General features: G+C 72.9%; 37 protein-coding genes and 1 pseudogene (1 of these 38 running past the window's edge). 12 read left to right on the top strand and 26 right to left on the bottom strand.

Annotation, left to right across the window (positions count from 1 at the left end):
* Window positions 1-1,131, top strand: partial view of a type VII secretion protein EccB gene (gene eccB, locus ABZS40_RS30305; RefSeq protein ID WP_354947173.1) — the 3' portion only. Its footprint begins 276 nt before the window's first position; 1,131 of the gene's 1,407 nt are visible here — the last part of the coding sequence; the start codon falls outside the window, past its left edge; its stop codon occupies window positions 1,129-1,131.
* Here the strand turns inward: eccB and ABZS40_RS30300 are convergent.
* The 7 genes from ABZS40_RS30300 to ABZS40_RS30270 all read right to left on the bottom strand — a co-directional run bounded on the left by ABZS40_RS30300 (window position 1,106) and on the right by ABZS40_RS30270 (window position 7,183).
* The gene (locus tag ABZS40_RS30300) at window positions 1,106-2,407 is read right to left on the bottom strand and encodes a hypothetical protein (protein ID WP_354947171.1); all 1,302 of its coding nucleotides are present in this window, start codon (window positions 2,405-2,407) and stop codon (window positions 1,106-1,108) included. The two genes, eccB and ABZS40_RS30300, sit on opposite strands and share 26 nt — an antisense overlap.
* 163 nt (window positions 2,408-2,570) lie before the next feature.
* Entirely contained in the window at window positions 2,571-3,356 is a 786-nt protein-coding gene (locus tag ABZS40_RS30295) for a zf-HC2 domain-containing protein (RefSeq protein ID WP_354947169.1), read from the bottom strand.
* 101 nt (window positions 3,357-3,457) lie between these two features.
* Entirely contained in the window at window positions 3,458-5,011 is a 1,554-nt protein-coding gene (locus tag ABZS40_RS30290; protein ID WP_354947167.1) for a S8 family serine peptidase, read from the bottom strand.
* A gap of 9 nt (window positions 5,012-5,020) precedes the next feature.
* Window positions 5,021-5,578, bottom strand: a complete 558-nt coding sequence (locus ABZS40_RS30285) for a sigma-70 family RNA polymerase sigma factor (RefSeq protein WP_354947165.1) — start codon at window positions 5,576-5,578, stop codon at window positions 5,021-5,023.
* A 123-nt stretch (window positions 5,579-5,701) separates the two neighbouring features.
* Window positions 5,702-6,607, bottom strand: coding sequence for a hypothetical protein (locus ABZS40_RS30280; RefSeq protein ID WP_354947163.1), 906 nt, complete (start codon window positions 6,605-6,607; stop codon window positions 5,702-5,704).
* A 1-nt stretch (window position 6,608) separates the two neighbouring features.
* On the bottom strand, window positions 6,609-6,899 hold the full coding sequence (locus tag ABZS40_RS30275; protein ID WP_354947162.1) for a hypothetical protein: 291 nt from the start codon (window positions 6,897-6,899) through the stop codon (window positions 6,609-6,611).
* Window positions 6,896-7,183, bottom strand: coding sequence for a hypothetical protein (locus ABZS40_RS30270; protein ID WP_354947160.1), 288 nt, complete (start codon window positions 7,181-7,183; stop codon window positions 6,896-6,898). Before ABZS40_RS30270 ends, ABZS40_RS30275 begins: the two co-directional genes overlap by 4 nt.
* A gap of 26 nt (window positions 7,184-7,209) precedes the next feature.
* Between ABZS40_RS30270 and ABZS40_RS30265 the strand changes: the two genes are divergently transcribed.
* Both ABZS40_RS30265 and ABZS40_RS30260 read left to right on the top strand, forming a co-directional pair.
* Window positions 7,210-9,459, top strand: coding sequence for a hypothetical protein (locus ABZS40_RS30265; RefSeq protein ID WP_354947158.1), 2,250 nt, complete (start codon window positions 7,210-7,212; stop codon window positions 9,457-9,459).
* Window positions 9,459-11,864: a hypothetical protein gene (locus ABZS40_RS30260; RefSeq protein WP_354947156.1), complete on the top strand. Its 2,406-nt coding sequence runs from the start codon at window positions 9,459-9,461 to the stop codon at window positions 11,862-11,864. The genes ABZS40_RS30265 and ABZS40_RS30260 overlap by 1 nt, the downstream gene beginning before the upstream one ends.
* Here ABZS40_RS30260 and ABZS40_RS30255 read toward each other — a convergent pair.
* Genes ABZS40_RS30255 through ABZS40_RS30235 form a run of 5 tightly spaced genes read right to left on the bottom strand, consistent with a single transcriptional unit; the run spans window position 11,842 to window position 33,047 of the window.
* Window positions 11,842-14,121, bottom strand: coding sequence for an AAA family ATPase (locus tag ABZS40_RS30255; RefSeq protein WP_354947155.1), 2,280 nt, complete (start codon window positions 14,119-14,121; stop codon window positions 11,842-11,844). The genes ABZS40_RS30260 and ABZS40_RS30255 overlap by 23 nt on opposite strands.
* Window positions 14,118-16,520, bottom strand: coding sequence for a right-handed parallel beta-helix repeat-containing protein (locus ABZS40_RS30250; RefSeq protein ID WP_354947153.1), 2,403 nt, complete (start codon window positions 16,518-16,520; stop codon window positions 14,118-14,120). Before ABZS40_RS30250 ends, ABZS40_RS30255 begins: the two co-directional genes overlap by 4 nt.
* Before the next feature lie 28 nt (window positions 16,521-16,548).
* Complete coding sequence (locus ABZS40_RS30245) at window positions 16,549-19,176, bottom strand: LuxR family transcriptional regulator (protein ID WP_354947151.1); 2,628 nt, start codon at window positions 19,174-19,176, stop codon at window positions 16,549-16,551.
* Window positions 19,177-19,188: 12 nt separating this feature from the next.
* Window positions 19,189-19,593 (bottom strand): hypothetical protein, encoded by a 405-nt coding sequence (locus ABZS40_RS30240; RefSeq protein ID WP_354947149.1) that lies wholly within the window; start codon window positions 19,591-19,593, stop codon window positions 19,189-19,191.
* Window positions 19,590-33,047 (bottom strand): toxin glutamine deamidase domain-containing protein, encoded by a 13,458-nt coding sequence (locus ABZS40_RS30235; RefSeq protein WP_354947147.1) that lies wholly within the window; start codon window positions 33,045-33,047, stop codon window positions 19,590-19,592. The genes ABZS40_RS30240 and ABZS40_RS30235 overlap by 4 nt, the downstream gene beginning before the upstream one ends.
* Before the next feature lie 10 nt (window positions 33,048-33,057).
* Here ABZS40_RS30235 and ABZS40_RS30230 point away from each other — a divergent pair, with 10 nt between their 5' ends.
* The 3 genes from ABZS40_RS30230 (at window position 33,058) to ABZS40_RS30220 (ending at window position 35,819) form a co-directional block, all read left to right on the top strand.
* Window positions 33,058-33,897 (top strand): hypothetical protein, encoded by an 840-nt coding sequence (locus ABZS40_RS30230; protein WP_354947145.1) that lies wholly within the window; start codon window positions 33,058-33,060, stop codon window positions 33,895-33,897.
* Between the two features lie 192 nt (window positions 33,898-34,089).
* Complete coding sequence (locus tag ABZS40_RS30225) at window positions 34,090-34,899, top strand: hypothetical protein (RefSeq protein ID WP_354947143.1); 810 nt, start codon at window positions 34,090-34,092, stop codon at window positions 34,897-34,899.
* 374 nt (window positions 34,900-35,273) lie between these two features.
* Window positions 35,274-35,819 (top strand): hypothetical protein, encoded by a 546-nt coding sequence (locus ABZS40_RS30220; RefSeq protein WP_354947141.1) that lies wholly within the window; start codon window positions 35,274-35,276, stop codon window positions 35,817-35,819.
* Between the two features lie 53 nt (window positions 35,820-35,872).
* Here the strand turns inward: ABZS40_RS30220 and ABZS40_RS30215 are convergent, their stop codons facing one another.
* The 8 genes from ABZS40_RS30215 to ABZS40_RS30180 all read right to left on the bottom strand — a co-directional run bounded on the left by ABZS40_RS30215 (window position 35,873) and on the right by ABZS40_RS30180 (window position 42,932).
* Complete coding sequence (locus tag ABZS40_RS30215) at window positions 35,873-36,190, bottom strand: hypothetical protein (RefSeq protein WP_354947139.1); 318 nt, start codon at window positions 36,188-36,190, stop codon at window positions 35,873-35,875.
* Window positions 36,190-36,645 (bottom strand): YbaB/EbfC family nucleoid-associated protein, encoded by a 456-nt coding sequence (locus ABZS40_RS30210; RefSeq protein ID WP_354947137.1) that lies wholly within the window; start codon window positions 36,643-36,645, stop codon window positions 36,190-36,192. The genes ABZS40_RS30215 and ABZS40_RS30210 overlap by 1 nt, the downstream gene beginning before the upstream one ends.
* On the bottom strand, window positions 36,642-37,391 hold the full coding sequence (locus ABZS40_RS30205; RefSeq protein ID WP_354947135.1) for a hypothetical protein: 750 nt from the start codon (window positions 37,389-37,391) through the stop codon (window positions 36,642-36,644). The genes ABZS40_RS30210 and ABZS40_RS30205 overlap by 4 nt, the downstream gene beginning before the upstream one ends.
* The gene (locus tag ABZS40_RS30200; protein WP_354947133.1) at window positions 37,388-39,886 is read right to left on the bottom strand and encodes a hypothetical protein; all 2,499 of its coding nucleotides are present in this window, start codon (window positions 39,884-39,886) and stop codon (window positions 37,388-37,390) included. The genes ABZS40_RS30205 and ABZS40_RS30200 overlap by 4 nt, the downstream gene beginning before the upstream one ends.
* A 3-nt stretch (window positions 39,887-39,889) precedes the next feature.
* Window positions 39,890-40,576 (bottom strand): hypothetical protein, encoded by a 687-nt coding sequence (locus ABZS40_RS30195; RefSeq protein ID WP_354947131.1) that lies wholly within the window; start codon window positions 40,574-40,576, stop codon window positions 39,890-39,892.
* 81 nt (window positions 40,577-40,657) lie between these two features.
* Window positions 40,658-40,939, bottom strand: a complete 282-nt coding sequence (locus ABZS40_RS30190) for a hypothetical protein (RefSeq protein WP_354947129.1) — start codon at window positions 40,937-40,939, stop codon at window positions 40,658-40,660.
* A 37-nt stretch (window positions 40,940-40,976) separates the two neighbouring features.
* Window positions 40,977-41,264 carry a hypothetical protein gene (locus tag ABZS40_RS30185; protein WP_354947127.1) on the bottom strand — a complete coding sequence of 96 codons (288 nt, stop codon included), beginning with the start codon at window positions 41,262-41,264 and terminating at the stop codon, window positions 40,977-40,979.
* A gap of 132 nt (window positions 41,265-41,396) precedes the next feature.
* The gene (locus ABZS40_RS30180; RefSeq protein ID WP_354947125.1) at window positions 41,397-42,932 is read right to left on the bottom strand and encodes an RICIN domain-containing protein; all 1,536 of its coding nucleotides are present in this window, start codon (window positions 42,930-42,932) and stop codon (window positions 41,397-41,399) included.
* Between the two features lie 134 nt (window positions 42,933-43,066).
* Between ABZS40_RS30180 and ABZS40_RS30175 the strand changes: the two genes are divergently transcribed.
* On the top strand, window positions 43,067-45,136 hold the full coding sequence (locus tag ABZS40_RS30175) for an FAD-binding protein (RefSeq protein WP_354947123.1): 2,070 nt from the start codon (window positions 43,067-43,069) through the stop codon (window positions 45,134-45,136).
* A gap of 119 nt (window positions 45,137-45,255) precedes the next feature.
* Window positions 45,256-46,221: an enoyl-CoA hydratase/isomerase family protein gene (locus tag ABZS40_RS30170; RefSeq protein ID WP_354947122.1), complete on the top strand. Its 966-nt coding sequence runs from the start codon at window positions 45,256-45,258 to the stop codon at window positions 46,219-46,221.
* Window positions 46,222-46,506: 285 nt separating this feature from the next.
* Here the strand turns inward: ABZS40_RS30170 and ABZS40_RS30165 are convergent, their stop codons facing one another.
* A complete protein-coding gene (locus ABZS40_RS30165; protein WP_354947120.1) occupies window positions 46,507-47,925 on the bottom strand; it encodes an FAD-binding oxidoreductase in 1,419 nt (472 codons plus the stop codon).
* 189 nt (window positions 47,926-48,114) lie between these two features.
* Between ABZS40_RS30165 and ABZS40_RS30160 the strand changes: the two genes are divergently transcribed.
* Both ABZS40_RS30160 and ABZS40_RS30155 read left to right on the top strand, forming a co-directional pair.
* Window positions 48,115-49,485, top strand: coding sequence for an amidohydrolase family protein (locus ABZS40_RS30160; RefSeq protein WP_354947118.1), 1,371 nt, complete (start codon window positions 48,115-48,117; stop codon window positions 49,483-49,485).
* A gap of 164 nt (window positions 49,486-49,649) precedes the next feature.
* Complete coding sequence (locus ABZS40_RS30155) at window positions 49,650-51,530, top strand: BTAD domain-containing putative transcriptional regulator (RefSeq protein WP_354947116.1); 1,881 nt, start codon at window positions 49,650-49,652, stop codon at window positions 51,528-51,530.
* 96 nt (window positions 51,531-51,626) lie between these two features.
* Here the strand turns inward: ABZS40_RS30155 and ABZS40_RS30150 are convergent, their stop codons facing one another.
* On the bottom strand, window positions 51,627-52,898 hold the full coding sequence (locus ABZS40_RS30150; protein WP_354947114.1) for an MFS transporter: 1,272 nt from the start codon (window positions 52,896-52,898) through the stop codon (window positions 51,627-51,629).
* Between the two features lie 189 nt (window positions 52,899-53,087).
* Between ABZS40_RS30150 and ABZS40_RS30145 the strand changes: the two genes are divergently transcribed.
* Window positions 53,088-53,843: a LysR family transcriptional regulator gene (locus tag ABZS40_RS30145; RefSeq protein ID WP_354947191.1), complete on the top strand. Its 756-nt coding sequence runs from the start codon at window positions 53,088-53,090 to the stop codon at window positions 53,841-53,843.
* Window positions 53,844-53,897: 54 nt separating this feature from the next.
* On the opposite strand, the pseudogene ABZS40_RS30140 reads toward ABZS40_RS30145, so the two are convergent.
* Window positions 53,898-54,389: pseudogene (locus tag ABZS40_RS30140) on the bottom strand (MBL fold metallo-hydrolase); the annotation flags it as partial.
* Between the two features lie 551 nt (window positions 54,390-54,940).
* Between ABZS40_RS30140 and ABZS40_RS30135 the strand changes: the two are divergent.
* A complete protein-coding gene (locus ABZS40_RS30135; protein ID WP_354947112.1) occupies window positions 54,941-55,240 on the top strand; it encodes a hypothetical protein in 300 nt (99 codons plus the stop codon).
* 427 nt (window positions 55,241-55,667) lie between these two features.
* Here the strand turns inward: ABZS40_RS30135 and ABZS40_RS30130 are convergent, their stop codons facing one another.
* The 3 genes from ABZS40_RS30130 to ABZS40_RS30120 are packed head-to-tail and all read right to left on the bottom strand — an operon-like array spanning window position 55,668 to window position 57,567.
* Entirely contained in the window at window positions 55,668-55,904 is a 237-nt protein-coding gene (locus ABZS40_RS30130; RefSeq protein WP_354947110.1) for a superoxide dismutase, read from the bottom strand.
* A gap of 30 nt (window positions 55,905-55,934) precedes the next feature.
* Entirely contained in the window at window positions 55,935-56,345 is a 411-nt protein-coding gene (locus ABZS40_RS30125) for a hypothetical protein (protein ID WP_354947189.1), read from the bottom strand.
* 43 nt (window positions 56,346-56,388) lie between these two features.
* The gene (locus tag ABZS40_RS30120; RefSeq protein ID WP_354947187.1) at window positions 56,389-57,567 is read right to left on the bottom strand and encodes an IS701 family transposase; all 1,179 of its coding nucleotides are present in this window, start codon (window positions 57,565-57,567) and stop codon (window positions 56,389-56,391) included.
* Window positions 57,568-57,671: the final 104 nt, after the last annotated feature.

Below are 57,671 nucleotides of genomic sequence, written 5' to 3'. Positions count from 1 at the left end.
CGGCCGGTGCTCAACTACACGTCGGCGGCGCTGATCCTGAAGAGCGCCGCCCCGGTGCGCTCAGTCTCGCGCAACTCGCTGACCGGAGTGCCGATCGGGGCGCCGGTGGGCATCCCGGACGCGCCGGACGCGGTCCCGACCGGCAAGCAGCTCTACCGTGGCGCGTGGACGGTGTGCGCCCGACGCCCACTGGACCGCACCCGGGCCGAGCGGACCACCCTGGTCCTGGACGACGTGCCGGGCCGGGACCCGGGAGCGCTGTTGGTGTCCACTCCGGACGCTGGCCTGCACCTGGTGTGGCAGGGTCGCCGTTACCGCCTCGCCGGGGACCAGATCCGGGTCGCGCTGGGTTACGGTGGCACGCCGCCGGTACGGGTCACCGAGGCGTGGCTCAACCCGATCGACTCCGGACGTGACCTGGTCGTCCCGGTGATCGCCGGACGTGGCCAGGCCGGGCCGGTGGTCGCCGGCATCCCGTCGGTGGTCGGGCAGATCTTCGAGGTGGCCAACCCGGCGTTGGCCACGCGCGAGCTGTACCTGGCCCGGACGGACGGGATCGCGCCGGTCAGCCGTACCGTCGGCGCGCTGCTGCTCGGCGACCCCGCCAGCCGGCGGTCCTACCCCGGTTCGGCGCCCCGTCCGATCCCGGTGGACGCCGACACGATGCAGGCCGCACCGATGGTCGCCGGGGGTGAGTACGTCACCGGCTTCCCCGCCGAGCCTCCGCCGCTCGTCAACGACCTGGGTGGGGCGGTGCCGTGCGTGCGGCACAGCGTCGCCTCCGGCAGCGTACGGTCCGAGATGCTCGCGGTGGCCGACGCCGCGCTGGACCGGGCCGTGACGGTGCCCGCCGCCCCGGGATCGGCCGGCCTGGCGGACGAGGTGGTCCTGCGCACCGGCAGCGGAATGCTGCTCCGCGACCTGCCCGCGCCCGGCGCGGTGCCCACCGGCGTCTACCTGGTATCCGAGTTCGGGGTCAAGTTCCCGCTACCCGACGACCAGACGACCGACTCACTCGGCTACTCCGGAGTGTCCCCCACGGACGTGCCCCGGGACTTCCTCGCCCTGCTGCCCAGCGGGCCGGCGCTCGACCGGGACGCCGCGCTCACCGCGCGAACCTGGGGCCGCTGATGCGCTCACCGTCCGTGCCCGCCGGCACCGGATCGTTCGAGGCGCGGACCAGGACTTCCACCTCGTCCGGCACGAACGTGGTCCGCGCCCGCTGCTGCGGGGTGAGCCGGGCGACGAGCGCGGACAGTAACGGCCGGACCTCGGGCGGCGCAGGCTCCCCCGGCAGACCGACCAGGATGGTGAGTCGGGTGCCGTCAGTGGGGCGGCGGCGCAGGTCGTCCCAGTCGTCTCGCACGTGCGGTGGTCGCAGCCACAGGCCCCACGCCGTCGGCTCCACCACCCACCCGGGGCCGAGTCGGTAGCCGTCCCCGTCGGTGGGCAGTCCGGCGACGACCGCCGGTGGCGCCACCGGGATCGGTGCCTGTCCCGGCGCGCACCGCAGCCGGGACACCGGGGGAATCCACCAGTCCCGGCCGTCCGGGTCCACCGCGGCGGACACCAGACGGTTCTCGTCGTCGAGTGTGGGCAGACCTGTCGCAACCTCCATCGGCCGGCCCCACCGCCCGGCCAACTCGCTGGCGAGATCCACCACCAACGACAACGGCACGCCGTACGGCGTCAACAGCACCGACGGGTCGAGCGCGTCCAGGACGGTGCGGACCGCCCGCGGGTCCGGTGGCCCGAGACCCGGACGACCGACCACCACCACCGCCCGCCTGCTCTCCGGAGGGATGGCGTACACCGGATCGTCGTACGAGACCCGTGCCTGGTCCGCGGTCTGACGGTGCACCCACAACCCGGCCGGCACCGACCACGCCCGCAGCGCGCCCCCGGTGTGTCGGGCGACAGTGTCGATCTCCGGCTCCCAGACCGGCCTGGGGTGGCGCAGGCCGGCCGGCACCGACTGCCCGGACCCGCTGGACCGCCGCCAGCCCGCTTCGACGTACAGGGTGCCGCCGGGTACCAGCAACAGCGGCCCGTCCGGGGCGTACACGTCGGCCTGCACCTGCCGGGACAGGGCGGCGGCCGGGGACGCGTCGCGGTCCGGCGTGGCTGCCGGTCCGAGCGCGGTGCCGGCGCCGGAGATGCCCAGCCGGACCGCAGTGCCGGGCTGGACAAGCGTTGGCAGGGCATCGGTGATCGCCGCCCAGTCCTCCGGGCCGGCGATCTCTCCGATGACGGTCACCACGCCGGGCTCGGTGGGCAACCGCGCGGCCCCGACGGCGACTACGCCAGCGGGGTCCGGGCCGACCACGGCGAGACCGTCGGCCAGCCAGCGCAGGGATTCGGAGGATGGTCGGCGCGGCCCGGGGTGGGGGGCTGCGGGCGGTGACATCAGGGGCGGGCCGCCCGTTGGTTCGTCCAATCGGACTGGTCGGACGTCATGCGGACGACGACCTCGGACCGGCGTGGCGCACGCCGCCAGGGGTGGGCATCCCGCGACCGTAGACGTTCGATGTTTCTTGCGGGGAACCAGCGACCGAAACTTTCTTGAATGGTTAACCGGGCGGGGCCGGCGTGCCGCTGTTCCGGCGGACCGTCGCGGCGACGACAAGCGCGCCGTCGGCGGCCGTCACACTGAACCGCTCCAGCCGGTCCATCGGCACCGGACACGCGCCGGTGAGGTCCTGAGCCTGGCCGGTTCCGGTCAACCCGGCGATGTCGTAGCTGATGCCGGCCACGTCGGTGACGTAGAAGCGGTAGCCCCGGCCAGCCTCCAGACCGGACACTGTGGCCCGCACGGCCGCGTCGCCACCGTTCGGCGACACGGTCACCGACAGGACGGCGCCGCTGGCGCTCCCCCCGGAGTCCGCGACCAGCGCGACCGGCGGCGGCGCGTCGTTCAGCACGGACTGGCCGAGTACGCCACCGATGGCCAGCAGGACGACGAGCACCAGACCACCCGCGGCCAGCAGCGGCTTACGCCGGAGCTGGCGGCCGGGGCGCGACGCGGGTCGAGCCGGGCCGGACGGCCGCGACGCCGGGCGTCGCCCCGCGTCGTCACGCGCCGGCGGAGCGGACGCCGCCCCTGGACGCGCACCGCCGTGCGCCGTCGTCGCGGCGATCGGCACGCCGAAGTCGGCGACCAGTTCGCGCCGGTCCCCCTCCCCGAGGACGGCCAGCGCGAGCACGGCGTCGCCGAGGATCCGACTCTCCTCCAGACAGTCGGCGCAGTGGGCGAGGTGATCCTCCACCGCCCACTGCTCACTGCCCGAGATCCGCCCGGCGACGTAGAGCGCGATCTTGCCGCGCAGCTCCGGCTCGTCACATCCGATGTTGCCCACTGGGCATCAAATCCTCATATCCCTGGTCGCCCGCCGTTCACCCATCCCCCTGCCACCTGGAGAACGAGTGTGACCGGGTGCCGGTTCAGCCGTGGACGTCTTCATCGTCCACCGCTCGGTGCCGATGTCTCCGGCTCGGGAGCGGTGGGTTCGGCGGCGACAGGTGGATCGCCGGGACCCTCGGCCGAGCGGCGGGTGGAACGGCGCAGCCGGACGACCAGCAGCGCACCGGCCACCAGGGCGGCCACCATGGTGAGCAGGATGGCGATCTGCGCGACCGTGCCGGCGCCGGTGACCCCGCCGCTGGTGCCGGACGGCTCCGGCGGCACCGACTCGGTCTCGTCCGGCAGGTCCTCGACCACCGCGGCCTCCGGGTCGATCATCCCGTGCCCGTAGGGGCTGCCGGTCGGCGTCCCGCCCATCTCGTCCGCGGTCAGCACGATCCGGCGGGTCACCTGCACCGCCGACAGCCGTGGGTGCGCGGCCCGCACCAGCGCCGCCTCCCCGGCGGCGAGCGCCACCGCGTACCGGGTGCCGCTGCCGACGAACCCCGTGGTGCCGGTGATGCCGAGGCTGGACACGTTGACGCCGGGCGCGACGACGTCCACGGTGTCGGTCGCGTACTCCTCGGCCGCCTTGCCGTCCGCGCTCACCCCGCCGACCAGCAGCAGGTACTCGGGCAGCAGGTCGGCCGCCCCGGCGTTCTCGGCACCGGCGGGCGCGCCCGCGATCACCACGATGTCACGGGACAGCGCCTGCTCGATCGCCCGACGTACCCCCTCGTCGGTGACCGCTACGTGGTCGCCCAGGGCGATCACGGTGGCGCCGGCGGAGGCGGCGACCTCGATGGCCGCGGCCTGGTCCGCCGGGCCCACCGGCTTGCCGTCGGTGGCGATCCGGACGGGCAGCACGACCGCATCGGGCGCGATGCCGGCGAAGCCACCGCTGGGCGGGGCGCTCGCGGCGATCAGGCCGGCCATCGCGGTGCCGGTGCCCAGGCAGTCGATGTCGCCGCGCCGGCCGCCGGTGACCAGGTCCGCGCCCTGTGCAACCCGGCCGGTCAACTGCGGCAGCCGGCCGTCGACCCCGGAGTCGACCACGGCCACCAACTGTCCGGCGCCCTTGGTCCGCGGCCACACCCGGTCCGCGGCCAGCCGGCTGGTGGCCCAGGTGGACCTGTCGCTCGCGACGGTGGTGGCCACGCACTTGCCGCCCGGCTTGGACGTCGGCAGCGGGACGGGACCCGACGTCGGGCTGCCCGGCCCGGTGGCGGTGGACGGAGGCGTCGCCGTGGCGGACGGGTCCCCTGGCCGGGTCGGCAGGACGCCGTACTGCACGCCGGGTCCGACGGCGTCCCAGGGCAGCACGACGTACCAGCCCGGGATCAACCGCTCCGGGTCGGTGAGCGCCCTGCCGTCCGGCTGCAGGCGGCCGCTGTTGAGGTTGAACAGCTCATCGGCCCGCCCGGCGTCGCCCAGGTAGCGCCCGGCGATGTCGGTGAGGGTCTGCCCCTGACCGGAACTGCTCGCCGTGACCGTGGCGTACAGCACGTACTCGTCCGCCGCAGCCGTGGCAGGGGTGGCAGGCGTCAGCACGGCGAGCAGCGCGACCACCAGGGCGGCCACCGCCCACCGGCGCATCGATCGGACCGTCACAACGGCCTCCTAGAGCGCGAAGTCACGTTTCACCAATTCCTCGTGCAGTGCCCGGAGCGCGTAGAACGTCCGGGACTTCACCGTCCCCTCCGGAACGGATAGGTTCCGGGCCGCCTCCGCGATCGAGCTCTCCCGGAAGTAGATCTCGATCAGCGCGCTGCGCAGCCGCTCCGGCAGCGCCGCGACCGCCTCCCGGACGGTCCGCGCGTTCAGCAGCCGGTCGACGTCGTCCTCGGCCACCTCGCGGTCGGCGATGCGCTCGTCGAGCACCTCGGTCGTACGCCCCTGCGCCGAGCGGATGTGGTCGATGGCGATGCGCCGGGCGACGGTCAGCAACCAGCCCCGGCTCCACTGCCCATCCGCCGTACGCGCCTCCGGATGGTTCCAGGCGCGGACCAGCGTCTCCTGGAGGATGTCCTCGGCCAGCGCGCGGTTGCCCAGCAACATGCGCGACAGGTAATTGAGCACGACCGGGCCATGAGTCCGGTATGCGACCCCGAGCGCCTCGTCGTTCGCCGGAGGGCGCGCCAACTCGCCGGACGCCGCCTGCGCGGTGACCTGATCCACGGAAACCATAACGACGCCGCCGAATGCCGGGTTCACGGACGGCGACACCTTACTGAAGCGGCCACGGTCCACTGACGACCGGGACCTGCGTAAATCCTCTTCGAAGGCGAGCTGTGGCATATGTCACACTGGTGCGGAGGAGCTGCGGACGACCCTCGCCGTCGCCACCATCCCGCCGCCCGTCCGCGTGACGCTCAGGTAGGCAAGCTGGTCCACCGGCACGTGGGCCACCCCCGACCATCGGACCGGGCCGGCCCCGCCGGTCAGCTCGCCGAGCAGCGTCAACCTGTTGTCCACTGTGATCGCGTACACCTCGTACGACGAGCCGCGGACCAGGCCACCGACGGTCAGCTCCACGGCCAGCCCGTCCGTCCCGCCACGTACCGCCACGCGCAGGTCGACGCCGGGCGCGTCGCTGGACACGGCGGTCGCCACTGTCGGTCCCGGCGGATTCGCCTGGGATGCCCGGTAGACGACAGTGGTGCCGGCGGCCACCGCCACGACGAGCAGGACCGACGAGACGGTGAGCGCGGGTGACCAGCGGCGCGGGCGGCGGTGCGAGTGCGGCCCGACGGAGAGGGGGCCGGTGGTGGGACGGGGCGGAAGGTAGGACAGCGACGCCGGGCGCGACCGGGGGACGGCCGGAGACCGCGTCGACCGGACCGCGACCGCCGCCGAGCCCGAGCGCGCCACCTCCGCCGACGGTGGCGCCGCGATGGCGAGCGGGTACGACGACGCCCGCGCCGGCGCGGTGGCGGTCGGCACGCCGAACTGCTGTGCGGGTGGGCGCAGCAGCACCGGCGCGGCGACGGCGGCCGACGGGACGGCGGGCAGCTCGCGTAGCAGGGTGCCCGGCGCGGACCGCAGCACGTCGAGCAGGTCGACGACCCGGGCGACGTCGTCGCGCTCGGATCGGCAGGACGGGCAGTCGGTCAGGTGGCGAGCCACCTCCGAGCGCTCGGTGTCGCTCACCCGGCCGATGGTGAGCAGACCCACCTTGGCCCGCATGATGGCGTCCTCGCAGTGCATCTCAGGCACCCCGGCCCGGCGCGTCGTCGGCGGGCCAACCGGCGTCGCCGCCGACCGGCCAGCTCAGGTCCAGCGCGCCGCCGATGAGGGTCAGGATGCCGGTGCGGCCGAGCAGACCGTCCACCGCGATGGCGCACTCGTGCGACGGCCGCAGCGCGGCCTGCTCGACGCCGGGCGCGGCCGGGGTGATCGGTTCCACCATGCGCCGCAGGGTGGCCAACCGGTCGGCGAGACCCGCCGCCAGCTGACCGATGGCGGGACCGGGATCGACTTCGTATGGTGTGCCGGTCATCGTCGCTCACCCGCTGTCGACTCCAGGTCGCGGCTCGACGACGCGGCGGACGCCCGGAGGTCGGCGACGATGTCGTTCAACGCGTCATCGAGCATCCGGGCGTAGATGTCGAATCCGACGAGCAACGCCTGGAACCGTAGGGGGGACATCCGCAGTCGCCCGGGGTCGAGCCGTCCAAGTTGAACCCGCAGGCGATCGACCTGTTCGCCGATCTCCACCACGGCGGCACGGCATCGGTCGGCAACATTGCCCTCGCCGGACGAATACGGTGTAATTCCGCTCATAATGCCTCCACACTCAGGAGCTCACCATGGAAACGGACGGCAGGGCTCGGCTGTTCACGATCCGGGCCGCGGATCGCGGGAACACTGCGGCGGTCCTGGCCGGGGTGGTGTTCGCGGTGCTCCTGATGCTCGGTCCGACCCTCTCCACCCAGGCGTACGCGGCGCCGACGCCATCGTCCGCCGCACAGAAGTTCTATGTGGTCGGTGCGCCCGTCGACGGCCAGCGCGAGTTCCTCTTCGCCATCGCCGCCCAGACCCTCGGTGACGGCAAGCGCTACCGCGAGATCTTCGACCTCAACCGAGGGCGGCCGCAGCCGGACGGTCGGATCATGAACGACCCGACAGTCGTCGAGTCCGGCTGGATCCTGCTCCTACCGGACGACGCTCGGGGCCCCGGCGTCCGTACCGGACCGTTGCCGTCCGTGCCACCGCCGACCAACCTGCCGTCCGCAGGCACCTCGCCGGCACCCGCCGAGGCCGAGCCGGAGGCCGACGAGGGCGGTGTGTCCCCGAGCCTGCTCGCCACCGCTGCCGGTCTGCTGCTGGCCGCGCTGACCGTGCCGCTCCTGCTGCGGCGCAGCCGGCGTGTCCCGGCGTCGACCGGGCCGGCCGCCGAGGCCGCCGCGACATCGCGCCCGCGCCCGCCCCGCGAGGCCGAGGCGGACACCGCCGCAACGGGCACCCCGCCCGCCGCGACCGGCACCGTCAAGCTGCCGCTCGTCCGCGGGCTGCCCCGGCTGGACGCTGCTCCCGAGCCACCTGTCACCACCCGCCCGTCCGCCGCGCCGGTGGCCTCCACGACCCCGACCCTCGCCGGCCCGGACACACCGGCGTCCAGCCCGTCCCGGCCCACGCCGGCCGGACCCGCCGACGCGCCAGCCGCCCCTCCACGGCTACCCGCCGTTCCGCCGCCGGTCGACATCATCGGCGCGCCGTCGGCCACCGCTCGGCCCAACGGCAGACCCTCGGCCGCTGCGCCACCCAACGGCACCGGCGGCGGACCGCCGACCACTGCCCCGCCGACCACTGCCCCCAGGACCGCAGCGTCCGGTCCCGACCGGCAGCCACCAACCCCACCGCCGACCGAACCGCCAACGCCGCCGCCAGCCGCGACGACGTCACCCACGACGACGACGCAGGCCGCGCCGGTGGCGACGCGTGCGCCGCGACCACCTGCGTCCCCACTCGCGGAACCGCAAGCACCCCCACCGCCGCGACCGTCCGCGTCCCGACCCGCAGCGCCACAGCCGTCCCCGCCGCGACCCACCACGCCACAACCACCCGCCGGGCCGCCGCCCGGCGAACCGCAGTCCGGGGTACGGCCCCAGCCCGTCCCGACGCAGCCCGCACCGCCGTCGGTACCCGCGACGTCACTCGCCTCCCCGCAGCCCGTCAGTCCGCCACCTGTCGCCGCGCCCCGGCCCGTCACGCCGCTGACGCCCGCCACCGCCCCGAAACTCGTGTCCGCGCCACTCGCGTCCGCCCGCCCCACACCGGTGCCCGCGCCCCGGCCGGCAGTGGACGACCTACCGCCCTCCATCGCCCGGCTGATCCCGGTCGAGTCACCGGAGGTACCTGCCGACCCGACGTCCGTGGCTGACCGCGAGGCCGCCGTCGAACCGTCGGCGCAGACGCCCGCGCCGGTGGTCACCGGGTTGCGGCGGGCCGTCGCGCTGCCCACCGGCGACCTGCAACGCGTCGCCGGCATCGGCTCGCTGGCGGCGACGGCACCGGGCTGGTTTCCTCCCCTGGTCACCGACCTGGACGTCGACGCGACGCCGGCGACCGTACGGCTGGTCGGCGCGCGGCCGGCGCGCTGGGGTTCGGCGTACGGGTGGCTGGAGGAGGGCTGGCGTCCGCCACCGTCGAGCATTCCGGTGGTGCTCGGCGAGCACGACGGCCGGCGACTGTGGGTCGATCTGGCGGCCGCCCCCGACGTGCTCACCCTCGGCGGTGACGAGGACGCCTCCCGACGGCTGGCCGTACGGCTGCTCGACCAGCTCGGCCCGTCGGTGGACGTCGTGGTGGTCGGCGACGCCCTCGGCGCGGAGCCGCCGCCGCCGCGGTGCCACCGGCTGGATTCCGTGGGAGAGTTGGCGGGGCTGGAGCCGGCGGCGCTACGGGTGGTCTTCTGCCCGGGGGCCTCGGCGGGGGTTCTGTGGCGGGAGCGCCGGTCGTTGACCGCTTCCGGGCAGCGCACCGTCCCGGTGCTGGTCGGCGAGGCGCCGCCGGCGCGATGGTCCGTACGCGCGATGGCAGGAGGGCCGGCGAGTTGATGCGACAGCCCCGCACCCCGGAGTCTCCGGCGGATGTGCTGGCCCGGGACGTCGACGACCGACCCTCGCCGGTGCCCGGCCTCGCCGACCTGGTCCTGGTGCCGGGCGAGGAGGGAGGCCTGGTCCTGCCGGACGACCCGGGCGCGGCGCTCACCGTCGACGCCCTGGCCGATCTCGCCCGCGCTGCCGGAGCCGGCGAGCAGGACCTGCGGGTGCTGATGGACGACGGTGCCCGGCAGGCGGCGTTGTTCGGCCGGCTGGCCGACGTGCTGGGTCGCGACGTGCTGGTGACCCCGGCGGGGGCGACGGTGCAGCCGACACCGGCGGCCGGGGGTCGCACGGAGGCCGTGCCGGTGAACCGGGCGAGCGGCGCGGTGGTCGACTGGGTGCTGGTCCAGCCGGCGTCGTCACGTACCGGGCTGCCGGGTTGGTACGATTTGGCGGGTGGCCTGGTCCTGCACCGCGGCGGGCTGGTCACCCTGCCGCTGCCGAACGGTCTGGAGTTCGCCGACCGGGAGGGCTACGTCGTGCGACGGGCGGCGGCGGCCCGACTCGGCACGGCGCACTCGGACCTGGTCACCGTCGCACTCGCCACGCGTGGTGGCGGCTTCGTGCTCTCCACGTACCGGGGACGCAGTGGCGTGCACGGCGCCGACGAGGTCGCCGCGGCGCTCTCCTCGATCCCCCTCTACGGCGGTGACCTGCGGCTGTGGCTGCGCTGGCCGCTGGACCCGGCGGAGCAGCGACTGCTCGACGCCCAGATCCGCGCGCTGGCCGAGGCGACCGGCGCCACCGTGTGGACGCCGCCGGTCGGCGCGGAGGCGGTGCTGCTGCGCGGCTGCCAGGACCTGGCCGCACGGGACCGGTCGGGCCAGGCGGTGGCGTGGCGGCCGGTCCGCTCCCCGTACGCCTCCGGCGCGTCGGTCTTCGACACCGACCTGGACGGGCGGCTCACCCCGGCGGTCGGCGTCACCATCGCCTCGACCGGCGAGGTGGCGCTGATGAGCATGTCGCAGCGGCGCGAGGCGGCGATGCGGGACCGGTATCGGGAGTTGACCGCCGAACCAGGTAGCACCCTCGTCGACCTGACCATTCTGGAGGACGGGCGGCTGGGGCTGCGGCACGGCGACAACAGTGTGCTGGCCGCGGGCACCGCCCAGCTGCGTCGGCTGCTGGAGATGGCCGGCTGGGGCGGCGGCGACCTGATGCTGCTGACTCCGGTGCCACCGGAACGGGCGGACGGCCTGCAGGAGCACCTGCGAGTGCTCGAGGACGAGTTGGGTGTCCAGGTGTGGACGCTCGCTCCCGGCGCCGTGGTGTCCGTACAGGACGGTCTGCCGCGCGCCGTGGACGAGCACCGGCTCCCGGCGCGCTGGCAGCGGGCGGCCGGTGCGGGCGCGGACCCGGAGGGGAGCCGCTGGCGCAACGAGGACGGTTGGCTGGTCGCGCTGCGGCAACCGGCAGTAGGGCCGTCGCTCGACGCCACCGTCGTGGCGGAGCCGGCCGCGATGGCCCCGGAGGCCTCCGGCCCGCTGCCACCGCCCAGTCCGCGTCCGCCGCTGACGGTGTCCGCCCGGGGCAGTCGGCCACACGGCGTGCGGTGGCTGACCGAACGACCGGAGATCAATGCGACGCCGGTACGACTGTGGCTGTCGTCGCCGTGGCCGGCGCAGCGGGTCGCGGTCGAGGGGGTGCCGTCGGCGAATCTCTATCTGGTCGGTCACCTCGCGGGTGGCCCGCTGGCCCGGACCGCGCCGCAGCAGCACCTGCTGTGCCTGCGAGTGGAGGCGGGCGGCGCGGTGGACCTGGGTCGGGTGGGCGACGACCTGCCCGCGGACCTGCGCCATCAGGCCACCGACGGCACGTTCCTGCTTCCGGCGGGCTGGCTGGACCTGGCCCGCCTTCAGCAGGGTTACCGGGTGGACAAGGCCGGGCAGCCCAGCGATCCGGTCGACCTGCCGGCCCACCCGCTGACGCTGCGCTGCAAGGGTGCCCGGCACGGTGCTGACGGCCTGCCGAACGAGGTGGTGTTCGCGCCGCGTGGTGGGCGGAAGTGGGCGGTGGTGCCGGACCGGCCGGACACCGCCGAACCGGACACCGACCTGCTGGTGCTTCTTGCCCGGAGGCCCGCCGTCCGGGAAGGTCACCGACTGGTCCGGCTCCAGGTCGCCGCGAACCGCGCGGTGGACGTGGTGGCCAGCGCGGCCGTGCTGGCCGGGCTGGCATCGGTCCGGTCGCGGCTGCCCGAACTGGTGGCGGACGGGGTGACGATGCTGCTGCCCAGCCGTTACTACGACCGGACGACTGTGGACCAGGTGCTGCACGTCGAGAACGGCCGCTGGCGGCGCCGGGCGAAAGGCATCGCGCTGCCGCTGTCCAGCCTCATCGCGCCGGACCGGCGCTGACGGCGGAGATTCCGGTGCCGAACGTCCCGTCCAGCACCGCGGTGGCCAGCTCGACCCGGGACCGGTAACCACTACGGGCGAAGAGCCGGCTCAGCCGACCCTCGACGCTCTTCTCGCTGTTCTGCGTCGCGGCGGCAACCTCCCGGTTTGACAGTCCGTCGGCGACGAGCACGGCGAGGAGCCGGTCACCCTCGGCGACGGTCTCGACGCGGCCGGCGACCGGTGCGCCGCGTTCCCGGGCCAACTGTCGAAGCCGAGACCGGTGCAGCAGCGCCCCGAGCCCACCGAGGATCGCGTACGCCTCGGCGAGCGCCACCGGGTCCTGTCCCGCCCAGCGCACCGCACGTTCCAGGGTGCGCGCCAGCTCGTACGGCTGGTCCGTAGCCCGTGCACGCCGCACCGCCTCGGCCGCCGCAGCGGCGTCCCGGTCGACGATCATGCGGACGACGGCCGCCGGGTACGCGGACAGCAATGCCTCCCGCGCGGCTCGGGCGGTGCCCGCGTCCTCCTGCTCGACGGCCAGTTCGGCGGCGCGCACCCACAGCTCGCCGGCGGTGGACACCTTGAGCGCGGCGCGCAATGTCCGGGCTGCCCCCCGGGGGTTGCCGAGGGCGCGGTGCAGGTCGGCGCGGGCCGGTGCCAGCAAGTCCGGCGGCTGGTCGGTGGCGGCGTCCAGCACGGCACGGGCGCGGGCGGGCCGGCCCTGGGCCAGCAGCACCTCGGCGGCGACGCCGGCGACCGGCCAGCCCGGTCCGGTCTGTCCGGCGGCCTCGGCGAGGACGGCACCGTCGAGCGCCGCCGTCCACCGGCCGGCCCGGAAGTCCAGCAGGGAGCGGTCGGCCAGGGGTAGCCGTACCGCCGCCGGGTTTCCGTTCCGGGAACGGGACGCGACGGCCCGCCGCCGCTCGCGGCCCGGCCCGCCGTCGTGGTCCGCGGCGTCCACCACCGGTGGCGTGCCGGCGAGCAAAGCAGCGGCCTCAGCGTGCTGGGCCGGAGTGAGGTCGTCGGCGTAGCCGGTCCGCAGGGGTTCCAGGACCCGGGCCACCTCGTCGCGCAGCCCTCGACGCAGTGCGGCCGTCGCCTCGCTCAGGGCGGCCGCCACGTGGTCGGCCGGCGAGCCGCTGACCTCCGCCGCGGCGGCCCACCAGCGGGCCGCGTCGGCAGGTGACCCGCCGGCCTCCGCGCTCGCCGCCTCCCGCAACCGGGCGACCGCCAACTCCGGGTCGACCGACCCGCCGGCCTCGACGAGACGGTCCGGTAGGTAGTGCGGGTCAGGCACCGCGGACGGGTCACCGCGAAGTGCCTCGACCGCGACCCGGGCGATCCGACGCCGTTCGTACGGGCCGTGCCGGGCGACGAGGCCGAGCGCCAGGGCCGGCGAGGTGACCGTCCAGCAGCTCGACCGGGAGCGGACCACCCCTTCGGAACGCGCAGCGGCAAGCTGTCGGCGTACCTGTTCCACGCCCAGGTCGAGGGCCCGCGCGATGAGCGCGGGCGCTTCCGGGCCGAACGGCTGGAGCACGGCGAGGGCCCGCGCCACCGCGCGCGCCGGTCGGCCGAGCCGGTGCACCGGCCACAGAAGCTGGTGTCCGGGCGGGATGACCGGGACGGCGGTCGGGTCGCGCAGCCCGGCGCGACCGTCGGCCAGCACGAGGTGCCCGGCGGTTCGGTAGCCGGCGACAACCGCGTCGATCGCGGCGGGCACCCCGACGCCGTACCGGCGTACCGCTGCGGCCAGGTCATCGTGCGGTGTGGCGCGCAGCAGCCTGGCGACGAGCGCGTCGGCGTCCTCGGCTCGTCGGGGACGCAGCGGCACGACCCGGACGGCCAGGCCGGGTCGCAGGCGTGGGACAGGTTGACCGCCGCCGGTGCGGACGGCGGCCAGGCACCGGACGGGTGCGCCCGTCGGGTCGGTCAGTGCCTCCTGGATCACCCGCACCGACTCGGTGTCGGCCCACTGGGCGTCGTCGAGGACGAGGAGCAGCCCGGGCCGGCGGCGCAGCAGACCGGCGAGGGCGGTGGCCGGCGGCTCGGCGGCCCGACCGGACGGGCCGAACGGGCTGAGCGCGGCGAGGACGCGTCCGGCCAGGTACCACGGTTCGCCGCGATCCTCCGCCGCCAACCGCAGCGTCAGTACGGGGGTGCCCCGCCGGGCGGCGGTGTCCGCGGCGGTGCGCAGCGCGTGGCTGCGGCCGATGCCGGCCGGCCCGGTGACCACGGTGAGCCCCGCCCCGCCGAGCAGGTCGACACCCGTCATGCGTCCGCGCCGAAGTCGGCGGCGGTGAGCAGGCGCATGTCCGCGTCGGTGAGTCGGTCGGACGCGGCCAGCCGGGACGCCTGCCGGTCGGCCATCCGTTCGAAGACCTTGCGGGCGGTACGGCCGTTGCCGAACGTGCCGGTCTTGGGGATGACCTCGAAGTGTTCCAGCAGCAGCGCGGTCGCCTCCTCGTCCAGGTGGTAGTCGTGGCGGCGACACTGCTCCTCGACGATCGTCACCAGTTCGGCGGCGCTGTAGCTGAGGAACTCGATGGTCCGGCTGAACCGCGATTCGAGGCCCGGGTTGGTGTCCAGGAACCGCTGCATCTCGGCGGAGTAGCCGGCAGCGATGACGACCACGTCGTCACGGTGGTCCTCCATGAGCTTGACCAGCGTGTCGATCGCCTCCCGGCCGAAGTCCGGGCCGGTGCCGCCCCGACCGGTGCTGAGGGTGTACGCCTCGTCGATGAACAGCACGCCACCGAGCGCCCGGTTGAACGCCTCCGTGGTCTTGATCGCGGTGCCGCCGATGATCTGGGCGACCAGGTCGGCGCGGGCCACCTCGACGAGGTGCCCGGACCGCAGCACGCGCAGGTCGGCGAGGATCGCCCCGTACAGCCGGGCGACTGTGGTCTTGCCGGTGCCGGGCGGGCCCGCGAAGACGAGGTGGCGGGCCATCGGCGGGGCGCTGAGGCCCGCCTCCTTGCGACGCTGCGACATCTTGTTGAGATTGATCAGCGACGACACCTCGTGCTTGACGCTGGCCAAGCCGACCAGGTCGTGCAGTTCGGTGAGCGGGTCACTGGCACGGCGGATCTCGGCGCGGTCCGGCGGCGGGACGTCGACGGGGGCGTACGCGGTCCCGGCGGCGGTCGTCCCGTACGCGTCCGGGGCACCGTTGCGGACGCTTGTCAGCCCGTCCACTGTCAGCTCGCCCGGCACCAGCTGACGCAGCCCGGACCCGCGGTTGTCGCGTACCGCGCAGTCGGTCAGGCGCACCGGCTCAGCGGTGGCGATGGTGACCCCGTTGCCGGCGTTGCCGTCGAACTCGGAATCGGCGAGCACACCGGTGCCGTCGGCGGCCAGGACGCACCCGTCGGCGCGGCTCTCTCGCACCCGGCTGTGGGTGAGCGACAGCTCGGCGCCGGCGGAGGCCTCCACGCCGTTGCCGCCGGACCCGGCGACGTCGACGTCGGTGCAGGTCAGCACGGCGTGCGCGACCCGGAGGCCGGTGGTGGTGGCCCCGCGCAGGCTGAGCCCGGTGACGGTGGCGCGGGCGGCGGCGTCGACGGCGAGCCCGTGGCCACCTGGTCGGTCCACGGTGGTGTTCTCCAGTGTGGCGCGCGCGCCACCGGTGACCACGACGGCGGTGCCGGCGCACCCGGACACCTGGAGGCGGCGGAAGAACGGGTCGGCGCCGCCCTCGATCCGCACCGCCACGTCGGCGCCGCCGTCCACCTCCAGCTCGCTGAACTCGGGGGTGGAGCGTTCGTCCACGCTCACCGCCGCCGCGCCCGCCCCGAGGACGGCGCACCGCTCGACGACCCCGCCGGCCTGCCCGACGAAGCGGAGGCCGTGCCGGCCGGGTGAGCGCACCGCCACGCGGGTCAGCCGGGGCGCGCACCGGCTGCTGACGAACACGCCGTCGTGCCCGATGTCGGCGATCGTGCTGTCCTCGACGGACACCGCCCCGGTGGTGGCCAGGTACGCTCCGATGCCGTCGCCACCGGTGACGGTCAGCCGGCGGATCACCGCGGCGGCCTGTTGCTCCACCGCGAGAGCCGGCTTGGCCGCGCCGATGATCTCGCAGTCCTCCAGGTCGATGGAGGCGCGCCCGTTGAGGCACACCCCGTTGCCGCCGGCACCCTGCACGACGCTGGCCCGCATCCGCAGGACACCGCTCTCGCCGACCACCACCCCGGAGGTGCCGAGCTCGACGAGGCGGCAGTCGTCCAGGACGCTGCCGGTCGCCGCGGTGACCACCACCCCGGCGCCGGCCTGGTTGGTGACGCGGCTGCCCCGCATGGTGAGGGCGGCGCGGCCGAGGACGAAGATGGTCGCCCAGGCGCCGGCCGCCAATTCGCACTCGGTCACCGCGAGCTGACCGGCCTCGAAGGCCACGGCCGGGCTGTCCGCGTCGAGCGCCTCGATGGTCAGCGCGCTGAGCGCGGCGGACTCGGCGGTCAGCACGACAGCCGGACCGCTGGCCGCAGTGATCTTGACGGTGCCCGGGCCCTCCTCGGCGGCCACGGTGACCACCTTGTCCAGCACCAGGTTCTCCGGGTAGTGGCCCGGGGTCACCATGATCAGTGCGCCGGGCTCCGCCTTCTGCAACGCCTCCCGGATGCTGCGGCAGGACCCTGCGGCGGTCCGGGAGACGAGGATCCTCTTGCTTTTCACGCCGGGTGGTACCTCCATCGTCAGCCGGTCAGGACGCCGCACCGAGAACGTCCGTCCCCACGGTCGTCGCGGCCAACTCCACCCGGGAGCGCAGGCCGGTGCGGGCGAACAGTCTGGTCAGGTGGTTCTCGATGGTCTTCTCACTGAGTCGTAGGCGGGCGGCGATCTGCCGGTTGGTGCGCCCGCCGCGCAGCAGCTCGACGATCTGCAACTCGACCGCGCTGAACGCGGGTCGGGACCCACGCGCCCGCGGCGGCGCCATCCCTCGCCGACGCAGGGCCACGGAGACCGCCGACCGGGCTGCGGGCGCGCTGAGCGCCCGGGCCAGCGCGTACGCCTCCAGCAGCCACGTTCCGGTGTCGTCGACGTCGCGGCCGAGCGCCAGGGTGGCGTGCCACAGGTCGAGGCGGTGACCGCGTACCCGGACGTGGCCGATGCTCTGCGTGGCGGCTGTCGGGTCCCCCTCGGTCAGCGCCTGGATCAGGCACCTGGCCTCGGTGGGGATCGGTGGGCCGTCGGACCCGTACAGGGCCCGCAGCCGGTCGCCCGCCGCGTCGACACCGAACCGGGCGTGGAGGTCGGCGATCCGGACGAGTAGCTGCTCGACCCCGATCGGGCTGCCGTACGCCCGCTGGGCCTCGTAAGCGCTCCAGCCGGCGGCGATCCGCCCGGCCGCGTCCGTCGCGTCGCGTGGCTCGCCGCCGGGGCCGTTCGTGACAAACCACCGCAGGGCGGCGTATGGGGGCTCGTCCGGCACCGACCGCACCCACTCGGAGGCGGCCTCGGTCTGCCCGCGCAGCGCCAGCGCCTCGGCCGCCCAGAGCCGGGCCAGCCGTGGCACGACGTGCTCCGGCGCTCCGGTCAGGTTCGCCTCCCGGGCGGCGGACAACACACCGGCGAGGTCGCCGCTACAGCGGTGCTGATGCAGCCGGTGGTAGGCGGCGGCCGCCCCGTCGACAGGCGTGCCGTAGCGGGCGGAGCCAAGCACCAGGCGCAGCACCTCGACCACGTCGCCGAGGCCCCCGGCACGCAGCAGCGGATCGGCCGACGGGCCGCCGGTGAGCGCCCGCCGGATGGTGGCGACCTCGTGGGCCGCGAGCAGCGAGGCGGTCGCCTCGGCGCTCGCGGCCGGAGCGCGGGCCGGCCAGGCATCCCCGAACGCCACCATCGCGTCCGGGCCGGCGAGCACTGTGTGCACCCGCCGCGGCAGCGGGTCGCCGGTGTGCAGGGCGGCGAGCAGCGCGGCGGCGGCCAGGTCGGCGCGGTCCGCCACCGGAACACCACGGGCGGCGATCCGGTCCACCTCGGTGGCGAGCCGGGCGAACTGACCGGTGCGGACCAGCAGCCGCAGCAACCGCGCCTGGATGTCGCCGGCCGTGTCCCCGCCGCCGCTGTGCCGCAGCGCCGCGCTCAACCAGTGTGCCGCGCGGTCCGGTTCCCGCTCCGCCGCCCGCACGGCGGTGGACAACAACGTGACAGCAGTACGCCGGTCCGGTGGCACCGCGGCACCGGCCGAGGTGACGTGGTCGGCGAGCCGGAGCCGGTCCCCGGCCTCGCCCGCGCCGGTACGGCGCAACAGGGCGGCGGCACACGCCCGGTGCAGCCGGGCCACCGCCTGCGGCCCGGCGTCGCGGATGAGGCGGGCGGCGAGCGCAGGGCTCTGCGGCCCGATGCCGCCGAGTCGGTCGGCGAGCAGCACCCCGGCGCACACCAACTCGTCCAGGATCGCGCCGTACCCGTCGGGGTCGCCGAGCGTGGCGGTCGCGAACAGCGGCAGGTCGGCCAGGCCGAACCGGGCCACCGACGCCATCGTGGCCAGGCGGACCGCGTCGGTGCCGTACCCGTGCAGCCGGGCGGTCAGCGGGTGGCCCGGCGGCAACGGGATCGACTCGTACGGGTCGCGCAGGCACAGGTGCCCGCCGGCAACGGTGAGCCGGTCGTCCTGACGCAGCGCCTCGACTGTCGCCACGACGGTCGCCGGGTGCCCGGCCAGCGGACCGAGCGCCTCCCCCAGCGCGGTGACGAGCGCGTCGTCGACCGGGGTGCCGTGTCGGCGGTCGAGCAGCTCCCGTACCGCCGGGGCGGGGAGCGGCGGCAGCTCGACGACCACCTCGGCCACCGCGTCGAGGCGACCGGCGGCCGGTGCGCCCGGTTCGGTGACGGCGACGACCAGGACGCCGGGCCGGGTGGCGGCGTCGAGCGCGAGCGCGCGTCCCGGCGCACTGCCGGCGTCGTCGGCGATCAGAACGGCGCGGCCGTGGCGGCCGATCTGGTGGAACAGGGTCGCGGCCTCCCGGGCCAGCGTGGCGGTCCGGCCCGGCAACCGGCCGGCGGGCGACGCACACAGCGCGCCGAGGGCGGCCACCGGCGCGGCCAGGGTGGGCTCGTCCAGCAGCTCGTAGTGCCGTCGGACGGTGTGCAGCAGCGCCTCGAACCCGCCTTCGGTGCTCTCTCCCGGATCGGCCGGCGGCAGCGAGAGCACCACCGCATCCTCGTCCCGCCAGGCGTCGGCGGCGGCCCGCAACAGCGCCGTCCGCCCGCTGCCGGCGACGCCACGGACCAGCGCGAACCGCCCACCGACGGTGGTGTCGCGCCCGGCGGCGGCCAGGGCGTCGAGTTCCACCTGCCGGCCCACGACCGCATGTCGTCTCTGCATGTTCCGTCCCCTTCAGCGGATGGGGTCGGCCGGGCGCGACACCACCGGGTCGGGGACCTCCGCAGGCGGTCGCCCCTCGTCCAGGGTGAGGAAGATGTCGCCGACGGTGGCCAGCGAGCGGAGGTAGCGCTCGTCGTCGTCGGTGCGCAGCCACAGCACCGACGATGCGGGGTCGCCCGGCGCGTCCGGGTGCCGCGCGTCCACCAGCACCGTCGGCGCCGCGCCGTCCGGCCCGAACGCGGCGGCCAGTCGCTGCCGGATCCGGGTGAGGGAGCCCTCCGCGTGTCGGACCCGGGCCGTGCGGCGGCGCTGCGGCGACAGCCTGGCGTACCCGGGGATCAGTTCGGCGAGCAGGTCCGCCGGATGCTCGGCGGACACGTCCTGACGGCTGCCGGCCCAGATCATGCGGATGGTCATGACTCTCCAACGAGGTCGGTGTCCCCCGGGTTCACGCCCTCGGCGAGCAGAGCGAGGGCGGCCAGATCGGCGTGGTCGGGCAGGACCGCGGCGATGATCTCCAACAGGCGACGCGCCTCCCCCGACACGTCCGCCGGTTCGTCGTCGTACCACCAGTAGTGGTGGTTGCCCATCCAGACCGGTGCGGCGGCCGCACCGGCCCCACGCAGCGCGTGCACCAGTCGGATCTGGGCTTGCAGGACGCCGAGGTTGAGGCTCGTCCGGGCCAGCGAGGCGCGCAACGCGTCGGTGGTCGTCGCGGTGACCCCGACCATCCGGGTGAGCGCCGCCTGGTAGGCGGAGAGCAGCCCGGCGAGCGCGCCGTGGTCGCCCGGCCCCAGCATCGCCTCGACCTTGGCGGAAACGCTCCGTTCGCCGGAGGCCCGCAGGTGTCGGGCCACGGCCCGCAGGTCGGCCCAGGTGTCGCGGGTGTCCGACACGTGCAGGGTCACGCCGTTCCCGTCCGGCGCGGCGGTCACCGCGCCCGGATCGGCCAGCTGCGGGGACAACCCAGCCAGGTCCACCGGCCTGGCCGTACCCAGGGTCAGCGTGAGGCCGGAGGCGTTGGCGCCCGGCAGAACCTCCCCCATCCGGTACGGGATCGGGTCGTCGCCGGCCGCCGCCCGGCCGTCAAGCGTGGCTCGTACCGCGGCGAGGTCGACCACCGCACTCCCGGTCGGCGGCTCGGGACGCCAGGTCGCCCGGTGGGGAACACCGCCGCGCACGTCGTGACCGAGTGGTGCGTCGACCACCGCGCGGACCGTCGATGCGGATTCCGGGACGGCCCGGCCGGGCGCGACGGTGGCGTCTGGGCCGATGACGAGGGTACGAGCGGCGACAGCCGATTCGAGCCGGGCATCGGCGAACCGTCGCGGATGATCGAAGACCCGCTCACCCGATGCCCGACCAGGATCAGCCCACAGCACCCGACCATCGACCAGGGTGTGCGCGAGGAACATGTGGTGCACCGTCTGGTTCGGTCGTTGCAGCAACACCACAGCCGTCGAGCCCGGACGGTCGCGCAGATCGGCGACGACCGAATCCCAGTCCGCCACCGGCGACCAGTCAGCCTGCCCGGTCAACCAGGACCCGGCAGAGTCCGCCTCCTGCGCACGACGCGGACGCAACGCATGCAACTCCCGCGTCGCAGACGGATACAGCCGGTTCACCAACCGCTCGGCCAACGCCAGACACTCCGCCAAAGACAGCAGACCGGCACGCACCGACGCCGCCCGACCAGCCTCGGCCACCTCGTCCACCACCTGACGGAACGCCGACTCGTCCAACCTGCTCGGCGCGGCGGCCTGCACCGCAACGATCGAAGGTCGATCGGGCGAAGGGTCGATGCGGCTGCCCAACTCCATGCCCTGCACGGGGTCGACGACCGTCGGCGCGAACCGGGCCGGCGGCTGGTAGGTGGTGTTGGGCCGTACTGTCGTCACCGCGAACAGCCCGCCGTCCCGGTCGATCAGCAGCCGGTGGCCCGGATCGCCGGGCGGGTAGATCACCAGTGTCGCGTCGTAGCGCATCAGGTGGTACTGGGCCCGTCGTTCGCTGTTGCGTTCGCCGACGTTGCTGGTCTCGCCCTCGTACCCCCGGCCGCTGCCGAACCCGCCGTACCCGGAGCCGCCCGGACCGGTACGGACGTTGCCGCTGGTGCCCCGCAGCGTCGCCCCAGCGCCCACCGACGAGCTGGTGCTCTCGGAGACCTCGTAGCTGGGCTTGGTGTCCCGCTGCCGGTAGTTGCGGCCCTTGTGGGCGAAGCCGCGAGGTCGCACGGTGCCGTCCGGGGCGAGGTCCACGTTGAACGCCGCGCCGCGGAGGTCCAGGCCGAGCCGAATGCCGGTGTTCCCGACCTGGTAACGGTGTTCGAGCAGTTCCTCGAAGCGCCGATTGAGCTGCCGGTCCGAGGTGTGGTGGGCGACAGTGCGTTCCAGCGAGCTGAGGTGGCCCTTGCGGGCGATCCTCGGCGGACGGTTCTCGTCGAGGGTGACCGGCCAGCTCCGGAGGGGTTCGGTGACCAGCTTGGCCCAGGTGTGGGCGGCACGTGCGATCGGGCGCAACGACTGCGGGGTGAAGGTGGGATCGGCGAGCACCACCGCGTTGAGGGCTGGCGGCGCCGGATGCGGCACCCGCTCGACCCGGACCGCGGGCACCGCCGCCGGCCGGGACGGCCCGGCCGGCGCCCAACTGCCGTCCACCGGCCCGGTGGCGGCCGAGGGAGCGTCAGCGATCGTCAGGTACGCGGGGACGACAAGCCGCGCGTCGCCGGTGATCCCGGGGATCGTGGTGGTCCGTTCCCACCACGCGGACCGGCCCACCACCGGCGCGTCGGCCGACCAGCGGCTCCACGAGCCGGCGTCGCGCAACACCAGCCCTTCGAGGGCGCGGTAGAGGTTGGCACCGGTGGTGGTGAGGAACCGGATGAGCTCTGGCAGTTCGGTGGTGAGACCGATGTCGACCCGGAAGGTGATGGGCTGGGCGAACTCGTGCGACTGCTTGATGCCGAGCCGCATGATGTCCTTGGTCTCGTCCGCCAGGCCGCTGCCCACACCGGTGCTGCGCTGCCACTCCGCTCGGAACTCGCCGGCCAGGTCGGCCCGGGAGGCGATCTCGCCACGGACCCGGGCCCGGCCGCCCACGTGCAGGGTTCCCGATCTCGCGGTGTCGGTCGAGTGCGCGGTCACCGCCTCGCTGCGTTCGGTCAGGGCGACGTCGTCGCGGGGCAGGTCGGCGGTGGGCGGTTGGAGATCGCCGGTCACCTGAACGAGCAGGAACCGGATCTTCCCGTCGGTGACGATCGGCTGCCATACCCGCAGACCGGCGCCGGTCAGGGTGGCGAACTGCCCATCCAGGGCGGCGGGCCGTAGCCGGGCGGTGAGCGCGCGGACCAGGAGCGTGGGCGGCAGGTCGGCTGGATCGACGCGGCGCGGCAGCAGCTTCCAGACCGACAGCGCGCGGGTGACGGCGGGCAGCACGGCGCGGGCGGCGAGCCGTTCCGGGTGCGACCAGGCCCGAACCGGCTCCGGGTCGACCGGGCGACGGGCCGGCGGGCTGGCCGGCGTGACGGTGGTGGCGCCGGGCAGCCCGAGGGCCGCCGCGAGACGGTCCGGCGTGATGAAGTCCTTGCCGAGGTTGACGCGCAGGTAGCGGGTTGCGCTCCGGACCTCGCCCTGCTCACCGTCCCATCGCTCGGCGGTGATCTTGAAGATGAGGTCGCTGCGGTAGTGCTGGGTGAGCCCGCCGTAGGTTGCCCGGGTGATGTCGATGTACCCGGACTCGTCGGACACGCCGTCGTCGCGCGACCACCGGTAGCCACCGGACGGGCCGACGGCGAGGCGTCCGAGACCACCCTCGCCGGCGGTGTCACCGCCGGGCAGCGGACCGCCGCCGCCGATGCCGCCGATCTGCCGGCGGCTCGGGCCGGAGGGATCGGACGGGGCGACCTGGTCGGTCGGGTCGTCAACCTTGCCGGAGCCGCCGAGCGGGAAGACCGGACCGGTGGAGATGCCGATCCCGGCGCTCCTGCCGGTGTCGTGCGACCACTTGTGGCCGGCGCTGAACTGCTGGTAGTGCTCGATCTCGACGTTCGAGGGGGGGCGGGTCTGCTCGGGGTTGAACGCCCGCATCTGCACCCGTACGGCCTGGTGGTGCCCGCCCTCGTCGGGCAGCACGACGAGCCAGCCGTAGCCGTCGGTCATCTCGGCGAGATGACCGGCGACCTGACTGGCGATGCCCGGACCCCACAGCGGACGCGGCCAGTTCAGCGGCTCCGCGAACCATCGGCGATCCAGGTTGTTGAGTTCCCGGTACGCGTCGGCGGCACGTGCGGCGACCTCGGGCAGGCCGGGCAGGAAGGGGAACACCCCGGCGGCGGACTCCTCCTCGTACGGGATGGGGTCGGCCTGGTCCCACGCGCGGAAGGTCGCGTTTGTTACCCGGCCGGCCCGACCCTGCTCGTCCGCTGTGACAGTCCGGTCCAACCGGTGCTCGTCGGGCAGCACGGTGCGCAGCGCGGTGACATCCGGCTCGTCCGGCTCGGTCGGCTCGTCGCCGATCAGGTAGGTGACCCGGGGTCCCGCCGCGTGGTCGGGGGTCACCGCGCGGCGTAGCACGACCTCGTAGATCGTCCGGTACCGGAGTTCGGTGACGTCCCCCGTCGTCTCGGTACGCCGGTAGTGCTTGACCGCCCCGTCGTACGCGTCGGACTGGGACCACTCCCACTCGCTCTGCAGCTCTGCCCGCCCGAGTTGGAGTTTCCACTCGTTCAGCGGGAGAGGTACGAGCAGACCGCCGCCAAAACCGCCGCCCACGCCGCTGGAGGTGCCGACCGAGCCCTCCACCGAGCTGCCCTGCAGGGCGCGCAGGTTGACGTCCATCGGATAGGCGCCTGTCTCGCGCAACTCCTCCAAATACGCGGTGACCAGCACGTCGTACGGGACGCCGTCGATGATCACCTGGAACGGATCACCAGGCTGGAACCGGCTGAAGTCCGCCTCCATGGCGTCACGCCCGAGATGGATTTCCAGGTCTTCGATGACGTCGACGGGCAGCTCGTCGCGCTGCGACAGGGCGAGTAGCCCGTCGACGGCGGTGTCGAGCACCACCTCCGCGCCGGGCAGCGACAGGGGCGCGCTCGGGCCCAGGCCGCGCCGGGTGGCCAGGGCCAGGGGCTCGCCGGGCACGGGCGTCGCCGGGTAACGGCCCCGCATCTGCGGCGTCTCGACGCTCGGCATCAGCCGTCGGGTCTTGGGGTCGACGACCCGACCACCTGTGAGAACCTCGACGGCACGCGGACCGAGGCGGTCGCGGACCTCCTCCTCGTCGACGAGCCGGCCGACACGCCGGGCGGCCGGCGGCACCGCCACGATCGGGCCGTGTGCGGGTGCGCCGAGCAACGCCTGCTCGTACGCGCCGCGCTGCTCCTGCCAGACGCCCACTTCGCCGGGCATGCCGAGCAGTACCACCGGCCGGACCTCGCCGGAACTCAGCTGGGTGACCAGGACCACTTCGAACTGCTGGCGGTATCGCGTCTGCGCGCCGGTGCGCTTGAACACGGTGTGGTTGAGCACGCTCTCCCCGAGTTCGACGCCGGCATCGCGACCGACGCTGCCGCCCAGCTCGCCGCTGACGGTGCCCTGCCACCTGTTGTCCTTGGGCAGCTTCTTGCCCGGCTTGGGCAGTGCACGGGCGATGGCACTGATCCCGTACGACGCCACCTCGCCGGCGAGTGCGACGTGCCGGCTGCCGTCGGCGCTGGTGCCTGCCTCCGCGATGACGCCGAGGTCGTCGCGGACCGCCACGTCCGGCGTGTCACCCAGGTGTTGCAGGCTCATCGGCTGGAGCATCAGGTGCAGCGACATGGTCGTGCTTCCGTGGTGCAGGCCGGTGGCCCGGTCCGAACCGTTCAACAGGCGTCGGTTGCGGTTGAGCGCGGTCCGCTCGTTGAGCAGTTGCGCCACACCCTGGCGGGCGAAGCCGGCAGCCCCGTCCGCGTCGAGACTCTCTCGCAGGGCCCGGTGCCAGCTGGTGATCAACTGTTCGGTGGACAGAGCGTTGATCACCCGATCGGCGTACGAGGTGCGAGGTGGTGAGCCGTCGACGGAAGCGGTGGCGCGGGCCGGACGGTACTGCCCGTTCGCGGGATCGGTGTACGGCGTGGGGAACTGGATGAGCAGCAGGTCGTCCGAGGGGGGCCGGGTCGCGGTGGTGGCCCAGAGCCGGCCGTCCACGTACACCCTGAAGGCCAGGCCGGCCTGGAACGGAGTGGAGTCGGTCACGAACATCTGGCGTCCGGCGAGCACCTTGCGACCCTCCGAGCTGCCGTGCTCGCGGTGGCTGCCGAAGGTGATGTCCGGCAGTTGGAAGATCACCCGGGTCAGGTGCCGGCTGATCCCGCCGAGCGCGGTGTCCGGGCTGAAGACGCCGCCGGCCGGTCGCTCGCTGTCCCTGCTCCAGCCGCGGGACGTGGAGCCGAAGCTGACCTTGTAGACCTTGGCGTCCTGCTCGGGTACGGGTGGGGCGGGTCGGGGCGCCCTCGGCACCGGCAGGATCCACACCAGACGCTTACCCGCACTGAGGTGGATGCCGCTGGTGAGCCGCTCGTCCCAGTGTTCGAGGTACTGCTCGTAGGCGGCGTCGGCCGAACCGGTGCCGCGTTCCGGCGCGGTCAGCGCCCGGGTGATCTCCCGCCGTACCTCGTTCCGGATCGCCGCCGCGTCCGTGGCCGGCACATCGGGAAGCACGGGCAAGCCGGCGACGAGGCTCCTCGCGATCTGCGCGGCAGAGCCGACACGGGCGCTCGCCGGCCGCCCGGCGGTCAGGACGGTGAACTGGCCGAGCGCGACGTCCCGGAGATACCAGGGCACGGTGGTGTCCTCGGTCGCCGGGGCAGGCGGCGGCAGTGTGTCGACCGGCGGGGAGCCGCCGGGCTGGCCGTCCGCGTCCAGGGCGAGGACTGTGACGTCGGGTGTCCCCAGCAGTTGCGGCAGCACGCCGGGAGCGGGACGTGCCAGCATCCCGGAGTGGGTGGGATCGACGACCCGCAGGACCGGCCTGTCGCCGGTGTCGTCGGACCACAGCCAGAAGACGCGCTCGCGAGCGGGCACGTGCACGAGCGCCATCGCGCCGGGCGCGTTCCGCAGGGCGGTGAGCATGCCGGACACGTCGTTCAGAGGACGCGGGTGGCCTCCGAGGAGCCGTTGAAGTTGGGGCAGGGTGAGCGTGGCGGCGTCGGCCGACGTACGGCTGTCCACGACGTTCGCCGCCCGGCCGTGCATCGCGACGAAGGCCCCGTACGCGCGGGCCACGTCGTGCTCCAGCGACGCCGTCTGGCGCTGCGCCTCGACCGTACGCACCCAGTCGCCCAACCGGTTCGCATCCCGGCCGGTGTGGCGATCGGGCAGTCTCAGGGCGGCGGCCACGGCGTCCGAGCCGGTCCCGTGACGGGTTCCCGGCAGGCCCAGCACGCCCGGCTCGGCGGGTGAGCGCGACGCCAGGGTCAGCGCGTCCACAGCTGACCCGTCAGGCGTGGGCCCGCCGTCTACCTCGGTAGTCGACTGCGTCGACGGCCGGCCGTCGATGTCGGGCGTCGACTGCTTGCGCGGCCCGACTGCGAGGTCGGGCGTCGGCTGCGGCCGGGGGCGGCCGTCCGCGTCGAGCAGTAGGGCACGGACGCCGTGCCCGGTCAGCGCCCGCTCCCACCTGGTGTCCGCCGTCCCGGTGAACGCCTCGTCGGCGAGCAGACCCGCGCGCTGCGTGTCGATCACCCGCAGCGTCGACGTCCCGTCACGGTCGTCCGACCACAGCCAGAAGACGTGCCCACGAGCCGGGCCGGCGTCCGGTGCGAGCACCATGTCGTTCGCGGGCAGGTGGATCAGCGCCAATGCCCCAGGAGTGGCATTCAGCCCATCGACGAGGGCCCACCAGTCCGCCAACGGCCGCAGCGACCCGTCCAACAGCTCCTGAAGATCCCGTATCGTCATCGACTCCGGCGCTGCGGCGACCCGATTGTCCACCACGTTCGCGCTGCGGCCGTGCAGGGCGACGAACGCCGCGTACGCCCGCACCACACAGTCGGTTTCGCTCAGCGTCACCTCCTCGCCGGGCCGGTCCGGCTCCACAGCGGCCACCCACTGCCGCAGCCGCTCCGGATCACGACCACCGGCACGACCCAGACCGGGCAACGCCCGCCCGACGAGCTCGCCGGCCGACAGCCGAGGCCGTCCGGTGCCCTCGGGATCGCCGATCGCTCCGGGCTCGGCGGGAGATCGCCGCGCCGGCGTCTGCGCGTCGACGGTGCTGCCCCCGTCGCTGTCGGACGAGTCGCTGTCGGACGAGTCGTCGGCCGGGTCGGTCCGCCCTCCGGCCGCCTCCCACTGCGCCGCCACGTCCGCCCGCCCGGTGTCGGCGGCGAAGTCGGTGACCTCGACACCCGGGATGGCGCGCAGCAGCTCCAGCAGACCGGGCGGGTCCTCGATCTCGGTGGGCCGGATTCCGGGGCCGGCGTCCGCGAAGTTGATGACCTCGTCGAGGTCGAGCGAGTTCGCCGGTGTAGTCATGGCCGAACGTCCCTGCCGGGCCGCCAGCTCCGCCCGCCACTGGGTCAGCAGGTCCGTGACCTGGGCAGTCGGCTCATCGTCGAGGACGGTGAGCGTGTGCCCCTCACCTCGGAGGAAGTGGAACAGAGAGGAGATCTCGTCGGCGGCCACCGACCAGCGCCGCTCGATCCGGTCCGTCCACTCCACGGCGACATCGCGTACCCGGACGGCACGGTCGACACGCGGCGCGGGAGGCGCGGTGGATGCCGGGTCGCGCTGCGGGCCGTCCGGTAGGGATTGGACCAGCACCGACACCACGCGCGGGTCCATCCCCAGGTCGGCGGCGACGTCGGCGAGCACCGCAGGGTGCAGGTACGCACTGGCCGCGAGCAGCACAAGGTCGGTGGGCACCCGGCCGGTCGTCCGGTAGATCTGCCACAGCGACTCCGGCAAGGGCCGTGGCGGTCGGTCCCCGCCCGGTACCGGATCGACCCGGGCACCCGGTCGGGCCCACGCGGTAGCCAGTCGCGGGCCGGTCACCGGGTCCGTCAGCAGGGCGCGCACCGGCGCGTACCGTTCCTCCGCCGAGGCGGGATCGTTGAGCGCCCGCAGCCCGTCGGCCGAGGTGAACACGGCGGGGTCGACGCCGAGTTCGGCGACAAGCGCGAACAGCAGCAGCGGGTCCGCCACCCCGAGCCGGGCCGCGTGCGCCGCCAGGTCCAGCGGCACCCGGCCGACCCGCGTGCCGACAAGTGCCACCCACATCGCCGGCACGCCGAGTTCGGCTGCCAGGACGATTGACGGCTCCTGGACGTCCATCAGGTCGATGAGCGACACCTGGAGCTGAGCGAACTCCACCAGCGCCTCGCGCGGGACCGGGTCGCCCGTCCCCCAGGCCCGGGGCAGGCCCATGCTCAGCACCACGGCCGTCGGGTCGTCGAACAGCAGGGTGTCCGCTGGCGGGCCGGCGAACCGACCCTGCGTCGCGCGGGCCAGCACGAATTCGGTCACCGCACTGTCCCGGGCGTTCAGGTGGTCCTCGAGCTGCGCGGCGTACTCCGCGTGCCGGTCGTCGTCGGCAAGGGCGGTGCGGTCCAGCAGGCCGAAGACGGCCGGGTCGAGGTACCACCTGCCGGCGTACTCCAGCAGACGTCCGAGTGGGACACCGCCCCGGTTGGCCGGGTCCAGCAGCTCGACGGGGGTCCGCTCCAGCTCGTCGGCGACCAGACGGTGGATGGTCAAGGGAGACTCACCGGCAGCCCGGGCGAGCGCCAGGACCGCACCGTGGTCGAGCCACGGCCGCGCCTGGTGGTCCAGGGCGAAGGTGGACGCGTCGAACCGCGGATCGGCGAACCGCCCGGCCCAGTACGTCCCCAGCCACGCCTCACCGGAACGCTGCCCCTGCGCGGCGGCGCTGCCGTGCGTGTCCGGCAACGCGTTGGCGAGACGTTCGTCAAGCTCCAGCGCGCTCAGGTCGTCCGGCCGCTGGAAGAACGGCTGGTCCTGCAGGATCGCCTCGAACGTCCTCCCGACCGACTCGACCGCGCCGGCCAGCTCGGCGACGGCGGGGTGTGGTGTGCCATCCGGTTCAAGAAGCTCAGGGCGCTGCCGCAGGTTCGCGGCGACGGCCGCGGACAGCAGCCGGGCGTACCGGGCGTCGGAGGTGAGGACCGCAAGGAGCAGCCCGGGCATGGTACGGGCGAGCCGGGCGTGCGGCTCCAGGGTCAGACTCCGCACCGCCTGATCCCGCTCCGCCCACGCCGCGCGCAACTCCGGCGTCGGCCGCGCCTGGACTCCCAGCAGTTGGATGATCGCGCGTTCCAGCCGGTCGCGCGCCACCACGGCGTTGCGCAGCGGATCCCGGCTGCCGGGGGCCGCCGCCTCCACGGCCGGATGCATGCCGGTGATCTGCCGCAGCCCGGCCACCCAGCGGCCGAGCAGACCATCGAGATCACCGAGAGCGCCGATCCGGTCGGCGGGCAGGTCGTCACCGAACCGCTGCGTCGCCTCGCTGAGCTGCCTGCCCCGGTCCTGCAACACGTCGGCGTTGGACTCGGGCACCTCCGCACGCCCCAACTGGCCCAGCGCCGTGCTCAGGACCGCCGGGGTCACCACCGCGCCCCACGCGCCGAGGGCACCCCGCGCCGCCTGCCGGAACATCCACGGTACGCGCAACGTCTCGTCGTGCAGCGGCGACCGACGGGCCGCGTACGTCCGGAGCAGCGCGGCAACATCCACGACGTTCTGGTGGTCCGGGTCGGACGCGGGCAGCTCGCTGCGCAGCAGCGGCGCGGTGAACGGGTGCAGGTATCGCGGATCGGTGCCGATGAGACCGGCCGCGACCAGCACCGTGCCCACCGAAAGGTTCAGCCGGTGCGCGATGCGGAGCAGGTCCACAGGCATCCGACCGCTGGCCACCGCGACCCGGGCGACGTCGAGGAAGCGGTTCAGCACCGACGATCCGGCCCGGTAACCCAGCGCGGTCGCCCCGCGCAGATCGCCCCACGGCCGGTCGAGCAGCGTTCGGGCGGTGGTCCGGTACTCCTTGGCGACGATGTCCGTGCTGGTCAGCGAGTCCACCCATGCGGTCAACTCCGCGTCGCTGATCTCGATGCGCGGCAGACCGGTCAACAGGGTTTCGGACGGGCGGGTCAGGTCCTCGGCGAGCAGCCGCAGGGTGAGTTCGACCCGTTGCAACGGCACGTCGACGAGGAACTCGTGGGCCAACAGCACGATGTGCGGCGACGGCAGCAGGAAGGAGAGCTGACCGGGGTGGAACCCGAGCCGACCGGCCAGGGTCAGCTGACGGGTGAGACCGGCAGCGCTGTCGTGCGGCAGGTAGCCGCTGCGGCGCACATTCTCGCGGACGGCCTCGGCCCGTCCGGCCACCGGCGCCCTGCTCGAACCGGGCACGTCCAGGTCCGGCAGCACGGCATCCCGGACCTCCGGCGCGATCACCGCCAGGTGGCCGGGCAGCACGCCCAGCGCCATCGCCAGGTCCTCGACCTGGTCACGGTCGTCGAGGCCGAGCTCCTCGGCGGCCCGGTCGGGCCGGGTGTCGATGTCGTGCCGCAGCCGAGCCACCGCCACCGCCTCGGCGAGCAGGGTGTCCGGTAGCGCGGTGAGCAGGTCGAACGGCACGGCGTGGTCGACGAAGTCGAGGAGCGCCGGCAGGGCGTCGGCGGCGAGGCCCAGCCGACCGGCGATGTCCGCGATCGCCACCACGTCGTCGTCGGTGATCCGACCGTACGGGTCGAGACTGCTGCGCAGCTCCGGCACGCTGACCCCGTCGAGCCGGACGAGGCGGCCGGCGAACACGGTGAGCGCCCGCGGGTCGACGCCGATGTCGACGGCGAGGGTCAGCAACGATCGTGGGGCGACACCGATCCGGTCGGCCAGGGCGGCGAGGTCGCCGGGCGCGTGGCCGATCGCCCGGATCCAGCTGAGGATCCGCGCGGCGGGCACGTCCGGGGCGAGCGCGGTGAGCGCATCCCACCGGGGCCGGTCCAGGTCGACGGACGGGTCGTCGCGCAACGCGGCCCACCGGGCGGGCTCGACACCCTCCGGCACCTGGCCGAGGCTGCGCGTCGGCTCCGCGTACCCCGGTGGACGTTCGTACGTCGCCAGGCCCTCCAGACCCGGCCCGGCGAAGTGGTCCCGCAGCTCCGCGACGGCGGTGACGTCGAGGAGCAGCTCCACCGGACCCTCGCCCAGGACGGCCCGGACCACGAGGCGGTAGCGGTCACCGAGTTGCACGAACCCGAGGGGTACGGCGTCGGTGAACTCCCCGGGCCGAGCCTGATCGGACGGGGCGCGCGCCGCGCCGACCGTCACCGCGCCGGTGCGCAGCTGATCGGCCGTGACCGGGAACGGGACGCCGGTCGGCTCCGGCATCCCGGACGGCGGCAGCGACAGCAGCGGGACGGTTCGCCGGAACTCCTCGGTGAGCGTCACCGGCCGCTGCCACTCACGGGTGGCGCTGGCGCGCACCTGGCCGACGCGGCGCAGGGTCACGGCGACGTCGACCCGGCTGGTGAGGTGGTCGACGCCGAGGTCGTAGGCGCTGGCGCGGCGCCCGGTCAGCCGCAGCTCGAAACGGTGTGTCCGCGGGCCGGTTCGGTCCGACCGCACCACCAGGCCGTCGTCGAGCAACCGCGGCAGGTGGCGGTGCACCGACGGCAGCGCCAGCAGCGCGCCCAGGTTCACCTGGTGACCGTCGAGTGTCCAGCGGTACCGGTCGAGGCCGCCGTCGTGGGCGTCGAGCAGGTCCGACGCCACCGTGCGTACCGGTTCTCCGCCGTCGGGACCGGTCAGTCGCTGCGACCGTCCGATCGCTTCGACGTCCCCGTCCCCCGGCAACTCCGGCTCGCGCCCAGCGGTGGCGGTCAGCGCCAGGTAGCCGCCACCGCTTCGTGCGACGTACGCCTCGGGCCGGCCCGGATCGCCGTACGCCCGCAGCGCGCCGTCTTCGCCAACCACTACCAGCCGGAGCCGGAGGCCGTCGGCGAGACGGCCGGGATCGGTCGTATCTCGGCGCTGCTCCACCGGGCGCGGCTCCTGGGCGCGGCCCGCCGCGGCGAGCACCGCCTGAACGAGGTCGCGCGGCCGGCCACCGAGCGGTTGCAGGCCGAACAGCGCGGCGTGGTCGGACCCGGCGAGGTCGTCGGAGTCCGTGGCCGGCGCCGGAGCCGCCGGGACGGCCGGTGTCGGCACGTCGGCCGTGGTGGCGACGAAGCGGACCCGCGTCGGAACCGGGGGCACGGTCGCCGGAGCGTTCGTCTGGCCGTCCAGGAAGAAGACTCCGTGCTCGGTACGCACCACGTTGACGGCGTGTGCCACCGATCCGGTCGCAGCGTTGACCACCATGATTCCGCGCGAGCCCGGTGCTGACGCGCTCATCGCGTCGACAACGGCCTGGTAACCGTCGACCTCCTGAACCGGCCGGCCCGCGTAGAAGCCCAGCACCCCCACCTCGGTGGCGACCGAGGCGGGCGCCTCGAACCGGTGGCGCCCACCGGAGCGCACCAGCAGATCGGTGACGATCGCCGCGAACACACAGTTCAGCAGCGACCGATCCGGATTGACCCGGCCCAGGTACGAGAAGCGTTCCCGCATCTGGTCCACGGTGAGCGGATCACCCACCGGAACCCAGCCGCGGCGATCGACGGGCACGGCCCCCGCGACGTCGGCGGCGCTCGGTGCGGCGCTGCCCACCTCCTCCGGCGCGGGTGCCGTCGTCGGAGTCGTCTCCACATCGGCCCGGGGACGCACGTCCGGGCGCGGCAGCGGGTACCCGAACACGACGCCACCCACGTCGCCGCCGCCGCTGTCGCGCGCCGGGGCCGCCGGTACGGGCCCGGCGACCTGGGGCGTCACGCTCAGGCCGGTGGTCGCGGTCTGGGCGTGTTGCCGGGAAACCGTCGCGGGATCTCCCGTCGAGACGACCGGCACGGGCCTTCCCGTCGCCCCGTCCCCTACCGCCGTCGGCGGCGGGACAGCCGGGGACGGAGTCGCTGTCGGCGTCGGCGTCGTAGTCGCGGTAGGCGTCGGAGTCGGCGTCGGCGTCGGCGTCGCGGTCGGCGTCGGCGTCGGCGTCGCGGTCGGCGTCGGCGTCGGCGTCGCGGTCGGCGTCGGCGTCGCGGTCGGCGTCGGCGTCGCGGTCGGCGTCGGCGTCGCGGTCGGCGTCGGCGTCGCGGTCGGGGTTGGGGTCGACGTCGGCGTCGCGGTCGACGTCGGCGTCGGCGTCGCGGTCGACGTCGCGGTCGGCGTCGGGGTCGGGGTTGGGGTCGACGTCGGAGTTGGGGTCGAGCCTGGTGGCGGGGTCGCGGACGGAGCTGGCGTTGAGGTCGAGGTAGGTGCTGGAGCTGCGCTCGTGGGCGTGGCCACGGTGGTGGGTGTCGTGCTCGCGGCCGGAGTCGCTGTCGCGGATGGAGTCGTGGGCGTAGGCGGGTTGGCGGGCGTGGTCCCCGTCGCGGCCGCCGTCCCCGTCGCAGCCGGCGTTCCCGTCGCAGCCGGCGTCCCCGTCGGGGTCGCGGTCGCGGTCGGGGGCGACGTTGGGGTTGCGGTTGGGGTTGCGGTCGGCGTCGGGGTTGACGTCGCGGCCGACGGCGGCACAGAAGCCGAGGCCGGACTGGCCGACGCCGTCGATGCCGGGGTGAGCGTCGACGTCGAACTGACGGTCGACGGGGAGGCGTTCGGTGCGGCCGAGGACGGCGTGGCAGGCTGAGTCGACGTGGTCGCCGGCGTCGAGGACGGCGTGGCAGGCTGAGTCGACGTGGTCGCCGGCGTCGAGGTCGGCGCGGAGGTTACCGACGACTGTGGTGTGGCCGACGACGGGTTACCGAGAGCGGGAGCCGCGGTGGTGGGCGCTGCGGTGGTCGGGCCGGCCGCACCAGTAGATCCACCTGCCACGGCGGGCGTGCCAGCAGACGACGAGGTGGGCGTCGACGCCGAACCGCTGGACGGGGAACCGCCGCCAACCTGGCCCGCTGACGTCCCTCCGACCGTTGCGACGGGCGTACTACCGGCGGTCGCGCCGGACGTGGGAACCGTCGCCGTGCCACCGCCCGAGGCGGCGGCCGTGGAAGCCGCCGAGGGGGCGGACGTCGCGGCAGCGGAAGCCGCCGGGGAGGAGGCGGAAGCTGTGGCCGCCGGGGAGGAGACGGAGGCGCCGCCAGCGGACGACGTCGACCCCGCCGACGCCGGGGCCACCGAAGCCGTCGACGCGGATGCCGACGAAGCCGACGCCGACGCCGCGACCGACGCCGACGGGGCTGCGGCCGACGAAGAAGCCGCGGAAGGTGAGGCCGACGTGGAGACCGGCGCGGGCGCAGCCTGCGACGTCGAAGCGGCCGGAGCCGAAGCGGCCGGAGCCGACACGGACGATGCCGATGCGGGTGCGGGTGCGGGTGCGGGTTCAGTGGTTGCCGCCGTTGGGCCGGTCGTGGTCGAGGATGGTCCGCCCGCACGTGCGGCGGCTGTCGGCGCGGCGGCCGGTCCAGTGCTGGACGTGCTCACCGGGGCCGGTCCGGTGGCGGCGCCCAACGGTGCCGACGTCCCTGCCGGTGGGGCATCGTTCGCGGTGGACGAAACAGCGTCCGGCTCGGCGACCGCGTCGCCGGACTTGTCCAGGCCCGTCTCGCCCGACTTCTCCGGGGCGTTCGCGTCGGACTTCTCCCCGACCTGGTCGCCGCCCTTCGCGTCGGACTCGCCGACCGCCTCGGCGTAGCTGGGGAGGCCGTCCACCGTCGGCACCACCACCTCGCCGACGCCGCCGCTCCGACCGCCCGTAGACGGCCCACCCTCGGACGCGCCGCCGATCGTCGCCGCCGTCACCGAGCCCCAGTTGAACCCCTGCCCGAAGATCGCGCCGGTGCTCGCGTCGGCGATGGCCCCACCGGCACCCTGCGCGGCGGCGGAGATCGCGGCGTACGCACCCTTGAACCGGATGTCCGTGATCTCGCGCATCCCGTCGCTGGTGATGCTGCGGGTGGAGCTGGTCCACGTGTTGGCCAGGCGCCGGGCCGCCTCGCCGGCGACGAGGCGACCCGCGCCGGCGGCGACACCCCCGATCACGCTCCCGACGCCGGACACCAGCAACGATTGCGTGTCCAGACCGCCGATGCGCAGGCCGCGGGCGATCTGGGCGAGCTGGGTGGCGAGGTCCACGCCGAAACCAATGGCGACCTCGGCGGCCAGCTCCGTGATCAGTGTCCGCAGGATCGCGTAGAGGATGCCGCGCGCGGTGGCGACCACCACCGGGATGAAGAGGGCACCGAACAGGGTAGCCAGCAGCCAGGCGATGGACGCCGCCAACACGACCAGCTGCACGATGATCGTCACCTTGGTCTTCTGGATGTCCGCGGCGGCGTTCATCGAGGTCTTGGCGAGTTCATCGGTCACGGTGGCCAGGGTTTCGAGGATGGCGGGGAGGTCGGAGCGGACCAGATCGGTGTACGTGGTGGCGGCCGACCCGGTCATCGAGTCGCCGAGGGACCGCGCCAGTCCGGGCATGTCGTCGCGCAGCGCGCGCAGGACATCCCCGTGGTCGCTCCACATGCGGTGCATGCTTCGCAGCATCGCCTCGTTGCCCTCGGGCCACTCCATGCCGACCACGACCTTCAGCAGCCGCTGAAGGTCGGGGGGTAGGTCGACGACCCCGGGCCCGGAATCCTCCGCCATCTGGTCCTCCGTGCCTTCTGCTACTCGCTCTGCAACTCCAACGTGCCGCCGCCCTGGGCGTCGAGCTGCTGGAACGCATCGGCGATCAGGCGCAGGTTGTCGGCAACCGCGCCGAGGGTCTCGACGGTGGTGGCGATGTCGGCGAGCTGCTGGTCGGCGGGCCCGACGTAGTTGTTGGCGAAGGACTTGCCCGATGCGTCGTCGCCCCAGCACCCGTACACGGCGTCGAGGTCCCGCTGCAACGCCTTGAGCGCCTCACCGAGCCGGTCGCCGCCCGCCCCGAGCCCGTCGGCCATGCCGCGTACTCCGGGTACGTCTGCGGAGGTGATCTCGGACATCAGTTGTCCCCCCGCAGCCGTGCCTGGTCGGCCGTGGACACCGCGCCGGGCGGTAGGACGTCGAGCGAGGCGCTGAGGAAGCTGCCCACCATCCGCTCCAGGTCGACCTGGCCGCCGGCCAGATCCTGGAACGAGATGCCGGGCAGCACCTCGTCGCCGGCAACGTCGGCGAGCTGGGTCAGGGACTCGACTCGGGCCGCCCCGATCGTCTCGGTGACGAGCGAGGCCAGCTCGGCCGGGGCCATCTGCCGGTACCGGGTGTTGTGGAACGTCAGCTTGAGGATCTCGCCGCGTCCGTTCATGACGACGGACAGCAGCCGGTCCTTCGAGGTGGTCGTCGTGCCCTGGGCCATTCGCTCGTGCATGCGCCCCAGTCGCTCCCGTTCCTCGGCGAGCGTCTGCAGGGCGGCCTCGAAACCGGCGGTCGCGTGGCCGGGTGGGTGTTTGTCGGTCATGACGGGCTCCTCTCGGGGCGTACGGGTGTCGACGGCCGAGCGCGACCGGGGGTTCCCCAGCCGTCTGACGGTTCGGCCCAGGGGCCGGGGTCGAGCGGCGCGGGGACAGTCACGCGCCGTTCGCGCTGTTGGGTACCGACCGCGCCCATGCCCATGCCGCCCATCGGCATCATCGGCATCATCGGCGCTCCCGCGCCGGGAGATGCGGCACCGGGCGGGCTGGGCGGGACGTCCCGGTCGGGGTCGAGGTCGCTGGCGAACAACTCGACGCCGGGGGGTGCCGAGCCGGCCAGTTCCCGCCCGGTCGCGGTGACCGGAGGTGGCGGCGGTAGGTCCTGCCCGGCCCGCAGAAGCGCCGCCCCGGCGCACGACAGGACCACCTGGCCCTGCACGTCGTACCTGCCGGGCCGCGCCTGTGGGTCCACGGCCTGGCGGGCGACCAACTCGCTTAGCTGGTCGCGGGCGTCGGCTAGTGAGTCGCCGGCCCGGCGCAGCGCGCTCGCGAAGTCGGTCGTGGCGAGCTGGTCGAGCACCGCCGCGACGTCGGCGGACGACGCCGGCACCGAGGATGAGGGGCCGGTCATCCGGCATGCCTCCTCGGCGTCACGCAGGGCGCGACGGAACCGGTCGGCGAGTTCCGCGAAGGTCTGCCGACGCTCCTCGAAGCGGTCCGCGGCGGCGTAGAGCGCCGCAGGCGGGGTACGGCTCAGCCGGGCCGCCGCCTCCTCCAGCAACGCGACCGTCACGACGGCCGTCCGATCGCCTCAGCGGAGGCCCCGTCGCCGCTGTCCTGCCAGGCTTCGTCGTCGCCCTCCAACCAGATGCTGCGTTCCCGGTCACGTGATGGCTGGTGCCCGTGGCCCTGACCCATCGGCGGCATCATCGGCATGCCCTGCCCGGCGGATGGGTCGACGGCCGGGCCGGTCGGCCCGGCCTGCGCCGCAGCCGGGACGGCCGGGCGCAGGTCGGTGAGCGGGCTGCCGGCGGTACCCACACCGCCGGCCCCGCCCGACGAGCCCCCGCCGCCGGCCGAGCCCAGCCCGCCCGACGAGCCCGAACCGCCACCCGACCCCCCGCCGGAGCCGGCCCCGCTGAGGAAATCGGCGAGGCTTGTCGGACGGCCGTTTCCGGTGTGGACGCCGTTCTCCTCGATCAGGTCGTCGAGGGCCTCGGTGGCGCTCTCGCGGGCGTCCTCCAGCGCCTCGATCCGGGTCTGCTCCTCGGCGCTCTCGCCCGGCTGCGCCTCGGCGTCCTCGATCAGGTCGTCAATCGCGGCGTCGACCGCGGCGCGGGCCTCGCGGACGGCGTCGTCGTGCCGGGCGTCCTCGGGGTCCACGGTGCCCGTCGACCGGGCCATCTCCTCAAGGCTGTCGTCGAGCGCGTCCCGGGCGTCCTCGAGCGCCTCGCGGCGCTGCTCCTTGGACTCCGGATCCGCGTCGCTCGCCTCGTTCTCCTCCAGCAGATCGCCGATGGCGTCCCTGGCCGCGTCCTGGGCGTCCTGTAGGGCTTCGCCTGGGGTGCTGGAGTCATCCTTGCCCAGCAGGTCCTCGATGGCCTTGTCTGCGGCTTCCCGGGCGTCGTCGAGCGCCTGCTGACGCTCGACGCCACCTGCTCCGGACTTGCCCGACAGGTCAGCGATCGCGTCGTCCGCGGCCTTCTTGGCATCGGTGAGGGCCTGTTGCCGGGCGGCCTCGGACGGCTGCCCGCCGCCTGCGCCGGGCCCGCTGCCACCGCCGGTACCGCTCGACGGGCCGGAGGATTCGGTCGGCAGACCGCCTCCCGAGGAGCCGCCGCCCGGCATGCCACCACCGGCCGACTGCAAGCCCTCGATCGCGTCGTTGGCCGCCTTCTGCGCGTCGTCCAACGCCTTCTGGCGGGCCTGGTCGGCACCACCGCCGCTGCCCTTGCCGCCGCCAGGACTGCCCGACCCTCCACCCGGCACGCCGCCGCCGGGACTGCCGCTGCCGCTGCCCGGACCGCTGCCGCTGGCCGGACCGCTGCCGCTGCCGCTGCCCTTGCCGCCACCCGAGCTGCCGGACCCGGGGCTGCCGCCACTGCCCATGCCCGGCATGCCGCCGCCCGCGCTGCCGGACCCCGGGCTGCCGCCGCTGCCCATGCCCGGCACGCCGCCGCCCGCGCCGACGCCGGAGGTCTCGCCGCTCGGCGGCCCACCGCTGCCGGACGTACCCCCGCCGGGGTTCGACAGACTGTCGATGGCGTCGTTCGCCGCGTTCTGCGCGTCCTGCAGGGCGGCCTGCCGCTCCGCGGCGCCGTCACCGCCACCGGACCCGGAACCGGAGCCGTCGCTGTTCAGCGCGCTGTCGTCGAGCCCGCCGCCGGACGAGCCACCCGTCGACCCGTCCACGCTGCTGTCCGGCGCGGCGTCCTCCAGGTTGTCGATCGCGTCGTTCGCCACGGACTCGGCCGCGTCCTTCTCGTCGTCGCCGTTCGAGGACGACGAGTCGTCGTCGGCGGAGGTCGAGGGGTCGTCGGCGGAGGAGGTCGACGAATCGTCGTCGGAGGAGGTCGACGAGTCGTCATCGTTCGACGTCGACTCGTCGTCCTCCGACGAGGACGAGGTCGAGTCGTCCGCCGCCGCGCTGGTGAACACGTTCGGGGGGGTGATCTCCAGCGGGTCCAGCGCCTCGCCCTTGATGACGTACTTGTCGCTGAGCGTCATCAGCAGCTGCCGCATGTGCGGCATCATGATGTTCTGCTCGACCATCTGGTACGCCGCGTCGCGGGCCTTCTGCAACATGTCCGCCGGTGGCGACAGCTCCACCGCGTTGTACGCGTCCCACACCGCCTGCTCGAACAGCTCCTCCTGCTGGTCGGTGAGTTGGTGGAAGGTCTCCACCGCCTCCCAGAAGGCGGTGGCGAACACCTTGATGTCGTGCCCGACGTCGCCGACAAGCTGCCCGTACCCCTCCAGCCGGTCGTGTACCGCCCGGCTGTGGTTGAGCAGTTCCGTGGTCCGTTCCTGGAACGCGTCACCGGCCTTGCCGACGAAGCCCGGGTCCAGTGCCGTCTTGATCCGGTCGAACTCGTCGTTGATCCGGGCGAGTTCGGCGGCCGCCTTGTCGAAGGCGGCCCCCGCGTCGTGCCAGGCGTTGCCGGTCTCCGCCGTGTTGTCCACCAGTTCGCTGACGTAGGGCTGCAGGTCCGTCCACACGTGCAGCGAGGCGAACGTCTGCCCACGGGGAGCGGGCGTCTGGAGTGAGCCGACCGAATCCTCGGGCATGGCCTACTTCTCGTCGTCCTCGGGCGTCACGTTCGTGGTGACGCTTGTGCTTTCCGGCACCGCCTGGTCGTTTGCGCCCTCGGTGAAGAACCCGCCCTCGTAGTCGTAGTCGACGACGTCGGTGTCGGTGAAGAGCACCTCCGGGGTGATGGAGGTGTCCGGAAAGACTGTGACGTTCAGGTCCTCCGGCGCCGGCAGGGTCACCGCGATGGTCCCGTCCTCGGCCTTTTTCGCCTCGCCCGTCATCGGGTCGACCTCGAAGCCGAGGCGCGCGCCGTCGCGGTTGACGTTGTCGCCGGTGTCGTACGTCTCCTCCCCGTCGGCGGGTGGGATGGTGAGGCCGCCGACCGACCCGGTCCAGGTCTCGATCTCGTCGACGGCCTTGCCCTGGAGCGAGTCGGCGTTGGCCTGGTCCTGCTGCTCGAAGATGTCGGCGATGGTGCGCAGCCGGGTGCCGAGCGCCTCGAAGGACGCCTGTAGGTCGAGGGCGTGCTGGCGCAGGCCGGCGCCCCGGTCGGCGACCATGGCCTCGAGCCACTGGGCGGCGTCGAGCTTGCCGGCCTCCAGCGTGCTGGTGTCCGCCGCCGTCTCGAAGATCGTCATGCTGCCGTCGGTCATGAGGTCCTCGATCTGTCTCGCCGCGTCGCGCAACGCCGCGAGGTCGATCTCGGTGCTGTCCGAGCTGGCCATGCTCACTGCTCCTTTCCGGGCCGATGCGATCCGTGGCGCGGGGCGGGCGGCGGCGGAGGAACTCCCCGCCGCCCCCGCGGACTACCGGGCGCCGAGCTTCTTGTCGGTCGCCTGGTAGTCGGCGAACCTCTCAGCCAGTTCGTTGCTACGCGCCAGCGTGGCGTCGTTCAGCACGGTGATTCCGTCCCGGACCTTCTGGGCCTTCTGCTCGTAGTTGAGGACGTAGTCACCGTTGAAGGCGAGGACCCTCTTCGCCTCCTGTTCGAGGACGTCCAGCTGAGTGATCACGTTGTCGGTGATGCGCTTCATCTCGTCGTAGGCGGAGTCCATGGAGTCGTAGTCGTACTTGATGTAATCCGACATGGCAGGTGCTCCTTCTTGGGATTTGCGGGAACGGCCATCAGGAGAGGGATTCGCCCTGCTCCTGGTTGAGCCGTTCCAGTTCCGTCTTGCACTCGCGCAGAAACTGCTCGCAGTCGTCGAGATCCTTGAGAATGGCGATCATGTCGGTGCTCCAGGCGTCCTGGACGGTGTTCAGCTTTTCCATGAGTTCGCCGGCGTTGGCCGCGTAGAGGTCGTTGACCGTGGTGTCGAGACCCTTCCGTTGCCCGTCCAGGTCCTGTTCCGCGGTCTGGTGGTTGTCGGCCGCCATCTCGACGTCGGCCGGGGTGATGTCGGTGATCGCCATGCTGGTTGCCTCCTGTGCGCCGGTGATCGTTGGCACCGGTAGACAACCAGGCGGCGGGCGGGCGCGGGTCCGCCCGGAAGGCTCGCGGGCCGTTCTCCGGGGATTTCCCTCACCTCGCAGGAAGGCGGTGGATCAGGTGATCGGCCGCCAGGTCTGGTCGTCGTCGTAGACGCAGGTCCAGATGGCCGTGGTCGCCAGGTCCCAGCCGATGTCCAGGCACATGCCGCCGTTCACCACGCTGATCACCGCGTTGTCGCGGAGCGTCCAGCGCTGGGTGGCGGCACCGTTGCAGGTGGCGGTCTGCACGAGGGTGCCGTCGGTGACACCGCTGTCGTTGACGTCGAGGCAGAGCCCGCTGCGCGCGGACCGGATCGTGCCGTCCGACCGCACGTTCCACCGCTGCGACACACGGTACGGGTCACAGGACTCGATCCGGGAGGCGAGCAGGTCGGTGGCGGCCCCCGCGTCCAGGCAACTGCCCGACCGCTCGTGCGCGAACATCGTCCCGGACGGTTTCCGGCTCGGGGTGGGCTTGGGCGGCGCCGGCTTGCGCGACGGGCTGGGCGGCGCGGCCGTCGGCCGCCCGGGGGTGGCCGACGGAGAACCCGACGGAGAACCCGACGGGGTACGGGACGCGGACGGTGTGGGGACGGGTGCACCGCCGAGGCGGCTGTCCAGCCGGTAGTAGTCGCTGTAGCGGCGGACCTGCTCCAGGAAGGACCGGGTCATCGCGTCCGGGACACCACCGGCTCGCCGGACGGTGTCCTCACCGGAGCGCCAGGCGGCGAGCGCGAGCAGGTACGGGTCGCCCGGCAGTCCGTCCAGTTCCTGCGCCAGTTGGCACATGGCCGCACCGAGCACGCCGACCACGTCCGCGGCGTTGGCCGGCGATGCCTTCGCAGGCGCGTACCGCTGCCACAGCCTCAGGGGGACGACGCCGCCCGAGGAGTCCGTGCGCAGGCCGGACACCGCCATCAACTGCCCGGCGACGGCGGCGGCGGAGACCTGCGGGCAGCGCCGACCGGCGCGGGCGATCGGGGTGACGAGCGCGTCGGGCAGGGGTACGGCGTCGGGCACCGCCCCGGCCGTGAAAGCGGCGGCGCCGGCCTCGGCGAAGTGGGGAAGACCCCGGTAGTAGGACGCGTAGCCGGCGGCCTGCCGGACGTACTCGGACGCCGCGTCGGGCACCCCGCCGGCCTCGGTCACGGCCGGGACACCGACCCGGAAGCCGGCCAGCGCCAACCGCCACGGGTCGCCCGTGACGCCTGCCTGCCGGACCTCACCGCCGAGCTGACACATCAGGTGCGTCAGGGCGGCAACGGCGGCCATCGGGTCGGTCGGCTGCGCGTCAGGCCACGGCACCCACCGCCGCCACTGACTGTCGTTCAGGCCGGCCAGGCCACTACCGCCGGACACCGCGCGGGTCGCGTCCGTGGCCAGGCCGGACTCGGCCATCAACTGCCCGGCGACCCGGGCCGAGGTGAGCATCGGGCAGGCGTGCCCCGCAGCCAGCACTGCCGACATCTGCGCGTCGGAGAGCGGTCGTCCGACCAGGTCTTCCTGACCGGCGTACGCCATCACGCTGATGCCCACTGCGGCGGCGACACCAGCGGCGACCAGGCCGGCGACCCAACCACGACACCGTCGGAACAACCCAGCAACCCGCACGTTCGGTCCCTCCGACGACGCCACCCACCTGCAACGAGATCCGCGGTCGTCCGGTTCATCGTTGCGGACCTGCGCGTGGGACGCCCAGGTGTTGATCGGATCATCATTACCTGTTGAATAGATGCTGACAAATTTTGAAGAGACTCGGCGGCCTGGCTATCACCTATCGACGCCTTCTCGCCACCACCCTCGTGGCCGGGCTCGCCCTGCTCGCCGCCTGGACACCGGCACGCGGCGCGGAGCCCGCTCCGCCGGCGCCCACCGCCACCGCACCCAACATCATCTTCGTGCTCGTCGATGACCTCGCGTGGAACCTCGTGCCGTACCTGCCGCAGGTGCAGCGACTACAGGCCGAGGGCACCACCTTCACCAACTACACGGTGACCGACTCGCTGTGCTGCCCGTTTCTTCATTGTGTCCTCGCGTTGACGGTCGAGTCTGGCGCATGGCTCGTACCGGGTTTGTCGGATGTTCGCCCCCGTGTCGGTGCCCCGGCCCAACACCACGCTCAGGCCCGGCGATCAACGCTCAACCAGGCCCTGGGTGATCTGGTCGCGGCGCGCCGAGGTCGGCCTCGTCGAGCCGGTGGCAATCGAATGTCAATGGCCACCGGATGTGCTCGGTGCAGAGAGCACGTCATTGTCACGACAGAGTTGGATGGACATCACATGATCGACGGCATTCCCTCCCGACCCGCGAAGGCCGGTGTCAATCGCCGGGCGGTCCTCGGCATCGGCGCCGCCGCGGGGACGGCCGCGCTGCTGGCCGCCTGCACCTCGCCAGCGGCGGAAGAGACGACGAGTGCGGGCAGCGTCGCGGCGTCGTCGATGACACCGGGCGAGGCGGCCCGGCTGCGGGCTCAAATTCGCGGAAGGGTCCTGCTTCCCGGTGAGCCGGGCTACACCGAGGAGGTTGCGACGTACAACCTCACCGCGACCCACCGCCCGGCGGTGGTCGTCGCCGCCGCCACCGCGGCGGATGTCCAGGTCGCGGTGCGCTTCGCCAGGGACAAGAAACTGCCGGTGGGCGTCATGGCGACCGGGCACCAGAATTCGGTACCGATCAATGGAGGTCTACTTGTCTCGACCAAGGCGATGCGGAACCTCGTGCTCGACGCCGACCGTCGCACCGCCCGCGCGGAGGCCGGCGTGCGGTGGGACCAAGTGGTCCAAGAGACCACCACATTGGGTCTCGCCCCGCTGAACGGTTCGACGGGCGGCGTCAGCGTGGTCGGCTACACGGTCGGCGGTGGTCTCAGCCCGACGCTGGGCCGCGCGTTCGGCTATGCGGCCGATCACGTCACCAGCCTCAACATCGTCACGGCCGACGGTCAGCTGCGGACGGTCACCGCTACGAACGAGCCGGAACTCTTCTTCGCCGCCCGCGGCGGCAAGAGCAACTTCGGCATCGTCACCGCCATCGAGTTCGGCCTCTTTCCGGTCACGACGCTCTACGCCGGCAACCTGTTCTTCCCCGGCGAGCGGGCCAAGGAGGTCCTCGACGCGTACCGCAAATGGGTGACGACAGTGCCGGAGGCGATGTCCTCGTCCGTGGCACTCATGCGGATCCCGCCCGGGCCGAGCGCGCCCGAGCCGCTGCGGGGCAAGTTCGTGATCACGGTCCGCGTCTCCTACGCCGGCTCGGCCGCCACCGGGGCGGCCCTGATCAAGCCGCTGCGGGCGATCGGGCCGACGGTCGTCGACTCCGTCGCGGAGATCCCCTACGCGGCCTTCGCGTCCATCCACGCCGACCCAACCGATCCGGTGCCCGCCTACGAGCGGACTGCTCTGCTGCGGGAGCTGTCCGCCGCGACTGTCGACGAACTCGTCGCGGTGGCCGGCCCGACAGCGGCCGTCCCGCTGACCATGGTCGAGGTGCGTCACCTCGGCGGGGCGCTGGGCCGGCCGCCCTCGGTGCCGAACGCGGTGAGCAACCGGGACGCGGCCTTCACCCTCTTTACCGCCGCGGTCGGCGGGCCGGCCGATGCCGCCGCGATAAAGCAGCAGCAGGACCAGCTGATCCAGCGTATGCGCCCGTGGAGCACCGGGTCGACGTACGTGAATTTTCTGTCCACTGCGGAGTCGTCGGTCCAGCAGGTACGCACCGCGTTCACGCCCGAGACGTACAACCGCCTGATCCAGCTCAAGAGGCGGTTCGACCCGACGAACATGTTCCGGTTCAATCACAACATCACACCGGCCTGACGATCCCAGCCGCAGCGGCCAGGCCACCCGGATCGGACCGGGTGGCCTGGCCGTCCTGCTTGTATCCACGTCAATCGCACATCGAGAGAACGTCGACGGGACCTCGCTGTACTGGCCCGATGCCGATGTATCGCGCCAGCACCCTGGCCCTGCCCACTGTCCGGCTCGAGCAGACGGGCCGGGTCCTGACCTGCCGAGTGGACGCGCCGCCGTTCAACTACATGACAACGCACATGCAGCGTGACCTTATTCGACTCGTCGACGCCGTGGAGCGCGACAAGACCATCGGCGCGGTCGTGGTGACCGGCGCCCTGCCCGGCCGGTACATCACCCACTTCGACATCGCCGATCTCCTCACGGCGGCCGAGAGCGTCCCGCAACTACCTCGCCCGGTCGTCGCGGCGCTGCTCGGCGGTGTCCGGGCCGTTGCTGGCGTGTCGGGTGAACGGCTCATCGCCCGCTCGCCACTGGCCGGGATGCTCGGTGTCATCCAGTTCCACGAGATGGTGCTGAAGCTGCTGCGCTCGCCCGCAGTGTGGATCGGCGCGGTCAACGGCCCATGCGGCGGCGGCGGCTTGGAGCTGTCCCTCTTCTTCGATCTGCGCGTGGCGGCGGAGCACGACGCCGTCTTCGTCGTCCCGGAGCTCTCGATCGGGCTGACGACCACGGTTGGTGGGCAGCGCCTGACCCACCTGGTCGGTCCGGCGCGGGCGATCGAGTTGCTGCTGGAGGCGCGCCAGGTCACGGCCCGGGAGGCGGCGCGGATCGGCTTGGTGAACCGGGTCGTCCCGGCGGCGGCGTTGCTGCAAAACGCGCAGCGCATGGCCGCGCGATACGCCACCCGGCCCCGGCAGGTGGTCGCGGCACAAAAACGGATCGTCAACGAGGCGTACACCGACACCACGCGGCAGAGCCTCACCCGCGAGGGGATCGCGCAGATCGCCGGGGTGCCGTCCCGGGAGACCCGCGCGGCGTTGCGTGCCTGGCTCGGTATGCAGGAGGGCACGGACGGCGACTCTGTGTTCCTGACCAATCCGGACCCGTGGGCCGAGGGCACCGCCGTGGACATGAATGTCCGCCCCTGACTCTGCCGCCAGGGCTCGGATCAAGCCGTCAGCCGTGAGTCGCACACCCGGTCCGTCGTCGGCTGGCCCGAATGCGGCATCGTCGCCCCCGGCGCGGCCAGTTACATTGCTAAATCTACATAGATGCCCGTGACCTACATGAGCGGCCGGCTCCCCCATCAGCGGGAGCCGGGCCGCTTCATGCTGTGTCGGCGCCGTCCGGCTGACGCCCCGCGCTGGACCTGTAGCTGTGTCTCGGTCGGAAGCCGGTCGCCTGGCCGCAGCGCGTCGGGCGATGTGACTTCGTCAGGCCGCTGACGGCGGGATGTTGTGGTTATGGCGGAACAGGTTGCTTGGGTCGTAGTCCCGCTTCACCCGGCGCAGCCGTTCGTACGTGTCGGGCTCGAATGCCGTGGCGACGAGCTCCGGCGTGTCGTCGGCCGCGGTCAGGAAGTTCAGCAGCGCCCGGCCGGTCGCCCACGGCGCGACCGCGTCGGTGACGCGCTCGATCGCCGCGTGGAGCATTGCCGCCTCCGGCGGGCCGCCGGGCGATCCCGCGAACACGTTGAACTGGGCGTCGCGGTTGCCGACCGCGTTCGGAACCTTCGGGTCGACGGCGAGCGCGCCGCCGAGGTGGCGTACCTCGACCATCAGGACCGGAAGGTCGGCCTGCGGACCGGCGACCGCGACGAGCGCCTCGACGGCCTCGGCGGGCAGTTCCCGCAGCTGTGCGCCTCGTTCGTAGACGGGCAGCGGATCGACCGGATCGGCGTGGATGCCGGCGATGTGCGTGAACGGCATCTCCGCCACCGTGTCCAGCAGCGTCGGCCCGACCGCTCGCAGCCCGGTGAGCAGCCGCTCGCCCTCCTCGGCAGTGCCGAGGTAGGCGACCCGGACGTGCAGGGAGAATCGGCCCTGCAGCGGCTCCGGCAGAAACGGCAGCGGAGGCAGGCGCAGGAACGCGAAGGAAAGCGTCAGCTCGTCCGGAGCGTCGGCGGTCAGGCGGCGGTACTCCGCGAGCACCGGCCCGACGTGCTCGGCGGCAAAGTACAGGCCGCCGCCGTACAGGCGGCTCACCGGCATCAGGTCGAACTCAAGCGCCGTCACGACGCCGAAGTTGCCCTTACCACCACGCACCGCCCAGAACAGCTCCGGCTCATCGTCGGCGTCGACCCGGCGCAGCACTCCGTCGGCGGTCACCAGTTCGACCGCGGTGACGTGGTCGGCGGCGAATCCGTAGCGACGGCCCAGCGACGGGCTGAGGCCACCGCCGAGCGTGTAGCCGACCACGCCGACGTTCGGCGACGAGCCGGCCAGCGGGGCGAGGCCGTGGGCCGCTGCCGCGTCGACCACTTCTTGCCATTCGACGCCCGCATCGACACGGGCCGAGCGCTCGGCGGCGTCGATCGCGATGCCGCGCATGCGCCGAGTGTTGATCAGGACGCCTCCGTCGGACTGGTGGACCGCGCCGTGACCCGTCGCGACGACCGCCACCGGCAGGTCGAACCGGGCGGCGAAGCGGACCGCCGCCTGCACCTCGACGTCCGAGGTTGCCCCGACCACCACCGACGGTCGCTGGGGCACCGCCAGATTCCAGGTCGCCGTCTCGGCCGCGTAGCCGGCGTCGTCCGGAGTAAGCACCGGGCCTTGCAGGTCCGCGGCGAGCTCCAGCGCCAAGTCCTTGATCTCTGCCATGTCGATCCACCCCTGATTGCCGTATCTCATCGCCGGGAGCGTCACCCGGCCATGCGAAGTCGACATCGACGGTGTGGACGTGCCGTTGACGGGCGATCAACGCTCAAGCGGCGGGGACGCCCGCGTTGATCGAACGCCAATCGGCCGTCAACGGGCTCGTGTTGCCATCTTCGGGTACGGGCTTGCGCCCCAGAACCAACGAACGAAGGAGAATCTGCGATGAAGGGCTTCAAGAAACTCATCCGCGGCGGCATCGTGGTGTCGGTCGATCCCGCGATCGGCGACCTGCCGTCCGGCGACGTGCTGATCGAGGACGAGCGGATCGTGGCGGTCGCGCCGCACCTGGACGGCGTCGATGCCGAGGTGATCGACGCCACCGGGATGATCGTCATGCCCGGGCTGATCGACACGCACCGGCACATGTGGCAGAGCTCGCTGCGGCAGATCGCCGTCGATTGGACGCTGAGTGACTACTTCGAGCGGGTGATCGGCGGATTCTCGCCGGTCTTCACCCCCGAGGACGTCCACATCGGCACGCACTTCGGTGCCCTTGAGGCCCTCGACTCCGGGGTGACCACGATCTTCGACTGGTCGCACATCCTGAACACGCCGGAGCACGCCGACGCCGCAGTCGCCGCGCTGCGGGAGTCGGGCATCCGGGCCGTGTTCGGCCACAGCATCCCGACCGATGACCCGGCCTGGTACTACAACAGCGACCGCCGGCACCCTCACGACGTCCGGCGGCTCGCAGCGCGGGATTTCGCCTCGCAGGACCAGCTGCTGACGCTCGCTCTGGCGGTCCGCGGCCCCGAGCTGGCAACCATCGGGGCCACGGCCGATGATCTCGCCTTGGCCCGGGACCTCGGTGTCCGCTCCTCGATGCACATCGGTCTTGGCCTGATGGGCCAGCAGCGCGGAGTGACCCAGCTGCACGAACACGGACTGCTCGCCGACGACCTGATCTTCCTGCACTGCAACACCTGCACCGACGAGGAGCTGAAGTTCATCGCCGCGAGCGGCGGTCACGCTTCCGTCTCCGCCCGCGTCGAGCAGCTCATGGGTCACGGCGCCCCGGCAACCGGACGGCTGCTCGCCGCAGGCGTCCGCCCGGCGCTGTCGGTCGATGTGGTCTGCGGCGTGGTCGGCAGCATGTTCGACGAGATGCGCGGCATGCTGGAGGCCGAGCGGGGCCGGGTGCATCAGCTGCACCTCGACCGTGGCGTGCCGTCGCCGGCGGCGATGCTGACGGCCCGGGATGCCATCGAGTTCGCCACGATCGAAGGCGCTCGCACCCTGGGCCTGGAGGACCGGGTCGGATCGCTGACGCCGGGCAAGCAGGCCGACATTGTCCTGCTCGACGTCGCCAGCTCGCCGTTCGGCATGGTCAACAACGTGCCGGCCACGGTGGTCTTCAGCGACGCCCGCGACGTCGACACTGTGCTGATCGCCGGAGAGACCCGCAAGCAGCACGGACGCCTGGTGAACCAGGATCCGGCGGCGGCGCGGCAGCGAGCGGAGCGCTCACGCGACCGGCTGTTCGCTGCGGCCGGCGTGCCGGTCGGGGCCGCACCGGTCGCGATGGTGCGCTAACCGCGGGGCAAGGCCTGGCGGCCGAGTGCGCTCCTCCGACGGCACTCGGCCGGTGATCGCCGCCGTCACGGTATCCACCGGCACGCCGCGGCATCGCCATTCGCGATAGGTGCCAGCGGTATGTTGCGTTGGTGGCGGTAGAGCGTTCGCCGCATGCTGGCACCGTGAACTTCTCAACCGATGACCAGGCCCAACCGAGTCTGCGATTCACCGTGCTCGGCGCCGTTCGCGCCTGGCGGGACGGTGTCGAGCTGCGGCTCGGCTCACCGCAGCAGCAGGCGCTGCTCGCCGCGCTGCTGCTGCGCGAGGGCACCCCGGCGCAGATCGACGAACTGGTTGACGCCGTCTGGCACTGCGACCCACCGCCGGCCGCGGTCGGCACCGCTCGCACCTACCTGTCGCGTCTGCGCCGGATTCTCGGTGACGCGCTCGTATCGGTAGGCGGCGGCTACGCGCTGCGGCTGGCCCCGCAGTCGCTGGACCTGACCGAGTTCCACCTCAAGGCGACCCGCGGCCAGGCACTGCTGCGCGCGGGTGACGCCCCGGCGGCCGCCGGCCTGCTGGGTGAGGCGCTCGGCCTGTGGCAGGGCGCTGCCCTGTCCGGCATCCCTGGCGAGTACGCCGCCGCACAGCGCACGAGGCTCACCGAGGTACACCTCGCCGCCGTCGAAGCCCATTTCACCGCCGAGCTGGCCGCAGCGGCGGACGGCGACCCACAGCGACTGACCGAACTGTCGGCGCTGGTCGACGAGTACCCGCTGCGGGAGGGCTTTCGTGAGCTGTACATGCTCGCTCTCTACCGTGCCGGTCGGCAGGCCGACGCGCTGGCCGCCTACCGCGATGGCGACCGGCTGCTGCGGGACGAGGCCGGCCTCGCGCCCGGACCCGCACTGCAGCGCATGCACCAGCGCATCCTCAGCGCGGACCCGGCGCTGATCGGTCGTGCCGAAACACCCACCCGCAGCCCGATGCAACTGCCTGCCGACCTGCCCGACTTCACCGGCCGCACGGCCGAACTGGCGCGGATCACCGAGGCCCTGCGCGCCCGGACCGCACCGGTCGTCGGCATTGCCGGACTCGCCGGTACCGGACGCACCGCACTCGCCGTCCGCGCCGCGCACGAGGTGACCGCCGAGTACCCCCACGGAACGCTGTACGCCGACCTTGCCGGCGCCGCCAGCGTGGCCGAGATCCTCGCCACCTGGCTGCGCACCTTCGGCGCTGACGGCGACACGCCCGCCTCGGCGTGCGGTCGCGCGCAACTGCTGCGCGACACGCTGCGGGGACGGCGCGTCCTGGCCGTGCTGGACAACGTCGAGGACCACCGGCAGGTGTGCACGCTGCGCACGGCCCTGCCCGACGCCGCCATCCTCGTCATCTCCACCCGCCGGCTGCTGGAGGCCGCCGACACCTCCTGGGTGCGGCTCGGCCCGCTGCGGCCCGAAGAGGCCGCCGCGCTGCTGCACCGACTCGTCGGCCCGCAGCGCGCGAACCCCGAGCCGGACGCGATCGCGCGGCTCGTCTCGCTGAGCGCCGGCTACCCGCTACCACTGCGGCTCATCGGCGAACGGCTGCGGCTCCGCCCGCGGTTCACCGTGGCCGAGCTGGCGATGCGACTGGCCCGCGAGCTCGACGACGCGCACGGACCAATCCACGACGACTGCGTCACCGCCGAAGCACCGCTGCTACGTACCTACGAACGGCTGAGCCGCCAGCAGGCCCGCGTGCTGCACACAGCCGCGATGGCGGGACGGCCCGAGTTCACCGCGCCGGACGTCGCCGCCCTATCCGACCTCTCCGAGCACCAGGCGTGGAACGCGCTGGAGGCCCTCGTCGAAGTGTCCCTACTACACGAAACTGGGATGCCTGGCCGGTACCGCTTCGACGCCTACGTCCACGCCTTCGCCCGACGGACGGCGGTTTCCGTCGTCGGTGCGGTCACGACGGCAGCCCGGGTCGACCGGCAGGCGCACCGGCCGCGCCGGCCCGCAGGCCGGACCGTGGTGCACATCCGGCGCGGCTCGCGCCCCGCCGGGCGCAATTGACCGACCGTGTCTGCCTGCACCTGCGGGCGAGCACAGCGGCCGCCGACGCCGAACCACAGCGTCAGCGGCCGCTCGACAGCCGGGCTTCCGCCCCGATCAGGACCGGGAAGCCCGCGGCCGGCCCACCAGCGGCCGGAAGGCCACCGCAATCAGCAGCATCAACGCGACGGCGAAACCGAGCACCGCGACCTGCGTCGACAGCAGCTGCGTCGCCAGGCCCAAGCCGAGCACCGGCACCGCTAGTCCGACGTAGCCGGTCAGGAACAGCCCAGCCAGGGTCCCGCCCCGCACCTGCGGTGCGGCCAGGCCGAACACCGTCACGACCGCGCCCTTGAACACCACCCCGGCGCCCGCGCCGGTCAGCAGACCGCCAGCCAGGAACAGAATCGTGGTCGCCGTCCACACACCCGTGGTCAGTACGGCGAGCCCGATCGCGAGAGCTCCGAGGCCGAGCGCGACCTGTCGGGCCAGCGGTAGCCGGGCCACGAAGATCTGACCGAGCGCTCCGGCCGCAAACACCAGGAACGTCACAAGCCCCGCCACCGCATGCGAACGCTGCTGCAGCACACCGGACAGGAACCCCGGGGTGAGCGACGTGAACAGCCCGAAAATGGCGAACGCGGCGAACGCCGCCGCGCAGGCGGCGAAGAACCGCGACCGGGATCCCGCCGGCACGCTCAGCATTTGCGGCCGGTACGGCGGACGGGAATCGCTCGTCGTCGCAACGGTCTCCGGAACGAGTGCGACAGCAAGCAAACCGAGCAGCAGCAGTACCTCGAACGCCAGGTACGGCACGACGAGCGGACTGGGCGCATATTCGGCCAGCAGCCCGGCGATCAACGGCCCGAGCCCGATGCCACCAACGTTGGCGACGGTCGCGACGATGTCCGCACGCACCCGCGACGCGCCGGGTCGGGCGACCAGGTGCAGTTCGGCCAGATGCGCGGTCGCGGTCGCGGTGAGCATGCCGATGCTGACCCCGGAGACGAACCGGGCGACGAGCAACGCAGAGAGGCCCGGCAGCAGGAACAGCGCCGCGGCGACCATGTTGATGGCAACCGCCGGGATCAGTACCCGCCGTCTCCCGACCCGGTCGGAGATGTGCCCGGCCAGGAACAAACTGACGACGACACCGATGGCGTACGAGGCGAACACCAGCGAGACGGTGAACGAGCCGAAGCCGTCCCGTTGCTGATACAGCACATACAGTGGGGCGGGTGCGGCGGAGAACGCCATTGTGATCGCAAACGCATAGGCCAGGAGCCAGAACGCTGTACCGTGACGCACCCGGCCGGTTCGGACCGGTGCGACGGCGGACAGCATCGCGACGGCAGTGCCGTCGGGACGACTATCAATATCGGTCTTCATTTGACCAGCATGTCCAGGCGACCGATCACCACCAACGCAATTCGAAGCTGAGAGCCATCACCAACGGCGATCCGTCGGGCGCAGACGTCGCCACCCCCGTGCGACGTGTTCGGGGCCACTGCTGAACCCGCTCTATGGGATCCACGCAAGCTTTCGCTGGCGCCCATCGCGCTCGGCGATAATCCACGGATGGATCTGCGTCAGCTGGAGTACTTCGTTGCCGTCGCCGAGGAACGCAGCTTCACCGGGGGCGCGCGTCGGGTGCGCATCGTGCAGTCCGCGGTCTCCGCCGCGATCCGGAAGCTCGAACGGGATCTCGGCGCGGTGCTGTTCGACCGCAGCGGTTCGTGGATCACGTTGACCGATGCCGGCGCCGCCCTCCTGCCAAAGGCGCAGGAGGTGCTCGCGGTGGCACAACGCGCCCGCGACGCGGTGGTGGAGGTGCGCGGCGGCCTGCGGGGCACTGTCAACGTCGGCGCTCTGCTGACCCTGAAATCGGTCGACCTGGCCGCGATCCTGGGCCGGTTCCACGCGGCGCATCCCGACGTCACCATCCGGATGCGGACATCTCCGGCCGGCAGTGGCGGGCATTTGCAGGCGGTCGCCGACGGCGAGCTCGACGTGGCAGTGGTCGCCACGCTGGAACCGCGGGCCGGCGGGGTCCGGCTTCAGCACTTTGCCGACGATCCGCTGCGGCTCGTCGTCCCGGCGGAGCACCCTCTGGCCGGCTCGGCCAGGATCGGCATCCGGCAGCTCGGCGGCGAGACGTTCGCCGGCGAGGAAGGCACCACCGGCGCCACGAGACATCGGGGTGTAGCGCAGCCCGCGGTCGGTAACGGTCTCAAGCTCGAGTGCGAGATCCAGGCCGCGGACGCCGGTGACGAAGCGGGCCATCGCCAGATAGCTGAGCGCGTACCGGGGTACGACGCGTGGGGGGCGTGGTGAGATCAGACGCAGTCGACGGAAGCGCTGGCCCCGGGCGCGCATGCGCTCCGCGAGGCGAACGAAGCCCAAGTAATGATCGACGTCGAAGTGAGTGACGATGATTGTCTCGATGAGTTCGGGCTGTCCGTCGACGGCGTCCATCAGACGTTCACACGCATCGTCGGCGGAGAGGCTGTCGTTGCCGCAGTCGATCACGGTCACTGACTCACGGCCGTCACGTCGCGTCCTGATGACGGTGCAGGCGCCGTCGCCGACATCGAGGACGCTCACCAAGTCTCTGCGCGACGGTGAATCGGAAGGCCGGACTGGCGGGCCTTCGGGACCCGGATCCGGCTTCTTCCGCGCCACCGCCGCCAGCCGCCGGCCCTGCGGGTCGGGCGGCAGGCCACAGATCCTCACGACGGACCCGAGGCTGTTGAACAGGTCGTTTTTGAAGGCGTTCCTCGGTACCGAGGTATTGATCCACTGCACCGCTCGGGTGTGGCGGAAACCGGGCGGTGCATCCGCCCGGTACCGATAGCGGCCGACAATACGGCCGATCGCCATGCTTCCCACCTGATTGCGGTACGGCATGGCGACGTAGTCGCCCGGACTCATCACCCCCAGGAAGCGCCACAGCTGGCCGGCGAGATTGTCGAGTCTCTTTGCAATGTCTCGGGGGTGGGCTGTGGCAAGGCGAGCACGCACCTCGGGCAAGCTCCGGCACTGCGACATGTCGCCCACGGCACGCCAGTCGGCAAAGACCACGCCTTGTTCAACCGCCTCCTCGCCCCCAACATCCTGCTCACTGGCCCGAACCATCCAGGAACCCGTCACCGGCCTTCCCTCATCAGCCGCGCGGTTCGCGGCCGCAGAACTCGCGTGCACGTTGCCAAGCGCAGCGCACGGCCGGGCGAAGGTGGTGCTTAGCGCCTCGTTGGCGGCTGCCGGGGAAGGATGTGATCAGCACATCCGCAATCCTGCCCCAAGGACGGTCCGGCGCGCACTAGCGGTCGAGGTGGCGCGTCCAGCCGAGGTACCTCTCCCCAACGACCGCTGGCGCGCCCACCTGGGTCGCAGCGAGCGGATTCACCGCCGGCACTGCCACCCGGCTCGCCGTGATCATCGATAACGGCAGCGGCAGCATCAAGCCGTGCGCGGTGACGCTGACGCCGGCAGCCGCCACCACCACCCTCGGCGCCGTGCTGGACGCCGCCGTCGGCGCGGGCGCCCCCAGCGGGTGTGTCACAGCACTAAACCCGACCAGCGGCACCGACACCGTCACCTCGATCAACGGCCTAGCCAACAGCGGCTCCTCGACCTGGAAGGTGGCCCGCGACGGCGGCACTCCGGTCACCGCGACCCGCGGTACGACAGTGACCGTCGGCGACACCATCTACCTGCGCTACGGCGTCTGATCAACCTGAGTCGCGTCGATGTGACGAGCGGCAGCGGGTGAGCCGGCCGCTGGTTACGTCAACGTCGGGCCGGCTATCCGCACGAATCGTCGACAGGGTCGGCAGGGCGAGGACGCACCCCTGAGTCTCGGGCGGGTGCTTCGAGGTTGGAGGCCCCGGCGAGGCGGCCTTGCAGGCGGGCGAGGCGGCGCCGGGCGTCGTGCAGTTGCTGGCGAAGTTGGTGCGCCTGGGCTTCGCTCGCGCCGAGCTATCGGCGGCAGGCATCAAGGCGGTTGAAGTCCGCGACGGCAAGGACAGCCACCTCCCGGCCGTCGATCGTCATGACCAGGTGGTCGATCTTTCTGCGCATGGGCCGTCTCCCGACGGGCGATGGGGAAGCTACAGCGCCCGGCCGGGGCCCCGCAGATCTGCGGGGCCCCGCGGACGGTCAAGCTGGTGGCGACTGGGCGGTGTCGGCCAGCAGCAGGGACAGTTCCCGGACCAGGTCGTCCATCGACTGGCCGCTCTGCGCCTTGACCAGGCCGAGCGCGCGGTCGGCCAGCAGGTAGAAGCCGAGGGTACGGGCCTGCTCGGAGCTGAACGCGGACACTAACTCCTCGGCGCCGGCGAGGTCACCACCGTGCTTGGCCGCGATGACCCCAGCGGCGCGTTGGACGATCTCCACCGCCTCGGGGTGTAGCCACTCACGCCCGGGTCAAATCTTCGGGGTCGCGCCCTTGGTCGCCGCCGACAGTTGACCAGCGAAGCCGTCGAAGGAGCCGAAGTCCTCGTCGATCGCCGCCGCCAACTCACCGTCGGGGCGGTCACCGCCGTCCGGGGACAGGTTATTCCAGAAGATCGAGTGCAGAACGTGCCCGGACAGGTTGAACGCGAACGTCTTCTCCAACCCCACCAGGGTCGCGTAATTGCCCTTGTCGCGGGCCTCGACGAGCCGGTTGAGCCCGTCGTTGGCGCCCTTGACGTAGGCGGCGTGGTGCTTGTCGTGGTGCAGCTCCAGGATCTCGCCGGACATCGCGGGCTCTAGTACTCCAGCCGTACCTGGTGGAGTTGGAGTCTTCGCTGGTAGTGGGCGGTTTTGGCGCGGTATTGGTGCCGGCGTCGCCATCGTGACCATCGATGTATGTAGTCGAAGGGGCGAACGGTGGTGATCAGGTGTGCCAGCAGACGTCGGACCTCGCCGAGGGTGAGGGGTATGAGGCCGTCATCGGATTCGGTGCCCCTTTTTTGGAGTGGGCGGCGGTGATGGCGAGGTAGGCGTGGGCGCACAGAACGAGCGTTATGCGGCGGTACCAGGCGTCGTACCGGCGCACCTGGTAGTGATCCAGGCCGACCTCGGTTTTGGCGGTTTGGAAGCACTCCTCGATCGCCCATCGGGTTCCGGCGATGCGGATGAGGGTGTGGTCGTCGGTGTCGGCGGGGCCGAAGCACAGGTAGTAGGCCAGGTCCGTGGGGTCGGTGATGCTGCGGCGGATCAGCAGCCAGTGGCCGTATCCGTCGACGGTGCCGGGCAGGGAGGCCACGGCCCAGTTGTAGAGTCGCGGCCCTTTGGCGCCGTCGCCGCAACTGCGACGTTTCCATGCCAGGGCCGGCGCGTTCGCGGCGAGGACGTCCGGGCGGGAGTTGCCCACCGTGGTCGGGACCCGCTGATTGCGGGGCACGGCCAGGACATAGCCCATTGCGTGCTGCTGCAGCCAGGTCCGGAACTTCGAGTCCTGCCCGTAGGCCTCGTCGGCGGTGACCCACCTCGCCGGCAGTCCGGCGGTGATGGCGCGTTCGATCATCCGCAGGCCCAGCGCGGGTTTCGTGGCGAACCCGACGCTGGCTGCGATGCCGGCTTCCTCGCGGCGAGCGGGGTCGTCGCACCAGCCGCGGGGTAGATACAACTCCCGGTCGACAAGAGTGCGACCGGCCGGGCTGGCATAGGCCAGGAACACTCCGAGCTGGCAGTTCTCCGTCCGCCCGGCCGTGCCCGAGTACTGACGCTGCACCCCGGCGGACTTGATGCCCTTCTTCAGGAAACCGGTCTCGTCGACGATCAACACCCCATCGTCGTCACCGAGATGCTCAGACACGTAGGCGAACAGGTCATCGCGGACCGCGTCCGGGTCCCACGCCGACCGGTTGAGCAGCCGCTGCATCCGGTCCGGCGTCGCATCGCCGGCGGCCTCGGCCAAAGTCCAGCCGTTCTTGCTCGCCAGGGGCGACAGCAACCCGACCAGGTAGGTCAGCGCCTGCCGGCGCGGCTCCGCCCGCCCGAACCGGTGCGCGAACCGCGCCAGTAGATCATCCAGACCTGCCCGCCAGCCCACGATCTGATCGATCAACACAAGCACGGGTGGGCTTGACCCGTTTCGACGGACAGGGTCGTTGTGTTGATTTTAGTTAGGCGGCTTGGTCGATCGGTAGCGGTTGTGAGCTGGTGGCCTCGAAA

The sequence above is a fragment of the Micromonospora sp. NPDC005324 genome (assembly GCF_040607155.1).
GTDB lineage: Bacteria > Actinomycetota > Actinomycetes > Mycobacteriales > Micromonosporaceae > Micromonospora > Micromonospora trifolii.
The sequence above is the reverse complement of the archived record's forward strand: the minus strand, read 5'-3'. Positions and strand labels throughout refer to the sequence as shown.

Coding starts and splice junctions, on each gene's coding strand:
- ABZS40_RS30300 (WP_354947171.1), bottom strand. CDS start 2,407: ATGTCACCGCCCGCAGCCCCCCACCCCGGGCCGCGCCGACCATCCTCC.
- ABZS40_RS30280 (WP_354947163.1), bottom strand. CDS start 6,607: ATGCACTGCGAGGACGCCATCATGCGGGCCAAGGTGGGTCTGCTCACC.
- ABZS40_RS30275 (WP_354947162.1), bottom strand. CDS start 6,899: ATGACCGGCACACCATACGAAGTCGATCCCGGTCCCGCCATCGGTCAG.
- ABZS40_RS30270 (WP_354947160.1), bottom strand. CDS start 7,183: ATGAGCGGAATTACACCGTATTCGTCCGGCGAGGGCAATGTTGCCGAC.
- ABZS40_RS30265 (WP_354947158.1), top strand. CDS start 7,210: ATGGAAACGGACGGCAGGGCTCGGCTGTTCACGATCCGGGCCGCGGAT.
- ABZS40_RS30260 (WP_354947156.1), top strand. CDS start 9,459: ATGCGACAGCCCCGCACCCCGGAGTCTCCGGCGGATGTGCTGGCCCGG.
- ABZS40_RS30255 (WP_354947155.1), bottom strand. CDS start 14,121: ATGACGGGTGTCGACCTGCTCGGCGGGGCGGGGCTCACCGTGGTCACC.
- ABZS40_RS30245 (WP_354947151.1), bottom strand. CDS start 19,176: ATGCAGAGACGACATGCGGTCGTGGGCCGGCAGGTGGAACTCGACGCC.
- ABZS40_RS30240 (WP_354947149.1), bottom strand. CDS start 19,593: ATGACCATCCGCATGATCTGGGCCGGCAGCCGTCAGGACGTGTCCGCC.
- ABZS40_RS30215 (WP_354947139.1), bottom strand. CDS start 36,190: ATGTCCGAGATCACCTCCGCAGACGTACCCGGAGTACGCGGCATGGCC.
- ABZS40_RS30210 (WP_354947137.1), bottom strand. CDS start 36,645: ATGACCGACAAACACCCACCCGGCCACGCGACCGCCGGTTTCGAGGCC.
- ABZS40_RS30200 (WP_354947133.1), bottom strand. CDS start 39,886: ATGCCCGAGGATTCGGTCGGCTCACTCCAGACGCCCGCTCCCCGTGGG.
- ABZS40_RS30195 (WP_354947131.1), bottom strand. CDS start 40,576: ATGGCCAGCTCGGACAGCACCGAGATCGACCTCGCGGCGTTGCGCGAC.
- ABZS40_RS30190 (WP_354947129.1), bottom strand. CDS start 40,939: ATGTCGGATTACATCAAGTACGACTACGACTCCATGGACTCCGCCTAC.
- ABZS40_RS30185 (WP_354947127.1), bottom strand. CDS start 41,264: ATGGCGATCACCGACATCACCCCGGCCGACGTCGAGATGGCGGCCGAC.
- ABZS40_RS30170 (WP_354947122.1), top strand. CDS start 45,256: ATGCCGATGTATCGCGCCAGCACCCTGGCCCTGCCCACTGTCCGGCTC.
- ABZS40_RS30165 (WP_354947120.1), bottom strand. CDS start 47,925: ATGAGATACGGCAATCAGGGGTGGATCGACATGGCAGAGATCAAGGAC.
- ABZS40_RS30160 (WP_354947118.1), top strand. CDS start 48,115: ATGAAGGGCTTCAAGAAACTCATCCGCGGCGGCATCGTGGTGTCGGTC.
- ABZS40_RS30150 (WP_354947114.1), bottom strand. CDS start 52,898: ATGAAGACCGATATTGATAGTCGTCCCGACGGCACTGCCGTCGCGATG.
- ABZS40_RS30145 (WP_354947191.1), top strand. CDS start 53,088: ATGGATCTGCGTCAGCTGGAGTACTTCGTTGCCGTCGCCGAGGAACGC.
- ABZS40_RS30125 (WP_354947189.1), bottom strand. CDS start 56,345: ATGGCGACGCCGGCACCAATACCGCGCCAAAACCGCCCACTACCAGCG.